The sequence below is a fragment of the Polynucleobacter sp. Latsch14-2 genome (assembly GCF_018881925.1).
Lineage (GTDB): Bacteria > Pseudomonadota > Gammaproteobacteria > Burkholderiales > Burkholderiaceae > Polynucleobacter.
Map to the genome: position 1 here is coordinate 1 of NZ_JACVPL010000008.1, position 55,430 is coordinate 55,430.

General features: G+C 45.2%; 61 protein-coding genes and 1 pseudogene (1 of these 62 running past the window's edge). 37 read left to right on the plus strand and 25 right to left on the minus strand.

All coding sequences use genetic code 11. The features are described 5' to 3' along the window. The coding region (locus ICN46_RS07830; protein WP_216206972.1) for an IS3 family transposase at positions 1–352 on the minus strand (352 nt) is incomplete at its 3' end. Positions 353–429: 77 nt separating this feature from the next. After that, positions 430–696, minus strand: a complete 267-nt coding sequence (locus ICN46_RS07835) for a transposase (protein WP_071467090.1) — start codon at positions 694–696, stop codon at positions 430–432. A 258-nt stretch (positions 697–954) separates the two neighbouring features. Between ICN46_RS07835 and ICN46_RS07840 the strand changes: the two genes are divergently transcribed. The 6 genes from ICN46_RS07840 to ICN46_RS07865 all read left to right on the plus strand — a co-directional run bounded on the left by ICN46_RS07840 (position 955) and on the right by ICN46_RS07865 (position 8,908). Then, positions 955–2,721, plus strand: coding sequence for an ATP-binding protein (locus tag ICN46_RS07840; protein WP_216206975.1), 1,767 nt, complete (start codon positions 955–957; stop codon positions 2,719–2,721). Between the two features lie 44 nt (positions 2,722–2,765). Beyond that, the gene (gene galE, locus ICN46_RS07845) at positions 2,766–3,776 is read left to right on the plus strand and encodes a UDP-glucose 4-epimerase GalE (RefSeq protein WP_215346716.1); all 1,011 of its coding nucleotides are present in this window, start codon (positions 2,766–2,768) and stop codon (positions 3,774–3,776) included. A 21-nt stretch (positions 3,777–3,797) separates the two neighbouring features. Then, a complete protein-coding gene (locus ICN46_RS07850) occupies positions 3,798–5,288 on the plus strand; it encodes a DUF1800 family protein (RefSeq protein WP_216206978.1) in 1,491 nt (496 codons plus the stop codon). Beyond that, a complete protein-coding gene (locus ICN46_RS07855) occupies positions 5,285–6,490 on the plus strand; it encodes a DUF1501 domain-containing protein (protein WP_216206981.1) in 1,206 nt (401 codons plus the stop codon). The genes ICN46_RS07850 and ICN46_RS07855 overlap by 4 nt, the downstream gene beginning before the upstream one ends. A gap of 243 nt (positions 6,491–6,733) precedes the next feature. Continuing rightward, positions 6,734–7,327, plus strand: coding sequence for a methyltransferase domain-containing protein (locus ICN46_RS07860; protein WP_216206984.1), 594 nt, complete (start codon positions 6,734–6,736; stop codon positions 7,325–7,327). Positions 7,328–7,369: 42 nt separating this feature from the next. Further along, complete coding sequence (locus ICN46_RS07865; RefSeq protein ID WP_216206986.1) at positions 7,370–8,908, plus strand: GlcNAc-transferase family protein; 1,539 nt, start codon at positions 7,370–7,372, stop codon at positions 8,906–8,908. A 59-nt stretch (positions 8,909–8,967) separates the two neighbouring features. Here the strand turns inward: ICN46_RS07865 and ICN46_RS07870 are convergent, their stop codons facing one another. Continuing rightward, positions 8,968–11,172 carry a tetratricopeptide repeat protein gene (locus tag ICN46_RS07870; protein ID WP_216206988.1) on the minus strand — a complete coding sequence of 735 codons (2,205 nt, stop codon included), beginning with the start codon at positions 11,170–11,172 and terminating at the stop codon, positions 8,968–8,970. A 193-nt stretch (positions 11,173–11,365) separates the two neighbouring features. Between ICN46_RS07870 and ICN46_RS07875 the strand changes: the two genes are divergently transcribed. The 6 genes from ICN46_RS07875 (at position 11,366) to ICN46_RS07900 (ending at position 16,039) form a co-directional block, all read left to right on the plus strand. Continuing rightward, positions 11,366–12,496 carry a superantigen-like protein SSL4 gene (locus ICN46_RS07875; protein WP_216206991.1) on the plus strand — a complete coding sequence of 377 codons (1,131 nt, stop codon included), beginning with the start codon at positions 11,366–11,368 and terminating at the stop codon, positions 12,494–12,496. An 11-nt stretch (positions 12,497–12,507) separates the two neighbouring features. Continuing rightward, positions 12,508–13,956: a tetratricopeptide repeat protein gene (locus ICN46_RS07880; RefSeq protein WP_216206994.1), complete on the plus strand. Its 1,449-nt coding sequence runs from the start codon at positions 12,508–12,510 to the stop codon at positions 13,954–13,956. A gap of 327 nt (positions 13,957–14,283) precedes the next feature. Beyond that, positions 14,284–14,532, plus strand: coding sequence for a type II toxin-antitoxin system Phd/YefM family antitoxin (locus tag ICN46_RS07885; protein WP_216206997.1), 249 nt, complete (start codon positions 14,284–14,286; stop codon positions 14,530–14,532). After that, positions 14,522–14,809 carry a type II toxin-antitoxin system RelE family toxin gene (locus ICN46_RS07890; RefSeq protein ID WP_216206999.1) on the plus strand — a complete coding sequence of 96 codons (288 nt, stop codon included), beginning with the start codon at positions 14,522–14,524 and terminating at the stop codon, positions 14,807–14,809. The genes ICN46_RS07885 and ICN46_RS07890 overlap by 11 nt, the downstream gene beginning before the upstream one ends. A 36-nt stretch (positions 14,810–14,845) precedes the next feature. Continuing rightward, complete coding sequence (locus tag ICN46_RS07895; protein WP_216207001.1) at positions 14,846–15,496, plus strand: hypothetical protein; 651 nt, start codon at positions 14,846–14,848, stop codon at positions 15,494–15,496. 33 nt (positions 15,497–15,529) lie between these two features. Beyond that, entirely contained in the window at positions 15,530–16,039 is a 510-nt protein-coding gene (locus ICN46_RS07900) for a hypothetical protein (protein ID WP_216207004.1), read from the plus strand. Here the strand turns inward: ICN46_RS07900 and ICN46_RS07905 are convergent. After that, entirely contained in the window at positions 16,031–16,531 is a 501-nt protein-coding gene (locus ICN46_RS07905) for a J domain-containing protein (RefSeq protein ID WP_216207007.1), read from the minus strand. The genes ICN46_RS07900 and ICN46_RS07905 overlap by 9 nt on opposite strands. A 331-nt stretch (positions 16,532–16,862) precedes the next feature. Here ICN46_RS07905 and ICN46_RS07910 point away from each other — a divergent pair, with 331 nt between their 5' ends. The 5 genes from ICN46_RS07910 (at position 16,863) to ICN46_RS07930 (ending at position 19,768) form a co-directional block, all read left to right on the plus strand. Next, a complete protein-coding gene (locus tag ICN46_RS07910; protein WP_370625506.1) occupies positions 16,863–17,204 on the plus strand; it encodes a helix-turn-helix domain-containing protein in 342 nt (113 codons plus the stop codon). Further along, positions 17,201–18,430, plus strand: coding sequence for a type II toxin-antitoxin system HipA family toxin (locus ICN46_RS07915; protein ID WP_216207011.1), 1,230 nt, complete (start codon positions 17,201–17,203; stop codon positions 18,428–18,430). The genes ICN46_RS07910 and ICN46_RS07915 overlap by 4 nt, the downstream gene beginning before the upstream one ends. Positions 18,431–18,470: 40 nt before the next feature. Next, entirely contained in the window at positions 18,471–19,016 is a 546-nt protein-coding gene (locus ICN46_RS07920; RefSeq protein ID WP_216207013.1) for a hypothetical protein, read from the plus strand. Between the two features lie 119 nt (positions 19,017–19,135). After that, a complete protein-coding gene (locus tag ICN46_RS07925; RefSeq protein ID WP_216207016.1) occupies positions 19,136–19,384 on the plus strand; it encodes a hypothetical protein in 249 nt (82 codons plus the stop codon). A 3-nt stretch (positions 19,385–19,387) separates the two neighbouring features. Next, positions 19,388–19,768 (plus strand): type II toxin-antitoxin system death-on-curing family toxin, encoded by a 381-nt coding sequence (locus tag ICN46_RS07930; RefSeq protein WP_216207019.1) that lies wholly within the window; start codon positions 19,388–19,390, stop codon positions 19,766–19,768. 36 nt (positions 19,769–19,804) lie between these two features. Here the strand turns inward: ICN46_RS07930 and ICN46_RS07935 are convergent, their stop codons facing one another. Continuing rightward, a complete protein-coding gene (locus tag ICN46_RS07935; protein WP_216207022.1) occupies positions 19,805–20,869 on the minus strand; it encodes a COG3904 family protein in 1,065 nt (354 codons plus the stop codon). Positions 20,870–21,075: 206 nt separating this feature from the next. Then, positions 21,076–21,144 (minus strand): annotated as a pseudogene (locus ICN46_RS12100) (integrase core domain-containing protein); the annotation flags it as partial. A gap of 328 nt (positions 21,145–21,472) precedes the next feature. Here ICN46_RS12100 and ICN46_RS07945 point away from each other — a divergent pair. The 3 genes from ICN46_RS07945 (at position 21,473) to thiM (ending at position 23,515) form a co-directional block, all read left to right on the plus strand. After that, entirely contained in the window at positions 21,473–22,054 is a 582-nt protein-coding gene (locus tag ICN46_RS07945) for a hypothetical protein (RefSeq protein ID WP_216207025.1), read from the plus strand. Positions 22,055–22,113: 59 nt separating this feature from the next. After that, positions 22,114–22,464, plus strand: a complete 351-nt coding sequence (locus ICN46_RS07950) for a hypothetical protein (RefSeq protein WP_216207027.1) — start codon at positions 22,114–22,116, stop codon at positions 22,462–22,464. Positions 22,465–22,678: 214 nt separating this feature from the next. Beyond that, complete coding sequence (thiM, locus tag ICN46_RS07955; RefSeq protein WP_370625508.1) at positions 22,679–23,515, plus strand: hydroxyethylthiazole kinase; 837 nt, start codon at positions 22,679–22,681, stop codon at positions 23,513–23,515. Here the strand turns inward: thiM and ICN46_RS07960 are convergent. Then, on the minus strand, positions 23,501–24,166 hold the full coding sequence (locus ICN46_RS07960; RefSeq protein WP_216207035.1) for an alpha/beta hydrolase: 666 nt from the start codon (positions 24,164–24,166) through the stop codon (positions 23,501–23,503). The genes thiM and ICN46_RS07960 overlap by 15 nt on opposite strands. 95 nt (positions 24,167–24,261) lie before the next feature. On the opposite strand from ICN46_RS07960, the gene ICN46_RS07965 reads away from it, so the two are divergent. Then, positions 24,262–24,528, plus strand: a complete 267-nt coding sequence (locus ICN46_RS07965; protein WP_216207038.1) for a hypothetical protein — start codon at positions 24,262–24,264, stop codon at positions 24,526–24,528. A gap of 11 nt (positions 24,529–24,539) precedes the next feature. Here ICN46_RS07965 and ICN46_RS07970 read toward each other — a convergent pair whose 3' ends face one another. Then, the gene (locus ICN46_RS07970; RefSeq protein WP_216207041.1) at positions 24,540–25,418 is read right to left on the minus strand and encodes a hypothetical protein; all 879 of its coding nucleotides are present in this window, start codon (positions 25,416–25,418) and stop codon (positions 24,540–24,542) included. Positions 25,419–25,636: 218 nt separating this feature from the next. On the opposite strand from ICN46_RS07970, the gene ICN46_RS07975 reads away from it, so the two are divergent. Beyond that, the gene (locus ICN46_RS07975) at positions 25,637–25,852 is read left to right on the plus strand and encodes an HP1242/YdcH family protein (RefSeq protein WP_216207043.1); all 216 of its coding nucleotides are present in this window, start codon (positions 25,637–25,639) and stop codon (positions 25,850–25,852) included. Positions 25,853–25,878: 26 nt separating this feature from the next. Here the strand turns inward: ICN46_RS07975 and ICN46_RS07980 are convergent, their stop codons facing one another. Continuing rightward, a complete protein-coding gene (locus tag ICN46_RS07980) occupies positions 25,879–26,226 on the minus strand; it encodes a zinc ribbon domain-containing protein YjdM (protein ID WP_216207046.1) in 348 nt (115 codons plus the stop codon). Between the two features lie 73 nt (positions 26,227–26,299). Between ICN46_RS07980 and ICN46_RS07985 the strand changes: the two genes are divergently transcribed. Continuing rightward, positions 26,300–28,084, plus strand: a complete 1,785-nt coding sequence (locus ICN46_RS07985) for an AsmA family protein (protein ID WP_216207048.1) — start codon at positions 26,300–26,302, stop codon at positions 28,082–28,084. A 3-nt stretch (positions 28,085–28,087) separates the two neighbouring features. Here ICN46_RS07985 and ICN46_RS07990 read toward each other — a convergent pair whose 3' ends face one another. From ICN46_RS07990 to ICN46_RS08000, 3 genes are all read right to left on the minus strand, one after another. Continuing rightward, positions 28,088–28,438, minus strand: a complete 351-nt coding sequence (locus ICN46_RS07990; RefSeq protein ID WP_216207274.1) for a phage holin family protein — start codon at positions 28,436–28,438, stop codon at positions 28,088–28,090. A 62-nt stretch (positions 28,439–28,500) separates the two neighbouring features. Beyond that, positions 28,501–28,704 carry a SlyX family protein gene (locus tag ICN46_RS07995; RefSeq protein WP_216207050.1) on the minus strand — a complete coding sequence of 68 codons (204 nt, stop codon included), beginning with the start codon at positions 28,702–28,704 and terminating at the stop codon, positions 28,501–28,503. A 16-nt stretch (positions 28,705–28,720) separates the two neighbouring features. Next, positions 28,721–28,942, minus strand: a complete 222-nt coding sequence (locus ICN46_RS08000) for a hypothetical protein (RefSeq protein WP_216207053.1) — start codon at positions 28,940–28,942, stop codon at positions 28,721–28,723. Positions 28,943–28,975: 33 nt separating this feature from the next. On the opposite strand from ICN46_RS08000, the gene ICN46_RS08005 reads away from it, so the two are divergent. Next, complete coding sequence (locus tag ICN46_RS08005) at positions 28,976–29,992, plus strand: LLM class flavin-dependent oxidoreductase (RefSeq protein WP_216207056.1); 1,017 nt, start codon at positions 28,976–28,978, stop codon at positions 29,990–29,992. On the opposite strand, the gene ICN46_RS08010 is transcribed toward ICN46_RS08005, so the two are convergent. Then, complete coding sequence (locus tag ICN46_RS08010; RefSeq protein ID WP_216207060.1) at positions 29,984–30,403, minus strand: putative toxin-antitoxin system toxin component, PIN family; 420 nt, start codon at positions 30,401–30,403, stop codon at positions 29,984–29,986. The genes ICN46_RS08005 and ICN46_RS08010 overlap by 9 nt on opposite strands. A 15-nt stretch (positions 30,404–30,418) precedes the next feature. Continuing rightward, positions 30,419–30,964 (minus strand): YaeQ family protein, encoded by a 546-nt coding sequence (locus tag ICN46_RS08015; RefSeq protein WP_216207063.1) that lies wholly within the window; start codon positions 30,962–30,964, stop codon positions 30,419–30,421. Between the two features lie 90 nt (positions 30,965–31,054). On the opposite strand from ICN46_RS08015, the gene ICN46_RS08020 reads away from it, so the two are divergent. From ICN46_RS08020 to ICN46_RS08030, 3 genes are all read left to right on the plus strand, one after another. Then, the gene (locus tag ICN46_RS08020; RefSeq protein ID WP_216207066.1) at positions 31,055–32,668 is read left to right on the plus strand and encodes an NAD(P)/FAD-dependent oxidoreductase; all 1,614 of its coding nucleotides are present in this window, start codon (positions 31,055–31,057) and stop codon (positions 32,666–32,668) included. A 26-nt stretch (positions 32,669–32,694) separates the two neighbouring features. Next, complete coding sequence (hemN, locus tag ICN46_RS08025; RefSeq protein ID WP_216207069.1) at positions 32,695–34,110, plus strand: oxygen-independent coproporphyrinogen III oxidase; 1,416 nt, start codon at positions 32,695–32,697, stop codon at positions 34,108–34,110. Between the two features lie 169 nt (positions 34,111–34,279). Next, positions 34,280–34,903, plus strand: a complete 624-nt coding sequence (locus tag ICN46_RS08030) for an OmpW/AlkL family protein (protein WP_216207072.1) — start codon at positions 34,280–34,282, stop codon at positions 34,901–34,903. A 61-nt stretch (positions 34,904–34,964) separates the two neighbouring features. Here ICN46_RS08030 and ICN46_RS08035 read toward each other — a convergent pair whose 3' ends face one another. After that, positions 34,965–35,573: a P-loop nucleotide/nucleoside kinase family protein gene (locus tag ICN46_RS08035; RefSeq protein ID WP_216207075.1), complete on the minus strand. Its 609-nt coding sequence runs from the start codon at positions 35,571–35,573 to the stop codon at positions 34,965–34,967. Positions 35,574–35,640: 67 nt separating this feature from the next. Here ICN46_RS08035 and ICN46_RS08040 point away from each other — a divergent pair, with 67 nt between their 5' ends. Next, positions 35,641–37,566, plus strand: a complete 1,926-nt coding sequence (locus ICN46_RS08040; RefSeq protein ID WP_216207078.1) for an ATP-binding cassette domain-containing protein — start codon at positions 35,641–35,643, stop codon at positions 37,564–37,566. Between the two features lie 23 nt (positions 37,567–37,589). Here ICN46_RS08040 and ICN46_RS08045 read toward each other — a convergent pair whose 3' ends face one another. The 3 genes from ICN46_RS08045 to ICN46_RS08055 all read right to left on the minus strand — a co-directional run bounded on the left by ICN46_RS08045 (position 37,590) and on the right by ICN46_RS08055 (position 40,588). After that, positions 37,590–37,922 (minus strand): chaperone modulator CbpM, encoded by a 333-nt coding sequence (locus tag ICN46_RS08045; RefSeq protein ID WP_216207081.1) that lies wholly within the window; start codon positions 37,920–37,922, stop codon positions 37,590–37,592. 5 nt (positions 37,923–37,927) lie between these two features. Then, the gene (locus tag ICN46_RS08050; RefSeq protein WP_216207084.1) at positions 37,928–38,896 is read right to left on the minus strand and encodes a DnaJ C-terminal domain-containing protein; all 969 of its coding nucleotides are present in this window, start codon (positions 38,894–38,896) and stop codon (positions 37,928–37,930) included. A gap of 144 nt (positions 38,897–39,040) precedes the next feature. Continuing rightward, entirely contained in the window at positions 39,041–40,588 is a 1,548-nt protein-coding gene (locus tag ICN46_RS08055) for a D-arabinonate dehydratase (protein ID WP_216207087.1), read from the minus strand. A gap of 140 nt (positions 40,589–40,728) precedes the next feature. On the opposite strand from ICN46_RS08055, the gene ICN46_RS08060 reads away from it, so the two are divergent. The 3 genes from ICN46_RS08060 to ICN46_RS08070 are packed head-to-tail and all read left to right on the plus strand — an operon-like array spanning position 40,729 to position 42,444. Beyond that, positions 40,729–41,652 carry an SMP-30/gluconolactonase/LRE family protein gene (locus ICN46_RS08060; RefSeq protein WP_216207091.1) on the plus strand — a complete coding sequence of 308 codons (924 nt, stop codon included), beginning with the start codon at positions 40,729–40,731 and terminating at the stop codon, positions 41,650–41,652. 40 nt (positions 41,653–41,692) lie between these two features. Continuing rightward, positions 41,693–42,184: a GntR family transcriptional regulator gene (locus ICN46_RS08065; protein ID WP_216207094.1), complete on the plus strand. Its 492-nt coding sequence runs from the start codon at positions 41,693–41,695 to the stop codon at positions 42,182–42,184. Next, positions 42,145–42,444 carry a UTRA domain-containing protein gene (locus tag ICN46_RS08070; RefSeq protein ID WP_216207098.1) on the plus strand — a complete coding sequence of 100 codons (300 nt, stop codon included), beginning with the start codon at positions 42,145–42,147 and terminating at the stop codon, positions 42,442–42,444. Before ICN46_RS08065 ends, ICN46_RS08070 begins: the two co-directional genes overlap by 40 nt. Before the next feature lie 4 nt (positions 42,445–42,448). Here ICN46_RS08070 and ICN46_RS08075 read toward each other — a convergent pair whose 3' ends face one another. Then, a complete protein-coding gene (locus ICN46_RS08075; RefSeq protein ID WP_216207101.1) occupies positions 42,449–43,153 on the minus strand; it encodes a pirin family protein in 705 nt (234 codons plus the stop codon). Positions 43,154–43,230: 77 nt separating this feature from the next. Between ICN46_RS08075 and ICN46_RS08080 the strand changes: the two genes are divergently transcribed. Next, complete coding sequence (locus tag ICN46_RS08080; RefSeq protein ID WP_216207104.1) at positions 43,231–44,640, plus strand: TAXI family TRAP transporter solute-binding subunit; 1,410 nt, start codon at positions 43,231–43,233, stop codon at positions 44,638–44,640. Here the strand turns inward: ICN46_RS08080 and ICN46_RS08085 are convergent. The 3 genes from ICN46_RS08085 to ICN46_RS08095 form a co-directional block, all read right to left on the minus strand. Beyond that, the gene (locus tag ICN46_RS08085; RefSeq protein WP_216207107.1) at positions 44,637–45,095 is read right to left on the minus strand and encodes a phosphate-starvation-inducible protein PsiE; all 459 of its coding nucleotides are present in this window, start codon (positions 45,093–45,095) and stop codon (positions 44,637–44,639) included. The genes ICN46_RS08080 and ICN46_RS08085 overlap by 4 nt on opposite strands. A 152-nt stretch (positions 45,096–45,247) precedes the next feature. Next, positions 45,248–46,522 carry an NAD(P)/FAD-dependent oxidoreductase gene (locus ICN46_RS08090; RefSeq protein WP_216207110.1) on the minus strand — a complete coding sequence of 425 codons (1,275 nt, stop codon included), beginning with the start codon at positions 46,520–46,522 and terminating at the stop codon, positions 45,248–45,250. 9 nt (positions 46,523–46,531) lie between these two features. Beyond that, positions 46,532–46,792 (minus strand): c-type cytochrome, encoded by a 261-nt coding sequence (locus tag ICN46_RS08095; RefSeq protein ID WP_216207113.1) that lies wholly within the window; start codon positions 46,790–46,792, stop codon positions 46,532–46,534. Between the two features lie 283 nt (positions 46,793–47,075). Here ICN46_RS08095 and ICN46_RS08100 point away from each other — a divergent pair, with 283 nt between their 5' ends. From ICN46_RS08100 to ICN46_RS08120, 5 genes are all read left to right on the plus strand, one after another. Then, complete coding sequence (locus ICN46_RS08100; protein ID WP_216207116.1) at positions 47,076–48,797, plus strand: ArnT family glycosyltransferase; 1,722 nt, start codon at positions 47,076–47,078, stop codon at positions 48,795–48,797. Beyond that, positions 48,794–50,038 carry a sialidase family protein gene (locus ICN46_RS08105; protein WP_216207120.1) on the plus strand — a complete coding sequence of 415 codons (1,245 nt, stop codon included), beginning with the start codon at positions 48,794–48,796 and terminating at the stop codon, positions 50,036–50,038. Before ICN46_RS08100 ends, ICN46_RS08105 begins: the two co-directional genes overlap by 4 nt. Continuing rightward, positions 50,038–50,658 (plus strand): hypothetical protein, encoded by a 621-nt coding sequence (locus ICN46_RS08110; protein ID WP_216207123.1) that lies wholly within the window; start codon positions 50,038–50,040, stop codon positions 50,656–50,658. Before ICN46_RS08105 ends, ICN46_RS08110 begins: the two co-directional genes overlap by 1 nt. A gap of 64 nt (positions 50,659–50,722) precedes the next feature. Then, complete coding sequence (locus ICN46_RS08115; protein WP_216207126.1) at positions 50,723–51,994, plus strand: DUF3300 domain-containing protein; 1,272 nt, start codon at positions 50,723–50,725, stop codon at positions 51,992–51,994. Positions 51,995–52,016: 22 nt separating this feature from the next. Next, complete coding sequence (locus ICN46_RS08120) at positions 52,017–52,388, plus strand: Rap1a/Tai family immunity protein (protein WP_216207128.1); 372 nt, start codon at positions 52,017–52,019, stop codon at positions 52,386–52,388. 63 nt (positions 52,389–52,451) lie between these two features. Here the strand turns inward: ICN46_RS08120 and ICN46_RS08125 are convergent, their stop codons facing one another. The 3 genes from ICN46_RS08125 to ICN46_RS08135 form a co-directional block, all read right to left on the minus strand. Further along, positions 52,452–53,444: a tripartite tricarboxylate transporter substrate-binding protein gene (locus ICN46_RS08125; protein ID WP_216207132.1), complete on the minus strand. Its 993-nt coding sequence runs from the start codon at positions 53,442–53,444 to the stop codon at positions 52,452–52,454. 93 nt (positions 53,445–53,537) lie between these two features. After that, a complete protein-coding gene (locus ICN46_RS08130; RefSeq protein WP_216207136.1) occupies positions 53,538–54,383 on the minus strand; it encodes an HpcH/HpaI aldolase/citrate lyase family protein in 846 nt (281 codons plus the stop codon). Between the two features lie 11 nt (positions 54,384–54,394). Then, positions 54,395–55,430 carry the 3' portion of an MmgE/PrpD family protein gene (locus ICN46_RS08135; RefSeq protein WP_216207139.1) on the minus strand. Its footprint extends 359 nt past the window's final position, so 1,036 of the gene's 1,395 nt are visible here — the last part of the coding sequence; the start codon falls outside the window, past its right edge; it ends in the stop codon at positions 54,395–54,397.

Sequence of the window (55,430 nt, forward strand, 5' to 3'; positions counted from 1 at the left end):
ATTCGTCAATGACGTTCAGGGTCCTAAAAGGCCGGCCGTAATGCAAGGTGTCGTACATAAAATCTAAGGCCCACATCGAGTTAGCCTCGGTAGGGGCAACAAGTGGAACTCTGGGCATCTTGGGGATACGCTTTTTGGTTCTTCTGGGTAAGTTCAAACCCATCTCCTTATACACACGCCATACCCGCTTGTGATTCCACTCGTAGCCCTGATTGCGCATCCAATCAAAACATAATCTAAAACCCCAGCGCCCATTCTTGGCAACGACTTGATTAAGCACCTCAATGACCGGTTCATCTGCTTGAGCTTTACTCCTTGGGCGCTCGTAATACGATGACCTGGCCAGTCCCAAATGAACGCAAGCTCTAGTAATGGGTACTGCTTCTTCGCCAACCAGGTAATCGACTGCATCTCTTTTACCGGTTGGCGCTAGAGCTTTTTTTCAATGAGGTTCTTTAGAGCTCGGTTATCGTGGGTCAGTTCAGCAACCATCGTTTTATATTCGGAGAGCTGCTGCTCTAGCTCCTTTACTCGTTTGAGCTCAGAAGCTTCAAGGCCGCCGTATTTGGATCGCCATTTGTAAAAGGTAGCGCCGCTAATGCCATGCGTGCGCAATATGTCTGCCATCGCAATACCGCCCTCAGCTTCCTTCAAAATCCCGACGATTTGGGTCTCTGTAAATCGTGACTTCTTCATATTGATTCTCCTGTTGTAAATACTGCCATAAACAACAGAAAACTCAACTTCTTAAATGTACGAATCTAAGGGGATACTACAGATCTTTATCGATTTCATGGTGACGGGCCCCAAAGATTTCATTTCATTTTTGACTGAAAAGCGGATTTTCATATGAGGTCGAGTTTCATTTTTTTCATTTAAATCAAGCACTTATTATTTTTTAGAATCCAGCCGCTATTCGTAATAAGATGGAATAAATATATAAGAGGGTGATGTATGGCTGACCAAGTGGGCTTTAAACCGACCGCAGTAAATCCAATGGGTTTATCTGCTCTGATTCGTAATTTGGGTCGTGATTGCACCCCCGATCAGTACATCCGTGAGTTTGTCAAAAACTCTATTGAAGCCTGTCAGCGCACCGGTCTTCCTAATCGCAAAATTGTTCTGGACATGAACCACGGTATTGCTAACAAGAGCAATATTTATAAGTTGTCGTTTATCGATAATGGTGATGGCATGAGTTTGGAGCAGATGACTAATTTACTCAATAACTTATCCGCATCTGGCGCAACGTCAAATGAACATGCCAATTATGGGGTTGGCGCCAAGATTGCTTCACTAACTCGCAACCACTTTGGCGTGCATTATGAATCTTGGAAGGGCGGTGAAGGTCACTCCATCCTGATTCGATACAACCCCAAGTTTGATGTCTTTGGCATTCAAGGCTTTCCGGATGGTAAGGACGGCATCATGTACTCGCGCAAATTAGATTTGGCGAGTAAACCGGCGATGATGGATGGACATGGTACCTGCGTAACACTCTTTGGAATGACGCTTGAGCAAGACACGATGGCGCCACCTAATGGCATGAAAGGCGATCCTGACTCTTGGCTACTAGATTATTTGAATCGCCGCTTTTTCACATTGCCCGAGCAAATTGAGCTCTTAGTTCGCGTAGGCTATAGCAAGGATAAAACCAATCCCAAATTACATTATTTAACTAAAGCAACCGGCTTTGCCGCTTTGGCTAAGGAGCAATCCCAGGCACAAGGAGAGTTGCAAATGGAGGGTGCTAAAGCCCATTGGTGGATTCTCAAGCCTGGCGCCACTTTAGTCGGTCAAACAGCGCTCATTAATCAGGGTGAGGTCTTTGATGTGAGTGATGCGCGCTCGAATCGCTTGGCGCACTTTGGCATCTTGGTGGGCCGCAACCGCGTGATGATTTTGATTGAGCCGGAAGATGCGGTGCAAAACACCGCACGTACTAATCTGGTGAAAAAGAGTGGGGCTGCGCTGAACTGGGGTGCTTGGCAAGACGAATTTAGAAGTAAGATTCCGGCGCAAATTAATGAGTTTATTAACAGTTTGCTGAGAGAAAACACACAGGTATCCCATAAAAAAGCAATCACTCAAAGATTGGGTGTTCTAAAAGCACTTTTCTTACTCGGTGGCTATAAACAGCTCAAGATTGATTTTCAAAGGCCAGAGCCTCTTCCTGTTGCCCGCAGTGAAGAGGAGGATATTGATGTTGCTATGCAGATGACGCAGGCAAGCTCTGCAGATGTGAAAGAGGCTCTTGAGATAAAGGAGCCCGAACCCACTACTAGTGAAAAAGCACCTGAGCCAGAAGAGTTAGACGATGAGGATAACTACTTCCCACAAGTAGAGTGGACCAGCGAGGATCGCTCGCCCCAGTTAGCAGGCAAGGCTGCCGAATATATTGAGCTCACTAATGTAGTGCTTGCTAATCGTGACTTTAAGGGCTTTGCCGATATCGTTCAGTACTTTACCGAAAAATATGCAGGTACTACCGGTGTTGATGCGATGATTGTCAGTGGCGCAAATGAAGCAATTGAGCAGGCCTTAATGGAATGCGTGGCCGGTGCTTTATCTTTGCGAGGTCAGCCAAACTGGACCGTACAGCAAGTCAATATTGCACTATCACCAGAGGCACTTACTACTGCTGTGATGCAGCGTTACTGGATGATCTCCTATGTCGATCAGATTATTCGCAAGCACTTATTAGAGGCACGTAGCAAATAATGCGATTGGATGGCAATTCTTTTCTCTTACAGGAAATTAGTTAAATGACAATCTTGGTCACTGGCGGCGCGGGCTATATCGGCTCACATACTGTAGTGCAGCTGCTTGATGCTGGCCATGAAGTTCTGGTTCTCGATAATCTTTGTAACAGCAAAGCAACTGTGATTGATCGCATTGAAAAAATTGCTGGAAAGCGCCCACATTTTATTCAAGGTGATGTGCGTGATCGTGCGTTATTGCAGGAACTCTTTGCTAAATTTGCGATTACTGCAGTAATTCATTTCGCAGGCTTAAAGTCCGTAGCGGAATGCTCTGTCAAGCCTTTGCTTTATTATGACAATAATGTGAGCGGTAGTATTGTCTTGGCTGAAGAAATGGCTCGCGCCAATATCTATACCTTGGTATTTTCTTCCTCGGCGACCGTATATGGAGAACCTGTCTTTTTGCCCTATACCGAGGCGCATCCACTCAAGCCCATTAATGTCTACGGTCAGAGTAAATTGATGGTTGAGCAAATCTTGCAAGACCTTGCAGCCAGTAATTCTGCGTGGCGTATCGCACTATTGCGTTACTTTAATCCTGTAGGAGCCCATGCCTCTGGCCACATCGGAGAAGATCCTTCTGGAATTCCGAATAATTTAATGCCATTTTTGGCACAGGTGGCTGTTGGTAAGCGTGAGTATCTATCGATCTTTGGTGATGACTACGAAACGGTTGATGGCACAGGTGTGCGTGATTACATACACGTAGATGATTTAGCATCCGGGCACTTAGCAGCGCTCACTTATTTAGATCAGCATGCTGGTGTAGTCACTGTCAATTTAGGAACGGGTAAGGGCACTTCAGTGTTAGAGCTAGTAAGCGCATTTGAGCGTGCCAGTGGCAAGGCTATTGCTCGTCAGATTGTGGGGCGTCGCCCCGGTGATCTGCCTGAGTATTACGCCCAAGCTGATTATGCAAAAAGGGTCTTGGGTTGGCAGGCAAAACATGACGTTGACCGGATGTGTACCGATAGCTGGCGTTGGCAAAGTCAAAACCCCAACGGCTTTAATTAATTCAATTTTTCGCCTCCTGGGATGATCAATAGCCAGCTTAATATCCCCGAACTTAAATTGCGCCTGCGCTATGACGCCGGCAAGTATGGCGATGGCAGGGAATATCCTGCCGTTGACGAGTATCGAGCACTATCTTTACTGGGCGCTGATTTACCTACTTTATTTCCTTATACCGGCAATGGGGATCTGATACCCCCTCCTGAGCGCTCACGGCCTTTAACCGAGCTGCGGATGGCAAATTTATTGCAAATGGTCGCTACTAATCATCCTTGGAAAGAAGAGTGGGTCTCCTTTTGGCGCGATCATTTTTCAGTCTACGGAGAAGATGGTACTGTTCGAGCCTTCTTGCCGCATTGGGAGAGAGCCGTCATTCGTGAGCATTGCTGGGGTAATTTTGCCGAGATGCTCAAAGCATCGTCACAGCATCCGTGCATGCTTTATTACCTGAATAACCAATCTTCTCGTGCAGGCAGTCCCAATGAAAACTACGCGCGTGAACTGTTTGAATTGCACACCTTGGGCCGCTCTGCCTACCTCAATAATTTATACGCGCAGTGGAAAAAAGTCCCTGGAGCTCTTGATGGCAAACCTTCTGGCTATATTGATGAGGATGTGTATGAGGCGGCTCGAGCTTTTACAGGCTGGACAGTAGAGAATGGTGCGGGTATTGGTGGAGGTCAGAACTTACTCAAGACTGGGCGTTTTACGTATGTCGATTCATGGCATGACAACTACCAAAAGCGTGTCTTAGCTAATGAGTTCAATTCATTTGCAGGCCCTATGAAGGATGGCGAAAAGGTCCTGGGTCTGTGCGCTAGTCACCGCGCCACAGCGCAGCATTTAGCGAGCAAGATGGTGAGTCGCTTAGTTGGTAGTGCTGCACCTCCATCTTTAAAAGTAAGTACGGCCAATGTATTTTGGGAGAATCGGAATTCACCTTCACAGCTTTCTTTAGTCTATGCACACTTAGTACAAGAGTCGCAAAAAATACCGCTAATGCAAAAGCAGCAAGTGCGTTCACCAATGCTCTTGGTTTCAAGCTTTGCCAGAGCGGTAAATCTGTCACCTACTTTAGAAGAAGGCCGCATCATGGGCCCGATCAATGAGGCCGCCCCTGCGCTCTATGCATGGCGAAGCCCTGAGGGTCCGCCACAGGCCATGGCATTACATTTATCGTCAGTGTATTTACGCGGACGCATGCAACTGACTCAAGGATTGGCTGAAAACTGGTGGGGCACGGGAGAGTGGAATCCCTTTGATGGCTTGCCTACCAAGCGCACCTTTGCGCAGGTCTTAGAGCGCTGGCAAATGCCCCTATTTGGTTCTACTCGTCCTGAATTAACGGCTACATTACTGACTTCGCAAAATACCAATCCAAATGATGTGGTGACCGATGCCAAGAGAGCGTGCCGCTTGGTAGGGCTAATGGCCTGCGCGCCATCCTTTCATACGCAGGTCAGTTTGCCAACACCGCAGCAGTGGGCGATGGCTAAAGCTGGAGTTGCCTTATGAGGCGGCGCGAGTTCTTAAAAGGGGGCGTAGCTCTTTCATTTGCAGGAATTAGTGATTTCGCGCTAGCTGGTGATAGCCCATTAACTGCGCCTGCTAGTTTGCCAAACGCTCGCACACCATTTGTCTTGGTGTTTTTACGAGGCGGCGCCGATACTCTCAGTTTGCTATCTCCTTTGGATGATTCCGACTTTATTGCGGCGCGTCCACCGGAATATCGCTTTACCCTCAGTGGCTTTAACGAAAAGCCTCTTATGGTTGATGGTACTTCGCTCTATTGGCACCCAAAGGCGGAGCCTTTAGCAAAGCTATATGTTTCTGGCCGTTTAGCGCCGTGGGTGGCGGTAGGATTTAGCGATGAAACACGCTCACACTTTGAGGCGCAAGAGATCATGGATCGTGGTGTGGGCTCATTACAAAAGTTGCCTGATAATAATGGTTGGATGGTGCGCCAATTAGCGCGCATGCATCAACCACTTGGTAAATCCGTATTGCCGCTTTTTGCAGGTAACAATAATTTGCCTGGAGTCATGCAAGGCTCAAACAGGGTGATGGCTGCGCGTGATCTCACAAATGGCATTAACTATCCGGGTGGTCCTGCGGCATTGCGTGCTTTACAAAGTTTATGTTCGCTGGAGCAGAGTCACCCAGCTAGCGCCCTCATGAAAGAAACTGCCGATACTATCAACGCAGTGAATCAGTCTTTTCCTAAAGACCCTAGCAATCCGAATAAAGTGATGTCATATGTCAGCGGTGGCTCGACACCTTATCCCAATAGCGATCCTGGGGTAGGGCTCAAATCGGTTGCAAGGTTATTGCAATCTAATGTTGGCTTGCAATACGCCTGTGTTGATCATCTGGGCTGGGATACGCATGAGTACCAAAATGGCAAAATTGATAATTTAGTCAGAGATCTATCGAATGCCTTGGGCGCGTTTGACGAGGATATGCAAGCACAGCAGCAGCGTTACACCTTGGTGGTAATGACCGAGTTTGGTAGAAGACTGCGTACCAATCGCAGTGGTGGTACAGACCATGGCCATGCCAGCACTGCTTTAATCATGGGCTCTGGGGTGGTTGGAGGAGAGACATATGGTCGTTGGCCGGGTTTAAGTGCGGCGCAGCTTGATCGTGGTGTTGATTTAGCGGTGACCACGGACTATCGAGAAGTATTAAAGCAGGCTATTAGGGCTAAGATTTACTAGTAAATTGATGAATATTGTGGAATTTTTGGTTTATTGCTTAATTGTTATTTGGCTGAGTTGGCAATCTAAAAATACTTGGCTCAGATGGCAGGCGGGTAACTTGGACGCTAAAAATCTGTATTTTGTTGGATTGGGATGGATTGGTATTATTGGTTTAGGCGTTAAGCATTTTTCTTAGTTTGACTTAATAGAGCAGGGAAGGGAAGGTAGATCGAGTTAGTACTCATCCTGACTTTCATATATATGCACGAAAATAGTAAATCCATATTCCATCGACTAAAGGATGCTCGTTACGCAACCCGGTATTTTGTTGGTGAAGGCATTGATATTGGGTCTGGATCAGACCCCTTATGTGAGTATGGGGAATTTTTTCCGCTCATGAAATATTGCCGATCGTGGGATATCGATGATGGCGATGCACAATTGATGGATTCAATTGATGATTCAAGTCTAGATTTTGTACACTCATCTCATTGCTTAGAGCATATGGTAGACGTACATATTGCTTTATCTAATTGGATGCGAATCTTAAAGCCAAATGGTTATTTAGTCTGTATTGTTCCTGATGAGGACTTGTATGAACAAGGGGTTTTTCCTTCGTCATTTAACTCAGACCATAAACATACCTTAACTATTTATAAAAAGAGAAGTTGGTCAAATGCGAGTATCAACATCTTTGACTTGATTAAGAATTTGGATTACAACGTAGCCATCAAAAAAATAGAGTTATTAGATAGCACCTTTCAATATCGCAAGTTGGATCCTGCAAGTAGGTACGATCAAACAATGAATCCAATAGGTGAGTGCGCAATTGAATTTATATTACAAAAGTTATAACATTTATACATTCCGTAAACTCATTAAAGCTAATATATCAATATGAAAAAAACTAAATTGACTGCTAAAAAATCGATTGTCAAAAAAAATGCTAATAAGAAAACTCTAGCCCCTAAGAAAACGGGGGTTGTTGCAAAGAAGGCTATTACCAAGAAGGTTGTGGCCAAGAAAGTAGTTGCCAAGAAAGTAGTTGCAAAAAAAGTAGCCCCCAAGAAGATTGCTGCAAAGAAAGTTACGAAGAAGGCAAGTGTTAAGAAAGCTATTCCAAAGCAAAAGTTAACCCCCTTGAAGCCAGCCCCATTAAAAGTTACTAATGATTTTTCAGGTGTAATGAGAAATGATGGTCCAAACACCATTTTTGTGCAGATAGCGTCTTATCGCGATCCAGAGTTAGTTCCAACCATTCTCGACTGCATTGCGAAGGCTAAACATCCAGAAAATTTACGATTTGGTATCTGTAGACAGTTTCATGAAATGGACGAGTTTGATAATGTCGATCAATTCAGGGGGGACTCCCGCTTTCGGATTTTAGATACCCCCTGGCATGAAGCGCTAGGCGTTTGCTGGGCTAGATCAAAAATCCAAGAACTGTATGCTGGGGAAAAGTACACCTTGCAATTAGATTCGCATCACCGGTTTGTGGAGGACTGGGATGAAAAAATTATTGAGATGATAGGATTGATTGACTCTCCCAAGCCAATTTTATCTACCTACTGCCCTGGGTATGACCCAGCCAACTTCCAGGAGTGGAGTCCAGCCCCGATTAAGATGATTCCGGAATACTTCACTCCTAGCGGAAATATTGTCTTTCGCCCCGTATATATAGATCAATGGGAAAAATTGACAAAACCAATTCCTGCCCGATTTATTGCTGGCGGGTTCTTTTTTACAATTGGGCAGCATTGCCTAGAGTGTAAATATGATCCCAATATTTATTTTTCAGGTGAGGAAGATACCTTATCGCTGCGATCTTATACCTTAGGATACGATTTGTATCACCCACATCGATCCTTGATTGCCCACAACTTTCATACAGCTGGACGCCCAAAACATTGGGAGGATCACGATAAAGAAAAGCATGCGAATATTTTAAAAAGCTGGGCAGAAAGAAATGAATCTAGCTTTAAGCGTGTAAGACAAGTATTGGGTGAGGAGGACTCTGGTGTGGACCTGGAGTGCTTTGGCCTGGGAAGTGTTCGCACTCACCTTGATTATGAAAAATATGCAGGTATTGATTACTCTGAGCGCAAACTGCATCCTTTTGCGATCAGTGGTTTTGAGCCGCCTACAACAGGCGATTCGGATTGGGGCAAGCATAAAGCTCCCTATAAAAGAACGGTGGATTGGTCTGATCTTAAGGAGCAGTTAATTGCTGAGAGTCCAGATCAAATTTATATTGGCTTTGACAATATAAATGGAACCTCGGAATATTCTGAGTTCACCCGTAATCCACTCATTCTCACTGGTGAGCAAACTAAACTAGACGTTTCATTTTTGTACGATTTATTGCCTACCAAGCTAGTATTTTTCTGCTTAGATAAAGATGATGTTTGGTATAAAAGACTCGAAAAGAGTCTTTAAATAAATGCGGATGATTAAAGGCCCATGTTGGGCCTTTAATAGCGGGCGGATGAATATTTTTAGATAGCTAGAAGGTCAGTCTTCACTTCCGCCAGCGTGTCAGACCAGCTGCCAAACGTCTTTTGGCGATAGAGTTTCATGGATTCATACCAAGGACTATCTTCCCTGCCAAGCAACCAGCGCCAGTCAGGAAGCTGTGGCAATAAAAGCCAAGTTGGTTTGCCTAGGGCCCCCGCTAAGTGAGCAACGCTCGTATCAACCGAAATAACGAGATCCATCAAAGAACATATAGCTGCGGTATCGTCAAAATCTTTTATCTCAGAGCCGAAATATTGAATTTCTGGGTGCGCTAGTAAGGTGGGCAGTTCCGTCTCTTTGATTTCATTTTGTAGGCACACAAAGCCATACTCAGGGCCTAGAACAGAGATAAAGTTCTCTAATGCAATACTTCTATTTTGGTCATTGTGATGCCCAGCATTACCACTCCATACTAGTCCAATGAGTGGTTTATTTTTCTTGCCGATTTTTTTCTTCCAGTGAGTTATCTTTTGCTTGTCAGCCCTCAGATAGCCCTGTGGGAAAGGAATATTCAATAGATCGGTGCTTAAGGCATGTGGGAGGCTTAGCAATGGGTAATGAAAATCGCAGTTTGGTACAGCATCTCCCCTTTTAATTATTTTGCTGATGCCCTCTATATTGCTAAATAGCTCAAGTAATGAGGCTGGCGCCTCAACAATGACTTTTGCACCTAATTGCGCAACTAGCGGAATATATCTCGAAAACTGGATGGCATCCCCAAACCCTTGTTCCCCATACAAAAAGATCATTTTATTTTTAAGAGATTCCTTTCCATCCCATCGAGGTATTGAAAAATCTCGATTCTCCAAGTTACAGTAACCACCCTCATCCCAGCGACACTCAAATTCTTTCCAGCCCCTTTTAAAGTCCCCACTTAAGAGTAGGCATAGACTTAGATTAAGTCTTGCGCCAAATAGCTTAGGATCCAAATTAACTGCCATATCAAAGCTCGAGACTGCATCCTTGAGGTGTAGCAAGCTCTGTTGAGCTAATCCTCGATTATTGAATGCGCCAGAATAATTCGGTTTAATTTCTATAGCTCGATCGAAGCTATGAATAGCACTTGCAAACTGTTTCAGGGCAACTTGAGCGATGCCCCTATTAAAGTAAGCTTCCGCAGATTTAGGATTGAAGGAAATGCACTGATCAAAACTATTGATGGCATCATCAAAGCGACTAAGGCCTAGAAGCGCATTGCCTCTGTTATAAAAGGCTGCCGGATGATCTGGTTTGATTGAAATCGCCTTATTAAAGCAGTCGATTGCCATCTGGTGCTTATTTTCTCCTAGCAAAAGATTGCCTTTTGCAAATTGATCTTCCGTTGGATCTTGAGGGGGGCTAGTTACTTTATTTGCTCTCTCCCTAAACCACTTGGTGATGACGTATTTTTGGCCTTCTTCAATAGGGAGTCCAGCATGCAATGTATCTGGGTTTACGGCCCCATCTTCATAGAGGCTATTCCAAGCAACTGCCATTCCTCGTTTTGGAATAATCGTTTTATTGATTGCATAAAAATGAGTTCCCCCGCCTTCGGGTACATCATTTAAATAAATCATAAAAGTCCAAGTACGATTGCCATATTCCAGGCCATTCATTTCAAATTCTTTGGTATTTGGCTTGAAATAATCAGTATGTTTTTTAAACTCTTGACCGACTTCATATTTTTGGAGTTGAGTCACTTCTGAAAATTCTTCCCCAATTCCCAAGGCATTAAAAATTTTATTATCGATGGCCTCTATAAAAGGGTTTTCCAATAAACCTAGATCGCATGTCTGACTGGTGCGGTAGGATTTTTCAATATCATCTAATGTGAGTGTTGATGGTCTGAGCTGTTTTTCTCCTGTCGTTATGATTTCTGTGCATTCAGAATCAGACAGAAAATCCTCGATTAAATATAGCTGAAGTTTATTGGTTTGCACTTTTAATGCATTGAGTCCATTATCAGATTGAACTAACTTAGGGTTAGCAATTTGGCGATAATCAACTAAGTCAATTACTTTTAATGCATCTTTTGGTTCAAGCAAAAGCTGGTTTTCAAAGATCGCTATTTGCTGATCAATAGAGTCTTCAGAAAATTGATTTTCAATTAAAGTTGACCGCAGAACAGAAGGATCACATTTTCGCTCCAGATTGCCTTGGAGCCAGCTTACCCAATCGGAAAAATCGTTTAATTTTTTTTTAACCATATTCTAGCTAGGATTCCAATTTCAATCAGATTGAGTTTAATCGTAATTCACCCTAAAAATTAGTTATTACACCTAGTTTTTCATTATCAGTATCGATAAATAGCTTAAGCTAATATATCGTAGTAGGGTAGCCAATAATATTGCTATTATTAGAACAATACATATATATAAACGTACTTAGGTGTGACATCTAATGGTCTTAAAAAGTAAAGCAGCCTCCAAATCGCCGTCCACCAAAAAGGTATCAACCCCCCAGTCGACCCCGCGATCAAGTGCTAAATCCGCAACCATTGCTAAGGTTGCCAAATCTATGGTGAAGGCACCACCCGTTAAAAAACCACCATTTACTTCTAAAGTTGAATTAAAGCGTGCACCAGTGCCAGAAGCTGCTACAAAAGAAATCCCTAAGACTGAGGCTAAGCTTGAGCAAAACCTGGCTAAAAAACCTGCTGGTTCTTTGCAATCTCCCTTGCGCTTATTTCAGATCTATTACGAGCCTTGGCAGCGTGAGTTACTCGATCCCAATTTTGCAGCACTAGACAATAGCAAAAGCGATTCAGAGTTATTGGAGTTTGCGGTATTTGAAAAGCTCGCTAAAAGTGAGTATGTGAAGGGTGCTCAACTCTGGGGCGCTCTGTCTTGGCGCTTTAGCGAGAAGACGGGCATGAGTGGGGCTGATTGGGTTAAAGCCATTGAAGCCAATCCCGGATACGATATTTACTACTGCGATCCATTCCCGCATAACGAGGCACTTTTTCATAACCTATGGATGCAGGGTGATACTACCCATCCTCAATTTATGGCCTTATGCCAGGCAGTCTTTCAGGTGGCGGGCTTGCCTGTTGAAGAGCTCACCAATATTTATCCATCGAATCAGTTTTCAGCTGCCAATTATTTTGTAGGCTCCCCTAAATTTTGGGCAGCCTATTTGCCTTGGGTTGCCAATATTTTGAGCTTGGCTAATAAAAAGTTGCCGCCTAAGGTGCGTGATCTAATGCACTCCAAGCAGGCTGATGAGCGCGATTTACACAATGGGGCTACTTATGTCCCATTTATTGTGGAGCGTTTGTTCCCAGTCTTTTTAAAGACTGCCGGTAAAAATCTCAAGCCATTTAAGATCGCTTTGCCTGAGCGCGAGCGCGAGTTAAATGTGCATTTAAAGTTATTGCGTGAGATGAAGGATGTTGCGCATAAAACCAATTCAGCATGGCTGGCTGCTTGTTGGGTCAACTACCGTAACTTGTATATGACGCAAGCAAACTCAAAAGAGTGGTGCGAGAAACACTTACGCAATATCAATCCTGCTGATATTAAATTCTTTTAAGTAATGCATTCATGAGTCAAGAGACTACATATACGGCTCAAGAAGTATTGGCGCAAGCCCAAGCAGCCCGAGATGCTGCTCAGTGGGAAAAAGCCATTGCCCTATATCAACGAATTGAGCAGTTAGCCCCAGAGTCTGCCGAGTTAAAACATAATCTTGGGCTTTGCTATTTTGGCTGGGGCAAGCCAGAGCAGGCTTTGCACCGCTGCGCCCATGCCCTGAGCTTAAAGCCTGATTTATGGCAAAGTGAGATTCTAGTGGCTAAGTCTCACTATGCCTTAGGGCAAATGGAAGCAGCGCAGCGCACCTACCAAACTGCATTGAGTTCGCCCGATGGCTCTGCACAAGCCCGCTTGGGCATTGCAGATCTGGCCATGAATCAGTTTGGCGATCCGCTGGGCGCAATGCAAATTGTCGAGCCGCTGTTAAGTCAGCCCCGGTTTGCGATGGATGCGCAATTAACTACTTTAATGGCAAGCCTTTACGATCGAGATGACTGGAGTCAAAAAGGGAGCGCCCAGCATTTATCGCAGCGCGTGAAAGATTTTTCTGCCGAGCATTTGCGCCTTCCGAATTTGCAACTCGATCCCTTGCCAGATCATCGACAAAAATACCGTAGCAAACGCTTTCGTCCTAGGGTAGGATTAATTTCGCCGCTCTTTTGCGTCTCTCCAGTGTACTTTTTAACGATTGCCGGCTGGCGTCATGTTGCTAAAGGCTGCGATATTGTGATCTTCAATCGTGGTCATAAATCCGATTGGGCAACGCAGGCCTTTAAAGAACTCAGTAGTGAATGGATCAATGCCCAGCATTTGAATGGGGCTCAATTGGCTAAGCAAATTCATGCTGCTGATATTGATGTGCTGTATGACTTAGGCGGCTGGATGGATGCCATTGGTTTGCAGGCCTTATCGACTAAACCAGCGCGCAAACAATTTAAATGGGTAGGTGGGCAGAGCGTAACTACCGGCTTAGATACTTTTGATGGTTGGATTGGGGATGCTACCCAGTCGCCATTGCGTTATCAAGGGCTTTATAGCGAACCTCTAATTAATATCCGTGGTCGCTATTGCACTTACACGCCGCCTGACTATCTGCCAAGCCCAGCAGCAACCAAGTCGAAGACGCCTTGCGTATTTGCTAATCCTGCCAAAGTCTCGCGCGCCTTTCTAAAAGAGATTAAACAGATTCAGGGCACTAAGGTGTTTATTCATAATCAGTATCGCTACCCACAAGTACAAGAACGTATTCGTGCAGTCTTGGGTAAAGATGCAGAGTTTGTCATTCCCGCATCTCATCAAGAAGCGCTGCAGGCGGTCAATAGTCACGCCACCATGATCGATACCTTCCCATATAGTAGCGGCCTTACCGCACGTGAAGCTATAGCAATGGGCACTAAAGTTAGGGTGTTACATGTGGGTGAACTGTTTTGTGAGCGCCATACCGCAAAATTGGTTTAGATTGGACCGGTATTCGGGGTGGGAAATAAAGCAGGTCATTTTCTCGGATTTGCTGGAACTCTGAGTGGGATAGCCTCTTTAGGGCGGCGCGGTACTCTCTGTATCGGCAAATAAACCGGCAAAAATAGGTAAAATCAGATTTCTTGATGTTACCTTAAGCTATTGTTTATATTGAGAAATAAATCACCAACTCAACGCTAATTTAACCGGCAAAAATGCCTAGTATTTCGTCATGCAAGGGATATTAAAGGTGTCTTGAAAAGTGCTTTTAAAAGTGCTAATATAGGTTACAACTTTATCCTATATCCACCAAAATGGAAAGACTTTATGGCACATCTCATTTTGACCAGCACCTCTGCTAGCGTTACCGAATTAAAGAAAGATCCCATGAACACCGTGGCCGCTGGGGAGGGTTTTCCGATTGCGATTCTCAACCGAAATGAGCCGGTTTTTTACTGCGTTCCACGCAAAGCTTATGAATTACTTATGGACAGAATAGAGGATTTAGAACTCAATGCGATAGCTGATGCTAGAAAAGGACAAAAGAAGATTCGAGTATCCATCGATGAGCTATAAGCTTGAATTTTATGAGGATGCCTATAAAGAGTGGAACAAGTTGGACGCTACTGTTAGAGAGCAATTCAGGATTAAATTAATTGAGCGCTTGGAAAATCCTTGTGTCCCAAGTGCCAAATTAAGAAGAAGTGACAATCGTTACAAAATTAAACTCAGACAAGTGGGTTACCGCCTGGTGTATGAGGTTATCAATAAGACGGTCACGGTGACAGTCATTGCAATTGGAAAGCGGGATCGTGATGAGGTCTATAAAGCTGCAGCTAAAAGAACGTTGTAATGAGATATCGATGAATGAAGTGTATTTACTCATTTAATGGGACAGACTATGCAAATCCAATATCTCACCAGCAAAGAACTCGCAGTCTATGAGAATGGCCCCCTACTTGCTGGTGGAGTATTAGTCGCGATGCCCTTTACCAACGCCGACCATGCCCAGCGTGCTGCCAAGCTAATGGCAAGTCGTGCTAGTGCTCCTGGCATGATCTTATGTATTCATGATCAGGCAGAGGAGGGTTTTATTGCCTTGATCAATCGCGCTTTTGTGAAAACCCAAAGCGCTTACTTTGCCTATGTTGCTCAAGATGCCTTGGCGGGTAGAGATTGGCTCAAAGAAGCCTTAACAGCAATGGGTGATCGTAAAAACTTCTTAGGCTTTAATGATGGCAAGTGGGCGGGTGCTCTAGCGGGCTTTGGTTTGGCCCGCAGAAGCTGGGCTACCCAAAACTACGGGGGTGATTTTTTCTACCCGGCTTATAAAAGACACTACGCCGATGCTGAGCTTACCCTCTTAGCAATGCAGGCAGACGCTTACGCATACGAGCCCAATAGTCTTCTAGTCGAGGTTGACTGGGATAAGGACGCATCTGCCGTAGATGCTGATGATCGAAGTCTATTTTTAGAGCGTAAGAAAAAGGGCTTTGATGGCAGGGTTAGTAACCCAACCTTACTTAATCACATTAAATAAGTCATTAACTAAGCTTTAGCAGCACATCTCGCCTTGCAATATTCCACCATCGAGCAGCAAATCTTATTTGCCATCGCCTATCAAGTCCCTGCAATTCTGCTGGGGATGATTCTCAATCGAGCGATTACCTCAGCCCATATTCGGGCATTCTTATTCTTGCCGGGAACGATCGTTCACGAGGGCTTACATTGGGTGGCTGCTTTTTTACTCAACGGTCAGCCCGCCTCATTCTCGATTTGGCCCAGGCGTCTTGAAAATGGGAATTGGCTTTTAGGAACGGTGGGAATTAAAAATCTGACTTGGTATAACGGAATCTTTATTGGCTTAGCTCCTTTAGTCAGCTTTGCCTTTTTGCTTCTTCTTGCGCCCCAGTATTCAAACTGGAATTTTTCCCAAATGGATCTTTGGTATTGGGGCTGTACTTCACCGATTCTGCTCTTTTGCTTACCCAGCTGGCAAGATCTCAAGGTAGTTGCAAAAAGTTTGCTGCCCGTGATTTTCTTGGTAATTGCTGCGGGGGCAATCTATTGGCTGTTACTGTAGATCCGTTTTTCTTGATTGCTCGAGACGGGACTCAGCTTGAATATCTTTGATTTCTTCAACGATCGATTGAACCAAATTTGCTACTAGTTTTTCTGAGATCAACTCCAGCAGTAAGGAGCGATAGGTTTTAGCCAAATACATTTGCTTGGTTTCGAGCTTGCTTAAATTGCTTCCCAGTTCCGGGTGTAAGCGCAGCAAGATTTCCCAGGCATTAGCCTCTAGATTGGCAATAGAGTGGGGCTGCGTAGAGGGAAAATAGGGCTGTGTATTCTCAAGGCTCAAAAGGCTAGCATCGTAGGCTATTCGACTGACAGGGTCAGACAGAACTTGATAAGCTTCCTGAATAGCGCGCATACGATTTGCCGCTTCTTCTTTAGGTTCACTCGATTTGTCAGGATGGTAACGCTGGGCAAGGGCGCGATAAGCCGCGCGGATCACAATGTCTTCCGCTTGTGGGCTGACGCCAAGGATGTCGTAATAACTAGCTTGCATGCGTTTGGTTTTATGGCTTCGATCGATGCTTTTTTATCATTATCTTTGTAAACGCCCATCAGCGCTCCGAGCGGACATTTGAAGGTCAATTTCTGCATGAAGCCTATAATATTAATGGCTTATATTTAGTCTTTTAATAGGTTTTATAGGTATTAATAGATTAAATATAGTCTATTAATTTCTCTCAGGCAGTCTTTATTTGCTATAATGAGCTAATTGGGAAAAGCGAAAACATCAAGACTTCAGGCGCGTGAGGCGGTATTTTGGCTCTCCAGCGCTTTTCAAGATTCGTCTTTAGAGTTTCATCGTCAAACGTGCAATAGGGGGTCATGTGCTTGATTTTGGTTTGGCAACTGAAGCTGAGGTGCGAGGCCAGTTGTGCCAGCGCTTGCGCACTATCCGCCTTTCTCAGGGTTTATCGCAAGCCACCCTCGCAGAAATGGCGGGGCTTAGTGTTAGTACCGTCAAGCTCATCGAAAGTAAACAGCAGTGCACTCTAGAAAATTTTGTCCGGCTGTTGATCGCCTTGGGCTTAGTGGTCGAGATGCAAGATTTATTTGTGCTTAAACCCAAATCGATTGCCATGCTCGAACGTGCGCAGCAATTTTCAGCGCAAAGAGCCCCACGACAAAAGCGCATCACCACAAAAAATCCGCTTGTGAGGTTGCCATGAAAAAGCTCGCAGTAAGCTGCTCTGCTTGGGGGCAAACATGGTCTTTGGGAAACTTAGCAGATGATGGCAGGCAACTGCTTTTTGAGTATGCGCCAGAAGCAATCGATAAAGGAATTGAGCTTTCTCCCTATAAGTTGAAATTACGTGCTGATGCTTATGGGGATTTTCCGGGCCATCAGTTACGTCTACCAGGGCTCATTGCAGATGCCTTGCCTGATGGCTGGGGATTGCATTTAATGGATCGCCTCTTTGCCAAGAGCGGTAAACCCGCTTATGAAATCTCGCCATTAGATCGCCTTGCCTTTATTGGTGAGCGCGCTATGGGGGCTTTATCGTTTTATCCGCCATCTGCTGAAGGTCTAGATATTTCTCTAGATGACTTAAGCTTATTCACCTTGGCTACCGAAGCCCAAAAAGAAATCAGCGGTCAAGAAAGTGAAGTACTCAGAGAGCTCTTGATCTTAGGCGGATCACCCCATGGTGCCAGACCCAAGGTACTGGTGAACTACGATCAGCAGAGTAGGCAAATTTCTACTCTTTTGGGTAGTGCTGGCGAGCCGTGGCTAATGAAGTTTCAGGCAAATCATGAGCATCCCGAAGTGTGTGCTATCGAAAGCCTCTATGCAGGGCTCGCGCGTGCCTGCGGCTTAGAAATGCCCTTAACGCAATACTTCGAGTTGAGTGCGCAGCTTGCTGCATTTGGTACTCAGCGTTTTGATCGGCATGCAGGTATGCGCATTCCTACGCTAACGCTGGCAGGTTTATTAGATACCGATTTTCGTATTCCCTCCGTCAATTATGAGACCTTTTTACGTGCAACACGCCTTATTACGCGAAGCGAGCAAGAGGTTGAGCGGGCATTTGAGCGTTGCGTATTTAATGTGATATTTCATAATCGAGATGACCACGCTAAGAACTTCTCTTATCGCATGAATGAAAGTTTTCAGTGGAAGCTTTCCCCTTGCTATGACCTCACCTTTAATGAGGGTCCGGCTGGGGAGCATCAAATGGATATCCAAGGCGAAGGTAAGGCCCCAGGCAAAAGCCATCTCTTACAATTAGCGGCAGCTAATAGCCTAAAGCACTCCAGAGTGTTGGACATATTTGATCGCATTTGCGCGGTTGCAGAATCTTTTGGCGCTTACAGCAAAGGTATGCCTATTCGCAGCAAGACCTTAAACGGTATCGAGCAAAAAATAGCGCAAAATCTACTGCGGATGCGCTAGCATTGAGGCAAGTAAACATTAGCCAATAAAGCGAGCCCGCATGAGCATCAAACAATTTAACGGCAGCTACATGCCAAATGAAGATCGACTGATGTTTCGCTTTAATACGGCGGAAGATGATGAATATCGCTTCTGGTTTACGCGCCGTGTAACCTTATTCATTTTGGCGGCAACCGATCACTTGGTTGAGAAGAAGCTAGAACAAAAACATGACAAGCCTGCCGCTAAAGCCATCGCGCAGTTTCAGCAAGACGCGGTAAAGGAGCAAACTAAATTTACTCACGACTATGCCCCTGCGAGTAAATATCCGATAGGCGCTGATCCTGTATTGGTGATGGATGTGAAGTGCACCATGATGCAAGTAGAAAATATCGATGTACTCTCCTTGGATTTGGTGATGCCTGGAGGTGCGAACCTAAACCTCAAACTCACAGTACCCATATTGCAAACCATGCGTTTGTTATTGGAAAGACTCGCCGCCCAAGGCAATTGGGGTCAACTGCAGCTGAATGTACCGGCACAAGTTGCGTCTACGGAAGCAGAGGTCGCGGCGCCTCCAGCTGAAGAAAAGAAAAACCTGCATTAAGCCTGATTTAACTGGCTTTTTCCTTAAATAACCCTGTTGATATGTATTTAAATATGTATTAAAATACATGCTAATATATAAATTAAGCGATAATTCTTAAAGAACAATAGGAGTTTTTGATGGAAACTTTATTAACCCGTGTCACCGCATCGTTAACCGAATTTAGAGAGCCGGGGAAGGTATTGGCAAAAGCCGGCAATGAGTCTGTGGCTATTTTGAATCGTAATGAGGTAGTGGCTTACTTGGTTCCAGTTGGCGCAATTGCTGAGATCTCTACCAGTCCGCTGGGCAAAGAAGGTTTACACAAATACCTCAAAACTGGATTACCTCAAATTCAGCACGTGATTAATTACTTGAAAGATAAGTAATTAGTGCACTATTTAACGCTAGATGAGTCTGATCTTATTGAGATTCATAAGAATGTGATCGAGCCAAATGAAATTCAGGGCTTGGCAATGAACAAGTCCTTATCTGCAGTATTGGCGCGTTTGCAAAACCGCTTAGATTTTGGGTTAATCACAGATGTGTTTCATTATGCAGCTTGCATGGGTATTTTTATTGCAAAGGCACGCTGCTTTAATGATGCCAATAAAAGAACTGCTGCCGCTGCACTACATTTAATTTTGATTGCCCACGAATGTAAGCCCAAGATTGAGAATACCGATTTAGGCGACTGGATAGTCAAATCGGTTGTTAATGAGCTATCTGAAGAGGATTTGGCTGGCTTATTACGCACGGTTTGCGAAAGCTAGTCCGCTTACCCTTTATCTTTTTGAATTCTCTTTTGTTTAACGCTTTAAGAGTGCTTGCAAACTATTTTTAAGATTACCCACGCCAAAGTAGGCGGTGAGGGGATTGGTGCTTGCTGTAGTGGTGTTGCTTTGGGGTGGCTTGCTAAAACTACCCGATAGCGTAATTACTGTGTCATCCGGCGCTTGCAGTAAGGCATTGAGTAAATTGTCTGGAATGAGGTAAGTCGCTTGATAGCCACCTGTTTTTTCTTGCCAATTACCCGCAGGAATTAGGGGATAGACTTCTTTGCCGATTTCGAAATGCTGGGGATTGCTAGCGCTAAATGCCGATGCATCATTACTTTTGTAATAGATCAGGCAAGCCACTTTATTGTTTTGACCAGGTACCGGCAAAATTCCTAAGGTAATGGGGATTTGGCTACCTACAGTAAAGAGGCTGCTATTGATGGCGAGTAATTTACTGTCGGGCGTGACTTCTACTTTCCAGCGCGCGTAGCTCGTTTGACCGGCAGTGTCTACTTTAAGAATCTGTGCTTGAGTCAGGGTGAGGACCGTGACCTTATCGCTGGTGGTCATTTGGGCGTAATCTAGTAAACGCCGGTCCACTCCCATGGCATCTAAATACTTCGCTAAGGTAGCGCTAATCTTTTGGGTGTCTTCGGTATTAATCACCTGATCAGCGCCTCGAAATTGATGCAAGCCATAACGGCTGCCCGGAGTCAGCTTGCGGGATACGCCCCCCGCAAAAGCATAGGCACAAGCGGATAAGCAATCGGGTGGACTGTAGTCGGTATTGCCAATTGTTGTGTTAAATCCGAGTTCGCGAATCGCAAGCCCCAATTGCATGCCACCCACAAGATTGCCTCCAGGGCTAGAGACTGCAACCCAGGTACCTTTTGGAAAGTTTTGCGCAAAAGATTTAAATTGTTTCGGACTATCTTTATCGATTTGCCCGGTGGCCAAAATCATCAGCTGGCATCTTGGCGTGAGCCCATCCATGCAACGCTCTTGCTTCTCAAAGCTCATGCCCCAGGCTTGCGCCGCTAGGCATACCAAGCTGGCCATGAAGGCCGTTATAAGGCGTTTGTAGGTCCCGGTCATGAGTTCCCTAAGCCTTAGAAACCCAGCGCAATCCTACGAGCGCCAAAAGAAAGCACAGCAAGGGCAGGGTTAAGGCCATTAGCAGTGCCGGCCAGGAGACTAAGGGTCCCATGCTGGACAAGAGAGAGTTAAAAAGCAGGAAGCACATACCCAGCATGATGCCACCAAATATCTTGATACCAACGCTACCTGCATGCACCTTAAGGCAACCATCCATATCTGACGGTACGATTAAATCGCTCAACATACGCATTTTATTGTGGTTTACCTGGTTGATTAATGGTTATAATTTTTATGTTTGTGAAAATCTAAAAAATCCTTTCCGCATTCTTAATTACTTCCTCATAAACAGGGGGGTTGGCGTTAGTTAATTTAGGCGCCCTGCGGAAATGATTTAATGTTAAGTCTTTGATTTGCATGGGATGTACAGAAGACTCGAAATCAGGCGTACTGTCAAAGGTACCGAGGGTTCGAATCCCTCCCTCTCCGCCAATTTCATATCAATCTAATATTTATTCCGTGGGTCTTTTGGGCGGGGCTAGCTCAGCAGATATTTCTAATTGCTGTAATAATTCATGCAAGTTTATTTTATTGGTGATTTATTTGAAGAATCTCAAATCGAATTTAATTGAGGTTCTTATCTCATTTTTGCTCTACGGATTTTTTGCGTGGGTAATATCTTGCTTTCCTCAATTAAAAAGTGGGCCACTGACTTTTTACCTGTTTATTCCGGCGGGGGTAAAACTCTTTTCTATTTTGATTTTTAGTTGGCGGGGTGCTATTGGGATTGGATTGGGTACTTTTGTACGTTTGCTCTTGGTCGATCCAAGTATTCCATGGGGCACTTGGTTGATTGTCTCTCTGGTGACAACTTCTATATTATTTTTGGCAATTGAATTGGCATTGAAGGTCTTAAAGATAGATAAAAATCTGTCTAATATTAATTATTATCAAATAGTCATTCTTGCGGTTATCGCCAGCGTGGCCAATGGTGTTGGCTTCATGCAGAGCGTAAACTTTATGACCGGTCATCACATGGATGGTGGCGCCTTTCACCATAACTTCCTAATCATCATGGCTAACTTTGCTGGAAGTGCTTTATTTGTATGTGCCTTGGTAGTAATTCTCAAACAAAAGCGAGTTATATTGGGTTTTATATCCAGGTTAAGATCTAATATAAAATGAGCAACTAACTTGATGTACATAAAAATAGAGCTTAAGACGGCTTGAACGGTATAACTAAAATGACCAAAAAACACAATTCTGCGTACATTCGCTTCCTTAATTTGATAAATGCCATAGATGAGCAGGGTGCAGATAAAAGACTTGATGCCATTGAAGAGCAGTTACTTGAACAGGTAATGCGGTCATCTTCTCAAGGGCGTGAAATTTTAGTCGGAGATTTAATCTCCTTGGGACAGATTGGTTCGCAGGCTACATTGCATGGCCGAGTCAAAAATCTTATTACTGCTGGCTATATCAACTCCATTTCAGATGCTAGTGATGGCAGAAGAAAAAAACTTCTTCCAACAAAGTTGGCGCAACAGCATTATGAAAATCTATCAATGCTACTGATTAAGGCCGCGACCGCATAAGAGGTGTTTGTTAGATTGACAGGCCCGCCTTTGAGCGGGTTTTTTAATGCCCTAAGCTTGTCTAAGAACGCTGTGCCTTGATTGCGTTCGATCAGAAAGCATTTTCTGTTGCGGTTATGGAGCTTTAGTTTTCATGATGAATTCGACTTAATTGTTGATATAAAGCAAACCTTCAATTGCTTATTGGCCTTACATTACATCAATTTATGGAGTGATGATGAGCCATGCATTGACGGCAGAAAACTTGTGGGAGGATGTTCTGGCTGTGCGTGCCCAATCTCCACTGGTTCATAGTATTACCAATTTTGTTGCCATGAATTTCAATGCAAATATGCTGCTGGCGTTGGGGGCGTCTCCTGTGATGGCGCATGCCCTTGAGGAGGTGGAAGACATGGTTGAAATTGCCCAAGCCTTGGTGTTGAATATTGGCACCTTAGAAACAGGCTGGATTCGAGCAATGACTCTGGCAAAGAGGCGGGCTCGACTGAAGGGTATTCCTGTTATTCTCGATCCCGTTGGTGCTGGTGCAACCTCCTATCGAAATTCTTGTATTGCTGAATTACTTGCAGTTGATCCACCAAATATCATTCGTGGTAATGCATCAGAAGTCATGAGTGTTGCAGGCCTATCTATAGCGACAAAAGGGGTCGATAGCTCTGCTAGCTCGGATGATGCTATTGGGGCTGCCATGGCGCTAGCTCAAAAGACCAGTGGTGTTGTATGCATCTCAGGGGTTATTGACCATGTGATGGATGGAGCGGGGCGACATATTACCTTATCAAATGGCAGCGCCTTAATGACAAAAGTTACTGGTGTAGGTTGCTCGGCGACCGCAATAATTGGTGCATTTTCTGCGGTTCAGCCGGATGTATTCAGGGCAACAGTCGGTGCAATGGCGTATTTGGGGGTTGCTGGGGAAATTGCAGAGCAGAACACTATGGCAACCAATGGTGGTTCCGGTAGTTATCAAGTCAATCTTTTGGATGTTGTTAATTTATTGGATGGGGCAATGTTTATTAAAACCCTCAAGATGGAGTTAATGAAGTACTAAAGTGAGAAAGTTGGATATATCCCTGAGCTCGTCTGGATGTAGGGAGTGTTCCATCGGATAGGTATGCCAGTCCACCTGGTAGCCAAGCTTCTCTAAAATATCAACAGATGCTTCGGCGCGTTCCGGAATAACTACCGCATCCCAAATACCATGAGCCATAAAAATAGGCGTGTTGCAATTAGCTTCGCTCTTTTCGAGTGGTAAGGATTTAGCAAGCGGGAGATAGCCTGATAGCGCCATGATTCCGGCAAGCTTATGCGGGAAACGCAAACCCACTTGTAACGACATGGCGCAGCCCTGTGAGAATCCAGCTAGGACAATATTGTCATAGGCTATACCACGGTCTGCTTCGCGCTCAATCAGGGCCGTGATAGCGGCAGCAGATTTCTGTATTCCAGATATATCCTCTCGATCTGTCAGACCCCTACCGGTGATGTCATACCAGGCTGGCATGACATAGCCACCATTTACAGTAACCGCCATGCTCGGTGCGCTTGGGAAAACAAACCGAATGGCTGGAGAGTCTTCGAGCTTGAGCTGAGGAATAATTGGCACAAAGTCATTGCCATCAGCCCCAAGGCCATGAAGCCAAATCACAGAGGCGCTGGGATTAGGGGCGGTTTCTATTTCAATACAGGGAAGGGTTGTCATGTAAATTTAATCTTTGGTTGCCAAGAGCTAATATTAAAGCTCCGTTAATATGGATGCAGCAGATTCACTCAAAAAACTCACGAAATAGGTTTTTAATGCACAGAATGTATATAGCGGTAGTAATGATGGGGAGCTTAGGTCTATTGGCCTGTGGAACTCCAGTCAGTCAGTTTGGTGTTTATAAGCAGTCAGACGGAACAGTTGGGGTGCACTCTCCAAAGTCAGCCACTCAAGAGGAGGCTCAAGTTGCCGCTGTAGAGGAATGTAAAAAATTAGGAAAGCGAACGGCGACTATTTTAGAGGGTCGTCAAACAGCCAATGATCGCTTTCCTATGACCTATTTATATCGATGTGGCGGTTAAGAAAAAACTTCTCAACTTAGTAACCACTTCTTAATAGATTTATCCACACACATAGCATCTAAGGCAATACCAAAGAATTCAGACCCATTGGTAATCATACTTTCGATTGCCTCTACCTTGCCGGATTTAACTCCCCGCAAGTAAGTTGCAACACGATAGCGCAGGAAGTGCTCGTCTTCACCTTCCTCATTGGTTGTGGAGCAAATTTCTAGGCTGCCATAGCGAGTCTCTGGATTGATGTTCAGAATTGCTAAACCCAAAGCAGCGATCAGCTTATCTGGCACTGGGATTGGTACATAGGAGTAGAGCGATACCAGCTTTTCTTCTTCATCTACTTCAATGATGTGATCAATCTCTAAAGTATCTTGCTCCGTTAGTTCAGTTTCACCTGAGTCGCCGCCACCAAAGGTGGACTCAAACTGCAGCATCGCCGTATTGCTATCTCTTGAGATCTCAATCATATCTGGGTAGCCGAGCAGACCTTTCCACCAATACATTAGAGAGAAAGTGCATGGCTTTACCTCTACCAAGCCTTCTTCAGTCGATTTGGCAAAGTAAAGACCATAAAACTCATCGTCCGACTCTAGTCCATATTGATCAACCTTAGGGGATTTGCTGGTAACCTTTTTAACTGGCTTCTTAGTCACTTTTTTACTTGCTACTTTTTTGGCAACAGGTTTCTTAACCGCCGGCTTTTTAGTAGCCGTTTTCTTGGTCGGAGCCTTTTTGGCCAGCACTTTTTTGGTTGCTGGTTTTTTCGCTAGCTTTTTCACTGCCTTTTTAGCCGCAGCTTTTTTAGCAACAGGCTTCTTAATAGCTTTCTTAGCAGGGGCTTTTTTTACCACCTTGGTAGCTACTTTCTTTTTTGCTGGTGACTTCTTTGTAGCCATGGTCTATTACCCTTCTTTTGATAGTTAGCGTGCATAGTGCACTGTCTGATATTACTGCAATTTCTATGAAGAATTGCTGCTTTTATATGAGGGTTTACCGGGCAATTTCAAGAGCATTGAGGCTTTTATAAAAAATATGTTTTTAGTGCTAGAAACTGGGTATTAGCTTGCTACACTGAAGGCGGTAGTTATGAATAACCTCTAAATTAAGAGAAACCATGTTCCCTGAATACCGCGAATTAATTAGCCACCTTAAAACTTCAGATCGTCACTTCTCCCATTTATTTGATAAACATAATAATTTAGACGCAAAGATTCTACGTATGGAATCCCACAAAGAACCTGGCACTCCTGAAGAAATTGAAATCCTGAAAAAAGAGAAATTGCTTTTGAAGGATCAGATTTATGCTGCTTTAAAGAAAGCTAGCGCTTAATTCACTCGGCCTTAATGAGCGCTTTGCTAAGCTTTTTTAAGAAAGCACGCTTTTAACAGCATATTGCCCGCTTCTGTTTTGCAGTCTACTTCATGATCACCTGAAACTAGGCGGATGCCTTTGATCTTGGTGCCAACTTTGAGGGTGGTTGAAGAGCCTTTGACCTTGAGGTCTTTAATAAGAGTTACGCTATCCCCGTCAGCCAATAGATTGCCGTTGACGTCTTTGACGATTAATCCAGCCTCTATTTCATCTGTCGCTGCCATGATTGGCCACTCATGCCCGCATTGTGCGCATACAAAATTTGCGCCATCAGGGTAGCTCATATCCTCTTGGCAGGCCGGGCATTTAGGTGAGTTATCTGAAGTGGTCATGGTCTGAAAAGATATTAGTAGGTCAAATCTAATTCTAGTCTAGTGACCAAGTCTGCACTAGAATGGTCTGGTAATGAATAAAAAGCTGAAGATCGCATTAGCCGCTTTTGTGGTGATTACCAGTCTGCTCGGTCTTGGTGCCTGGTATGCCATCTCATCGGTTAATCCAGCGCAACTTACTCAGCTATTAAGCTCTTCCGTTAAGGAGGCTACGGGCCGTGACCTAAAGATTGCAGGCCCAGTACGTCTATCTATCTTTCCATCTATTGGCGTTTACGCCGAAGATGTTTCTCTAAGTAATGCGGCTTGGGCAAGCGAACCTGATATGGTTTTTCTCAAACGTATTGAGATGGGCATCCACCTTCTTCCGCTATTGCAGAAGCGCATAGAGATTGGGCGCATTGAGTTAAGTGGTTTGGATGCACATTTGCAATCCAATACTGGAGGGCAGAGCAACTGGGTGCTTGCTGCTCCACTCGCTCAGGGGGCAGCAAATACCTCATCAAGCGGCGATAGTGATAGTTTTATCTCGATTGAAAATGTTATCGTTACCGATGCTCATATTTCTTATCAAGAGGGCGCTGGATCTCAAAAGATATTTGATGTAAAGCGACTATCTTTTACGGGGAATGGTGATAAGACTGCAATTCACTTAGAGATGAAACATGCGAATGCTCTTTTGGGAGTCAAGGGAACCATTACTTCAGTCAGGAAAATTCTGAACGACTGGGGTGTTGCCCCGCTAAAAGTGGGCGTAGACCTTACTGTCGATTTGAATGGGAAGTCACTCTTAGTCCAAGGTCAGATTCAGAAGTTACCCCAGCAATTACCTAGCTTCGACATTAATCTGAGATCCAAATCCTTTGATTTAGCTTCGCTTATAGCTGGCTCTACTGTGGCGGCATCTAGCGGCAAGTCTCCTAGCATCACCCAGAAGTCAAATCATCAGTCCAAATACTTCTTTAATGAAGATCGGCTACCTTTTGATTTGCTACCCGAGGCAAACGGCAAGCTTAATGTTGATATCGCTCAACTAGGTCTGCCATATCAATTGCCTATTCAGAATTTGAAAGCCACTTTAAGATTTGTTGGTGATCGAATTGATTTACAGGACCTCAACTTTGACTTGGGCAGCGGGCACGCGCGAGGTGATGTCTACTTGAGTCAGTTGCATGGCTCGGCTCCAGCTCTAACCATGAAGGGATTTGCAAGTGGATTTACCTTGGAGCAAATCATGGTGGATGCTAAATCTAAGGTCAGCGGTGGCGATACCAAGATTGCATTTGAGTTGAAGAGTTCCGGCACTAGCTTGCACCAACTTGCCAGCAAGGCTAATGGTAAGTTTCAAATTTCTGTCGGGAAGGCAACGCTAGCTTCTACCTTCTTGAACAAAGGTGGTGATTTTGTCATTATGGTATTAGATGCAGTCAACCCATTGCGTAAAAAAGCCAACACCACCAACTTGGAGTGCGCGGTAGCATATTTGCCAATCAATAATGGTTTGATCAGCGTTACTGATTCTGTGGGCATTGAGACCGATCGCTTGGATGTTTTACTCAATGGCTCAATTAATTTGAATAATGAGCTGATTAATCTCAATATTTACCCGCGTGAAAAATCTGGCATTACTCTGGGGGTAGATTTGGCTAATTTAATTAAATTGCAAGGCACATTGGAGAACCCAAGCGCTGGAATTGATCGGGCTGCGGTCGTTAAAAGTGCTGTATCCATTGGCTTGGGGTTTTTGACGGGCGGCGTCTCTATCTTGGCTGAAAATGCTAAATCCATGACAACCAAGTCGCAGCCTTGTAAAACGGCGCTGCATCCTTGGTCTGATATTCATGCTGGTGCCAATTAGTCCTTAAAACAGTATTCCGCTTACAAAGAGGCTGAATAATGAAATAAAAATACTGGCAAAAAATGCAGTCCAGAAGCCGGAGATGGAGAAGCCGCTGACTAGCTGAGAAACCAGCATTAATACCAGTGCATTAATAACTAATAAGAACAAGCCCATAGTTAAAACCGTGAGCGGCAGTGTAAATAAAATCAGTAGTGGCTTCACAATTGCATTAGCAAAACCAAGCAAGAGAGCGGCCACCAAGAGTGAGCCGCCATCTGCAAAGCGTAAACCGCTAAAAATATAGCTGGCTACCCAGAGGGATAAAGAGGTTAAGGCCCACTGAACTAGAAATGGCGTAAGGTTACCCATAATGAACTCCTTTGAGATGGTAATAAAATGAGGGCTAACAATCCAATCTTAATGGTAACAGCGGCTTAATAGTGTGGCGGGATGTCATCTTTAAGATTGCCTGACCCACCACCTCCGCTACTGCCGGCCTGTTCTTTAATAGATTTGAGCTCGCGATATAAAAATTCAATCTGTTGTTGTTGCTTGTAAACAATCTGGTTGAGTTTTTCGATGAGATCCTCAGTAAAACTGAGTTTGATTTCTAGGTTGGTAATTCGGTCTTCGGTCATTGAATGCTCCAGTATCTTATTCGGAGATGAGTTCAAAACGCCCATCTTCCATTTCTGCTTGTGGTCTGATCCAAAAATCATGACTTTGCATGGATTCATAAACGTAGGCTGGTTCAAGGTTAGCCTCTATATTTGCCAGAAGAACTATTTTATAAAAGCCACCAGTCTTTTTATGTTTCAGCTTGCTGCCGGGTTTAAATAAGCCATCATCAGCCGCTGCCATTCGGGGTTTTTCCATGTCAAAACTCTGCTTTCTCGGTATGATCTTGGGATGCCAAACAATGTCCCATACTCCATTCTAGATATATCTCCGATTCCACAAGGATTTACTGCGACCGATGCTTTGCGCAACTCATTGGATGTTGCCCAGCATGGAGAGAAGTGGGGCTATACGCGCTATTGGTTGGCCGAGCATCACAACATGACTGGTAATGCTAGCTCAGCGACCGCAGTGGTCATTGGCTACATCGCAGCAGGCACTTCGACTATTCGGGTTGGTTCTGGTGGCGTGATGCTTCCTAATCATGCCCCATTAGTCATTGCAGAGCAATTTGGCACCCTCGCATCACTCTTTCCGGGTAGGATCGATCTTGGGCTTGGTCGTGCGCCCGGCACGGATCAAATGACGGCAAGAGCGTTGCGCCGAGACTTATTGGGTGGTGATGATCGTTTTCCTCAGGATGTGCGTGAGTTACAACATTACTTTGGGCCGATCCAAGAAGGTCAGGCGGTTAGGGCAATTCCAGGCGCAGATACCGAGGTACCTATTTGGATTTTAGGTTCCAGCTTGTATGGCGCCCAGTTAGCGGCTCATTTCGGCTTACCTTATGCTTTCGCCTCTCATTTTGCCCCTGAGCAATTGATAGATGCCATGCAGACTTATCGCGGTTTGTTTAAGCCTTCGGATAAGCTCGCTAGCCCTTATGCTGCATTTGTGATGAATGTAGTTGCTGCGGATACAGATGAAGAGGCGCGGCATCTCTTCACAAGCTTGCAGCAGAATGTAATTCGGATGCGACGCAATACTCGCGGCCAATTTCCGCCGCCCATCGACAATCTGGATGACTTTTGTGAGCCATATGAAAAAGCAACTGCTGCTCATGCTTTGCAATGTTCCGCCGTGGGCTCTTTAGAGACAGTTAAAAAAGAAATGCAGCGCTGGATGGATCTGACCGGGGCAAATGAAGTCATTGTTACTGGTCAAATATTTGATCATCAAGCGCGATTGAAATCCTTTGATATTGCCGCTCAGGCGGCTCAGAGCTTGCGTTTAAGCCTGTCAGTCTAGAGCGTAGTCATTGTAGTTAGCAGTGATGAGAATGCCCTGCTCGGCAGCTCGACTAGCCAGCTTTAAAACTTCATTGTCCTTGCTGATTAGGATGGAGGGTCTTACTGTAAAGGCAATATCTAAAAAGATTTGATCATCAGAATCGCGGCACTTCCATGGCGCACCCTCTATACGGCCTGCATCTATTAATTGGCTTAATGCTTGCCATTGCCGAGTCATCTCTGTCTGCTGTTGATCTTCCAGAGAAAAGAGGGGGCGCGAGACGACATCGCTGAACTCCTCCATGGTGGCTAAGCTTGCGTAGGCTGCAAACTCTCGATTTTGCAAGGCGTTACTTAAGTTAGCCGCCCTAGGATCTTTGAAGACAAAAATATCGAGCAAGATATTGGTATCCAAGATAACGTGCTTCATTGCCAATACCTATTGTTAGCTATTACTGCGCCAGACCTCAGGAGTAATGGTAACTTGACCTTTGTCACTCGAGACATAAGCTTCGCCATCTTGAACGTTGATGTGAATAACCATGCTGCGCTCAACCAGTTTATTTAATTCATAAGCCTGTTCGGCAGGAATGGAGATCACCTGCAAGTTGCGAGCACGCGTAAGTTTATTGGCAATGCCATCCCACCAAATTTTGCTCGTATGCCCACCATAGCAATACACAATGACTTGATCTGATCGCCCGCATGCTTTGAGAATACGACGCTCATCTGGTTGACCAATCTCAATCCATAGTTTGATGGCATCTGTTAAATCTTTAATCCAGAGGTCGGGTTCATCAGTATCGCTTAGCCCCTTGGTAAATGTTAGCTCCTCCTGCGCGTGTAGGGCAAAGGCAATCAGTCTGACCATCATCCGCTCTTCTGTTTCTGAGGGGTGTTTGGCAATAGTGAGGGAGTGACTGCCGTAGTAATGGCGGTCAGAGTCTGCGACATGAAGGTCGGCTTTGTGGATAGTTGCGCGGAGAGCCATGGCGCATTATCGCCTTTAAAACCGAGTCCAAACCCCTAGGGTATGATTTTGTTTAAAATACCACTTAATTTCTGTGTATCGTAGAGTCCCATGATCCGTATTACTGAACTGCGCTTACCTATTGAGCACCCGCCTGAGGCGGTGGAGGCTGCAATTTTGAAGCGTCTACATTTAGACCCAAAAGATTTACATCACTTTACTGTTTTTAAGCGTAGCTACGATGCCAGGAAAAATGTTGCGCTAGCATTTATTTACACCATTGATCTCTCTGTTAAAGATGAGGAAGGTGTATTGAAGCAATTTTCAAATGACATTCATATTAGACTCTCACCTGACACAAGTTATCACTTCGTTGCCAAGGCGCCAGAGAGCATTCAGTCTGGAAAGCTCCTCCGACCAGTAGTGATTGGTTTTGGGCCCTGCGGAATATTCGCTGCTCTTGTTCTAGCGCAAATGGGATTTAAACCCATCGTGCTCGAGAGGGGCAAAAAAGTTCGTGAGCGCACTCAAGACACTTGGGGATTGTGGCGTAAAAATGTCCTCAATCCAGAATCCAATGTGCAGTTTGGTGAAGGTGGAGCGGGTACATTTTCAGACGGTAAGCTTTGGAGTCAAATTAAGGATCCAAAGTTCTACGGTCGCAAGGTATTGAATGAATTTGTAAAAGCTGGGGCGCCAGAAGAAATTTTATATGTTGCCAAACCTCATATCGGCACATTCCGCTTAGTAGGGATGGTTGAAAAAATTCGGGAAGAAATTATTTCCTTGGGTGGCGAGATTCGCTTCTCCCAAAAGGTGGTTGGCTTTGATATTGAGAATGATCAAATTCAGGGCGTCAAAATTGAAGGTCACGATGACCTGCCGGCTAATCATGTAGTTCTCGCCCTTGGGCATAGTGCTCGCGATACCTTTCAAGTATTACATGCCGCCGGAGTGTATATGGAAGCTAAGCCGTTCTCGGTTGGTTTTCGTATAGAGCATCCCCAATCACTTATTGATAAAGCCCGTTTAGGTCCGCATGCTGGTAACCCTATGATTGGCGCTGCTGACTATAAGTTAGTGCATCACGCTAAAAATGGCCGCTCGGTTTATAGCTTTTGCATGTGCCCAGGCGGTACAGTCGTTGCGGCTACCTCGGAGCCAAATCGTGTAGTTACAAATGGGATGAGTCAGTACTCTCGGAATGAGCGTAACGCAAATGCTGGGATCGTTGTTGGCATTACCCCTGATGATTATCCTGGCGGGGCGATGGCTGGTATTGAATTTCAACGAGCGATTGAATCCAAAGCGTATATTCTTGGTGGCTCGACATATGAAGCTCCCGGCCAGTTGGTTGGAGACTTTTTGGCAGGCAAGACTTCAACTGAGTTCGGCAGTGTTACGCCCTCGTACAAGCCTGGTGTTCATTTAACGGATTTAGCAGACAGCTTGCCACCCTATGCTATTGAGGCAATCAGAGAGGCAATCCCCGCCTTTGAAAAGCAAATCAAAGGGTTTTCCATGAAAGATGCGGTTTTAACGGGTGTGGAGACCAGAACTTCTTCGCCATTGCGCATTACACGAGGTCCAAATTTTCAAAGTTTGAACGTCAAGGGTCTGTATCCTGCAGGTGAGGGCGCTGGGTATGCTGGTGGAATCTTGTCGGCAGGCGTCGATGGGATTAAAGTGGCAGAAGCAGTCGCGCTTGATTGTCTTTCTCAATAATTCTCATTTAATATTGATTCGTCTTTATGGGTATAGCAGTGGTTAATTCCTCAAATAATGAAGTAGAAGTGTTATTCCACCCAGAGCTTTTGCAAAAGTTCGATATTAATGGTCCGCGCTATACCTCATATCCAAGCGCTGATCGCTTTCATAACGAATTCGCCGAGGCAGACTATTTAGGTGCACTACAACGTGTTGCTAAAGTTGATGAGCCTTTATCGCTTTATTTTCATTTGCCCTTTTGCCCCAACATTTGTTACTACTGTGGTTGCAATAAAATTATTACTAAAGATCACGGTCGTAGCGCTAAATACATTAAGTACGTAGCCAAAGAAATGGCTATGGTTACGGCGGTAATGGGAGCCCAGAAAAAAATTCCCATTACCCAATTGCATTGGGGTGGTGGCACACCGACTTTCTTGTCGCATGAAGAGATGACTGAGCTGATGTTCCATACGCGTGAACATTTTGACTTACTTCCAGGCGGGGAATACTCGATTGAGATTGATCCACGCCGCGTTACCGAGGCGGACATTAAATTATTATCTGAGCTCGGATTTAATCGAATTAGCCTGGGAGTTCAGGACTTTAATTTAGCGGTGCAAGAGGCAGTGCATCGTGTTCAAACTGTTGAGGAAACTCGTGCGGTTATGGACTGGTCCAGAAAGTATGGTTTTAAATCTAGAAGTGTGGATTTAATCTATGGGTTACCAAAGCAAACGCCTGAGACATTTAAAGAAACAGTGGATTTAGTGTTGCAAATGAATCCCGATAGGTTATCTGTCTACAATTACGCTCATCTGCCACACATCTTTAAGCCACAGCGCAGAATTTCTGAGGCGGAATTACCGCCCGCTGCCGATAAGCTCACTATTCTCTCAAATACGATTGAGCGCCTTGGTCAGGCTGGTTATGTCTTTATTGGTATGGATCATTTTGCTCAGCCCGATGACGAGTTGGCCATTGCTCAAAAAGAGGGTAAGTTGCATCGCAACTTCCAAGGCTACTCAACTCAAGCCGAGTGTGACTTATTAGCTTTTGGTATTTCTTCGATTGGTAAGGTTGATGATTGCTATTCTCAAAACGTGAGAACCTTAGATGAGTATTACGCTGCAATTGATGATGGTCATCTGCCTACTCTAAGGGGTATGCGTTTAGATAAAGACGATCTATTGCGTCGCGAACTCATTGGGGAGTTAATGTGCCAATTTGCACTCGATACTGAGCAATTCGCAAAAGATCATGGGATTGAATTTTCTAAGTACTTCAAAGTAGAACTTGAGGAGCTCAAGGGCTTGGAAGATGCTGGGCTTCTTGAGTGGCAGGGCTCTCGAATGGTGGTGCCTATTAAAGGTCGCCTACTTGCTAGGCGCGTAGCCATGACCTTTGATCGTCATTTACGAGAATCTCAAGCACGCGGAACTTATTCGAAAGTCCTATAAAAATATCAAAAGTTGCCTAGTTTGATGTAGATCAAAAACTCCACAAAAGATTGTTGCTTTTAAGCAAGCGTTGATAAATTAATGACAGTGGGTTTGATACAAGTCAAATCCATTTCCTCCTCCCAATTTGAAAATGAATCCATCAAATTGAAAAAAAGAGGGAAATATCATGCGTCTCAAATCACTAGTGGTGGCTATGGCAGCTGTAGCTTCATTGGCACCGGCTGCTTCTCAGGCCCAGTCATCCAGCGAAAATCCATGGATGGTGCGTGTACGTGCAACAGACTTAATTTGGCAGAATGGCCAGACCAATGCTGTCAGTACGCTCAATGTTAAGGCGGAAAATAAAGTTATTCCAGAATTCGACGTTTCCTATTTCTTTACGAAAAATATTGCAACTGAATTGGTTTTGACTTACCCACAAGCGATTCAAATTAATGCTGGCAGTAGCAAGCTTGGAACCATTAAAGCACTTCCACCATCACTCTTACTGCAGTACCACTTCACTGAATTGGGTGCATTTAAGCCTTATGTTGGCGCTGGTATCAATTACACTATTTTTAGTAGTCGTAGCAATTTGGGTAATGGAACCTATTCTGTGGCTAGCTCTAGCACTGGCTTTGCTGGTCAAGTGGGCGCTGACTATATGTTCGATAAGAACTGGGGTCTGAATATTGATGTTAAATACATCACGATGGCCACTGATGTTACGGTGGTTTCTTCAGGTGCTAATGCGGGTAAGTTAACCCTCAACCCATGGACACCGTCTATAGGTGTGACATACAAGTTCTAGGAATTCAGTTCTTGGTTCTTGGGGTAGGGCTCCTGAAGGAGCCCTATTTTTTTCATCTTTTTTATTGAGTCAGTTGATCAACTAGTTCCTCAAAGCGCTCTTCGTTGAACTGAAGATTATCGAATCGAAAAATAGCCGGATGAGTTGGGGGCTCAATTCTGCGTTTGGCATACTGATCCCAGTTTGCAAGCTTCCAATCATCTCGTGGATCGCCGCGTTTCTCCATGCGGAACTTTGCCTCCCCCATTGCCAGATCTATCCAAGCAACTCGGATGTGAGTTTCTGGTGGAATTCCCAATGCTGCGGGGTCGAAAATCTTGCCACTTTGAATCTCTTTCGAGAATGGGCCAACAAGAATGACATTTACCCCAAGCAAGAGATTTTCTCGGGCAATATCTATCAGGCCGGAATATTCCCAATTTCGTAGGTTCTCAAGGTAGTAGGGGCTATCACGATCGTTGGGGTTATGAGTGGTGAGTTCCATGACATGGGAGCTATAAGCGCCATAAGCCGTATCTTTATCTAGAAAGAAAAAATCTTTCCCTGTTTTTTGAATAATCAGGGGTAGAGCCTTTTTGGCTAGTGTGGATTTTCCAGTTCCAGCATGGCCTGAAAACAGAATCAGATAGGGCGTTGCTGGGGACAAGGAGGTAAACGTTGTGGAACTCATTTATAGGTAGTCTCGCAGAAATTAAGGGAAATATCCCGTCTTTTGCTGAAGCGATGATAATGTCGCCATGGCTTTAATCGTACTTACTGATGCAAAACTGGCTTTTGGCCATGTTGACCTCCTCGCAAACACCGCTTTTTCTTTGGAATCTGGCGAACGTGTAGGCTTAATTGGCCGCAATGGCACTGGTAAATCTTCCTTGTTGAAGATTCTGGCTGGCATAGAAAAGCTAGATGATGGCTTATTGCAATACCAGCAAGGTCTACGGATTGCTTATGTACCTCAGGAGCCGATTTTTGAAGCTAATGAAACTGTCTTTGATGCAGTTTCTCAGGGCGTTGCGCAGGCCAAGGCATTGCGTGAGGAATACGAGGCCCTAAGTATTGGCGAGTGGGATGATGCATCCCATCATCGCTTAGATGAGGTTCAGTCCCAATTGGAGGCTGTCAGTGGATGGAATTGGGAGCAGCGTGTTCACGAAACCTTAGATCGACTGCATCTTGAAGCTGATCTCAAGATTAATACATTGTCTGGCGGAACTAAAAAACGCGTTGCTCTAGCTCGCGCCTTAGTCGAGGTGCCCGATGTACTCATTTTGGACGAGCCTACCAACCACTTGGACTTGGACTCGATTGCGTGGCTAGAAGAACTCCTGAAAGAATATCAAGGTTCGGTCATATTAGTTACTCATGATCGTGCATTTTTGGATAATGTGTGCACACAAATTGTCGAGCTCGACCGCGGTATTTTGCGCTCCTATCCGGGTAATTTCTCTGCCTATGAGGTTCTCAAAGATCAGGAAATGAATTCTGAGTCGCTGGCTAATGCTAGGGCTGACAAATTACTTGCTCAAGAAGAGGTATGGATTCGCAAAGGGGTTGAGGCGCGCCGCACAAGAAGCGTTGCCCGCATTGCTCGCTTAGAAAACCTGCGCGTGAGTCGCTCACAAAGACGTGATGCTATCGGTCAGGTTAAGTTGGCTGTATCAGCAGGGGATCGTAGCGGCAAGATTGTTGCAGACCTGCAAAATGTTTCCAAGGCTTACGACCGACCAATCGTAGCGGATTTCACAGCAACGATTTTACGTGGTGACAAGGTTGGTTTCTTGGGCCCTAATGGTGCGGGTAAAACGACTTTACTCAAGTTAATTCTGGGGACAATTGCACCGGATTCTGGTACGGCGACTATGGGTACTCGCATTGAGGTTGCTTACTTTGACCAAATGCGCGAGGGCTTAGATCTTAATGCTTCTCTGGAAGATTACATTAGCCCTGGTAGTGAATGGATTGAGATTAATGGCAATCGCAAACATGTAAAAAGTTATTTAAGTGACTTCTTGTTTTCTCCGGAGCGTACAAATTCTCCTGTAAGCACTTTATCTGGCGGTGAGCGTAACCGCTTATTGCTGGCGCGCTTATTTGCAAGACCGGCTAATGTATTGGTGCTTGATGAACCAACCAATGATTTGGATATTGATACTTTAGATTTGCTCGAGCAGTTATTGCAAGACTATAAGGGCACTGTATTTCTGGTGAGTCACGATCGATATTTTTTGGATAATGTGGTTACCAGCATCATTGCCAATGAAGGTGATGGCTTTTGGCGTGAGTATGAGGGCGGTTACGAGGATTGGAAGATTCAAAAAGCGCGTTCGGATAAGATTCGCGCAGCCAATAGCTCAGCAAAGCCCGAGCAAGTTGTTAAACCTGCCGAGAAGCCCGCGTCGAAGGCTGAAATAAAGTCAGCGCCAGTCAGTAGCGGCGTGCAAAAACTCAATGGTAAGGAGCGTCAAGAGCTCGAAACTTTACCTTTGCAGATTGAGAGTCTTGAAACGGAGCAGGCAGATATCGGGATTGAAATGAGTAACCCTGATTTATATAAAAATGAGCCTGAGTTGGCAGCTAGCATGCAAGCTCGTCTATCTGAGGTTACGGCCGAATTAGAGCAGAAGATGCAGCGTTGGGAATCTTTATTGCAAAGGGCGGAGGCTTAGTTTTTTGTCTCGATCGCTGCTTTTTACCCTTCAAGATCACTGCGATTCCCAATTCGAACTAATTGTGCCCTGAGATCAGAGATCTGATCCAGTAATTGCAATGCTAGCGCCAAACCTGGGGTGTTAATTTCTAGGTCCGCGCTTAAACGCATAGCAGTTTTAGTTCTCTTAAGTGAATCCCCGCTAAACCGCCAATCCTCTGGTGAGGATCCAGAAGGGCTTAGCACGCCTTCGGTCACCCATGCCATGATGAGCTCTTCGCTAGTGCTTGTTGCTTGAGATAGCTCGACCAGATTCATATGGATTTCATTTTCAACAATCATGCCTTCAATCCAGGTGATATTAGTTTGAGTCATATTAATCATCCCTTCAGGTGAGTTCTGGGGTTGAATTCAAAAGCTTTCTCAAATGCTTGATAAGCCTCTTTTTGAGCATCGGTGTCAGCAGGGGGTGTAACGATCATGGCGAGAACATAGAGGTCTCCAGGTTCTTTGCTTGGAATGCCTTTACCTTTTAGGCGCATCTTGCGGCCTGCGACGGTATTTGTTGGAACGGTTAGCTCCAGTGTTGTGCCTGCAGGTGTTGGAACCTTTACCGTGGTGCCTAATGCTGCCTCCCATGGCGCCAGTGGTAAGTCGAGATAAACATCTTTGCCATCCACTCGGTAGATCGGATTCGGGTGAAATTCAATTTCAAGATAAAGATCTCCAGCGCCACCTTCACCTATTCCGGGGCCACCTTGCCCGCTAAGCCGCAGATTTTGTCCTGCCTTAATTCCTTTGGGGATGCTGACATCTAGTTTGCGCTCTTGTGTGCTCACATGGCCACTGGCATCTAGCATTGGCATATGTAAAACAATGGTCCGCTTAGCACCGTTATAAGCGTCGGCAAGATCAATCAAAATCTTAGCGTGATGATCTTGGCCTTTGAAGTGCATGCCTGCATCTGGGTTCGAATGGGTGCCGCGACCGCCTTGGCGATGTTTACCTCTCCCAAAAAGAGATTCAAAGAATTCGCTTTGATCTCCCTCGTAAGCGCCACCACCAAAGCCACCATCTGAGTATTCAAAACCTTCATTCCAGTTTGGTGGTGGTGTGAAATCTTGACCGTTTTTCCAGTTACTGCCCATTTGGTCGTAGGCGGCGCGCTTCTCAGTATCTTTGAGAACGGCATAAGCTTCACCAACTTCCTTGAAGCGCTCTTCAGCATCTTTTTCTTTGTTGACGTCGGGGTGATATTTTCGAGCCAATTTGCGATAGGCGCTTTTGATATCCGCTTCAGTCGCGCCACGGGCAACACCAAGCGTTTCGTAGTAATCCTTGAATTTCATAAGCCTGTTTTAAGTCCCTATTGGAGTCCTGAGTGAGCTAATAAGGTTTATTCTACAGTTACCGAAGAGCTCATCTCATCTTATTTTGACCAAGAAAAAGCGGGCTCATGGCCCGCCCCTTCTGGTTGCTGCAGATGGCTAGTATTAGCTCATGACACCAATTTGCCAAGGCACAAACTCATAATCACCAAGGCCGAGTAGTTCACTCTTGGAGGGTTCTCCAGACGCAGTACGTAGGAAAAGTTCAAAAATCTGCTGACCCATTTCTTGAACAGATACTGTGCCATCTAAGATTTCGCCGCAGTTGATATCCATATCCTCAGTGAGGCGTTGATACATAGGCGTGTTGGTAGCCAATTTGATACATGGAGCTGGTTTGGAGCCAAACATAGAGCCCCGACCGGTCGTGAATGCTACTAAATTTGCACCGCCTGCTATTTGCCCGGTTGCCGAGACTGGATCAAACCCAGGTGTGTCCATAAATACAAAACCTTTGGCGGTGACCGGCTCTGCGTAGCGATAGACCTCCATGAGTGGTCCTGTGCCACCCTTCATCGAAGAGCCTAGTGACTTTTCAAAAATATTAGCAAGACCACCAATTTGATTGCCTGGACTAACTTGACCATTAATCTGTACATCTCGCCCAACAGAGTATTCATCTTTCCACCAGCGAATGCGTTTAATCAATTTCTCCCCAATCTCTTTTGAGGCAGCTCTCCGGGTGAGGGTATGTTCAACACCATAGATTTCAGGGGTCTCTGACAAAATACCTGTGCCGCCATGGCGCGACAGAATATCAATCGCAGCTCCAAGGGCTGGGTTGGCAGTAATCGAAGAGAAGCCATCGGATCCACCGCATTGCAGACCAACAGTGAGATGGCTTGCTGAAACGGTTTCACGCTTCGCTTTATTGGCCTCTGGTAACAATGCCCTTACCGCCTCAATGCCAGCTTCAATCGTTTTGCGAGTGCCGCCAGATTCTTGCATGATGAAGGTATGTAGATTGTGACCCTCTTTGAGGTCTTCCTGCTCCATCAAGCCTTTTAGCTGATTGCGCTCACAACCAAGACCAACAATCAATGCGGCTGCTAGGTTAGGGTGACGGGCATAGCCTGCCATAGTGCGTCGGAGTAACTGCATTGGCTCCCCACTCATCTCCATACCGCAGCCAATATCATGACTAAAGGCGACCACGCCATCTACATTTGGAAAATCTTTCAAGCGTTCTGGTGTGAACCAATCAGCAATTTTGTTAACGACGGTTGCAGAGCAATTAACGGTTGATAAAATTCCAATGAAGTTACGTGTGCCAACTTTGCCATTTGATCTGACATAGCCTTGGAAAGTAGCGCGCTCAGCCTCTGGAAGCATTTGGGTTGGCTTGTATTCACTAGCATAGGCATAGTCTCGATCAAATTCCCGAAACTCAGTGTTATGGCTATGAACCATGGTGCCCGGCTCAATATCGGTATTGGCAAACCCAACAGTAACGTTGTATTTGAGAATGGGCTCGCCCTTGGCAATCTTTTTAGTGGCGATCTTGTAGCCGGCTGGCACTTGGCTGCGGCTAGTAAAGTTCTCGCTCGGAACTTCGGTTCCAATGCTGACATCAACACGAGCAACAACAATGTTGTCGTTTGGATGCAGTCGAATAATCGGACCGGCTAATTTTTTTCCAGAAGTTTCAATCATGTAGGCTCTAATCTATTTTTATTTGTTCGGACAAGTATTTTCAGTATAAACAAAATTATTCGATATCATATGAGATTAATAGGATAAATAAATAGCATTAACTAAAACTTGTCCGAACAAATAATTTGAAGGAGATTTTGATGTACAACCCATTTCAGCCTGTAGAGAAGATCAAAGCCGAGGTATTCATGTCAATGCCGGCAAAATTTCGTAAGAAGAGCCGTACAGGCTGGTCTGACCCTAACCGCCAAGGCGCCGAAGTGGAGTGTTTTTTAGAGGGGCCTTCCTTTGACCGGGAGGGTAATTTATGGTTTGTCGATATCCCTTTTGGTCGAATTTTTCGCATTACCCCCAAAGGCGATTGGGAGTTGGTAACCCAGTATGACGGTTGGCCTAATGGTTTGAAGTTCCATAAAGATGGGCGCGCATTTATCACTGATTACAAAGCAGGACTACTTTCTTTGGATCCAAAAACTGGAAAAATTGAGACTGTCCTTGGCTCTATGTATAGCGAGAACTTTAAAGGCCTGAATGATTTACATTTTGCATCGAATGGCGATTTATATTTTACTGATCAGGGTCAAACCGGTATCGCCGATCCATCGGGTCGTGTATTCCGTTTGAGTGCAGATGGCAAGTTAGATCGTTTGGTTCTCAATGTACCCAGCCCCAATGGCATCACTTTAAATACTCAAGAAAAGCATGTTTTTGTTGCGGCAACGCGCTCACAACAAATTTGGCGCTTACCTTTGATGGCTGATGGATCAGTTTCTAAAACCGGTGTAGCAATTCAGCTATCTGGAGGAGCAGCGGGTCCTGATGGTATTGAAATGGACTCTGAAAATGGTCTCTTAGTATGTCATTTGGGCGTGGGCATTTGGCGCTTTGATAGCAATATGCTGCCTACCCATTTGGTCTACTCGGAGAATCCGCATCACCACCATTTGGCGAACCTGTGTTTTGGAGGTGATGGCAAGGATCTTTATATCACTGAGTCTATGTCGGGCGACATCTTGAAGGCTCGTATGCCGGTCACCGGCAAGAAGATGTTTGGTTTGAGTTGAGTCTTACCAGATCTCTTGGGATGAATAAAAGAAAACAAAGATGAGCGGCATGCATGAAAGTTTGCTAAATCAAGCGCCTGGCATTCCTTTGCATCAGGCCCTTGCCACAACTTTGGAAGAGCAAATTCGACAGGGGGCTTGGGCCGTAGGGTCTGCAATCCCGCCAGAAATTGCCCTATGTAAGTTGTATAGCATTAGTCGGCACACTCTTAGGCACGCTCTCAGTACTTTAGAGGATGGCGGGCTTATCGTGCGACGTCAAGGCGCCCCCACGCGTGTCATCTCACGGCAACGCCCTAGAAAATTTACGCAATCCTTTAATTCTCCTGCGGATATTTTGCGTTATCCCAAAGATACATACCGCGTCAATGTAGTGGAAGAATACTTGGAGTGTGATGCCGCCTTGAGCAGTTTGTTGAAAGTCTCTGTCGGATCTTCCTGGTATCACATTGGCGCAGTTCGTAAGCAACAAGATTCAAATCTCATCATTGCATGGTCCGCATTTATATTTTGCCTAAGTTTGCTGAGTTAACTTCTGAGCCCGATCACACCCACTCGATGGTGTATCAACAAATTGAAAGACGCTTTGATGTTCGCATTGATCGTGCCGAGGTAGATGTGTTCGCTTGTGGCGCTTCAAATGCTATAGCCAAGGCTTTAAATATCCCAGAAGGTACACCTTGCCTTGCCATCATTCGTCACTACTTTGACGCCAACGGAAATCCATTTGAGATTTCCGTTACTTATCACCCTGAGAGGCGGTTTATCTACAGCATGGAATTTAGAGGCTGAGTGATTAGGAAGTCGCTAACTCAAATACAAGCACTTCAGCATTTTTACCATCTTTAATTTGGATTTCTGTTTCATCTTGAATCAATAGTGCATCGCCACCGTTAAGAATTTCGCCATTAACATTGAGGGAGCCTTGGATTAGGTGAACGTAGGCCTTCAGCTTTGGGTTAATGGCTAAGGTGGCAGACTGTTCACCCTGAAATAATCCTGCATACAGTTTTGCATCTGCATGAATGCTTACGGAATGATTTTCTCCTGTAGGTGATGCAATCAAACACAGTTTTCCTTGTTTATCTGCTTGATGAATGCTTTGCTGTTCGTAGCTAGGTGCAATTTCAAGGACATTGGGTTCAATCCAAATTTGGAGGAAGTGGGTTGTTTGATCTTGAGCGTGGTTGAACTCGCTGTGCGTAACTCCACTGCCCGCACTCATTCTCTGAACGTCTCCTGGAGGTATACCCTTTACATTCCCCATGCTATCTTGGTGCGCCAGCTCGCCCGATAAAACATAGCTAATGATCTCCATATTGCGGTGGCCATGCTTTCCAAAGCCCATCCCTGGTGCCACGCGGTCCTCATTAATCACGCGTAAATTGCCCCAGCCCATGAATTGAGGGTCATCGTACCCCGCAAAAGAGAAGGAGTGAAAGCTTTTGAGCCAACCATGGTCGGCATAGCCACGATCTTGAGATTTTCTAAGGAAATGCATGGTTTAGATGTTCGCTTTTGTCAAAGTAAGTAAGCCTATTATCATTGGGTTTAAATCATTTTGCTAATAGGCAAGCTATGGGAAGTTTTAAGAAAGACGCAAAAGATACTGGGCTGGGCTTAATCGAGGCGCTGCAAGATCGTTGGTACGACTTCACGCAATTTCTCCGGGAGGCATGGATCCTACTCTTGTTGTTATTCGTGGGCTTAGGAATTACTTGGTGGTTTATTGATCCTCCACCTCCTAGACATGTCATTCTGGCTACAGGCTCGGCGGGTGGTGAGTATCAAGCCCTAGGTGAAAAGTATGCAAAATTCTTCGCCAAGAGGCATATCACGCTCGAGTTGCTGTCTACCAATGGCGCCCAAGAAAATATTAATCATTTGGTTGATCGTAAAGATCCAGTGCAGGCAGCATTTGTTCAAGCTGGCGTAATTAGTCCAAAAGGTATTGCAGGTATTCAGTCACTCGGCAGTATTAGCTATGAGCCAATCTGGTTTTTTTATCGGGGTGCTGTTGCAAAGGAAAGTGATTTTGAGACGCTGCATGGGCACCTAAAATATTTCACTAATTCTAAAATTTCAGTTGGTATAGAGGGTAGTGGCACTCATGCACAGGCCATGCATATTTTGAAAGTATCCGGCTTGGATAAAGGTGCAAAGTTTGTTAATTTGCCGGGCGCCCAAGCAGTTAAAGCCTTGCAAAAGGGGGAGCTTGATGGCGTTTTTATAGCCGATGGTATCGAAGCTGAAAATATTCAGGCTCTACTAAAGGACCCAAGCTTGCATTTGGTTAGCATTAAGCGGGCCGGTGCTTATGCGCATGCACTTCCTTTCTTACATGTTGTCACAGTACCAGAAGGGGGGTTTGATTTGATTCGTAATTTCCCAAGTAAAGATATCAATCTTTTAGCAACTACCACTCAATTACTGATTGATGATCGCATGCATCCTGCAATCCAGTTTTTATTTTTGGAGGCCGCCAAAGAGATTAATGGGCGAGCATCATTTTTTGCTGAGCGAGGCGAGTTTCCGTCCTTTAAAAATTCAAACTTTCCTGAAAGTCCTGTAGCTATTCATTTTGAAGAAAAAGGTGCCCCATTATTAATGGAGTATTTGCCATTTTGGCTGGCTGAGTTGGTCAATAGACTTTTCGTAGTGCTGTTGCCATTCTGTGCTTTTGCTTATCCGGTGCTTCTCGCTTTACCTAGCTATCGGAAGCGTCGAGTACAAGTTCGGATACATCGGATGTACGGTGCCCTGAAAAAATTTGAGGGAGAATTGATTGCCTCTTATGACCCTGCAAAGCGCGATGAGTACTTGGCCAAGATCGATTTAATGGAGTATGACGCTCTAAAGTTGGAGGTGTCTAAGAGCATGACTGGCGACTATTATGCTTTGCGTACCAGTATTGATTACGTTCGAAACTGCCTGAATCGAGGTACTCACCCCTATCAGGCTATTGTTCCGGAAGGCCCTATAAGTTAATCGCTGATGCCGTTTTTGCTCGGGTATTTGTATGATGCATAACGCACTACGGCATTGGCTAGCGCCAAAACTAAGATCGTAATTCCCATGAAGAGAATGGACATATCCGCTTCATGTTTCGTATTGACCAAGTCAATAATGAGGCGCGTTACAGCAGTGATGGCAACATAAATTAAGAAGCGAACTGGCATGTGATTGGTTTTGAAATAAATCCCCACCATTGCGCCAATTTCCAAATAGATAAATAGTAAGAGTAAGTCTTCGATTGAAGCCGCACCCTTATTAGCCATTCCTATAAACGCTACCCCAGCTGACCAGACTGTGGCAGCCCCGATGCCAAAAAGAGCGATACGGTGAAAGAGGGATACAAATAAATTACCAATGGGGACAGACCATTTTTCAATGGATTCCTCTAGCTTAGATGCATCCTTAGGTAAGGTGGGTGGCACGTTCATTGAATTCCCTTTTTAAATGATTTGTCTCAGTCTCAGTCTCAGTCTCAGTCTCAGTCTCAGTCTCAGTCTCAGCATTAGTATTAGGTATCTTGCTGAGTTAGTAAACAAAAAAGAGGCTTAAAAGCCTCCTTTTTATTAACTCTTGACCTCTGTCAAGCTAGGCTGTCAGCCCAAATATTATGTGCCCACCCCCAAGCATAGACGCCTTCGAGGGTTGAGGGTGCGGGGGATAGCCCACCGGCACCAGGAACGGCTTTAAATGTCTTCTCAGCGGCATCATATTGATGCACGCTGGCCACGTGAATGGTTTGTTTTTCATTGACAAAGCTGTAGCAGGTATTAGTTAGCACTGGAGCTGGATTGATTTCCCAGTCACTCAGTCCGGCAACAATCGCGGCGGCTGCGACTTTCGCATGTTGATTCGCCATATGACCAGATTTGGGCATGGCTGGCGCAACCTGAATGGAGTCTCCAAGCACATGAATGTCTTTATGCGCAGTGGATTCAAAATTTAAAAAGTTAACATTGACCCAACGTCCGTTGGAGTTCGCCAGTCCGGTGTTGACTGCAATTGCCCCGGCGCTCATGGCAGGCAATACATTTAATACGTCCGCCCTGACATCATCTTCGACCTCGATCTTTAAGGTTTTTGTTTGGGCGTCAACGGCAACCACATTATTTCTGGGTCGGTATTCAATTAAGCCAGAGTATTGCTCGGCCCAAACTTTTTTGAATAGTGCACCCTTCGAGGTGACATCCTCATTTGCATCCAAAATCAATACTTTCGACTTTGGCTTGTACTGCTTAAGATAGTTTGCTACCTGACAGGCGCGTTCATAGGGTCCAGGAGGGCAGCGATAAGGGGCTTCTGGAATGCTAATGGCAAATACACCGCCATCACGCATAGCTGCTAATTGCTTATGAAGCATTACTGTTTCTGAACCAGCCTTCCAAGCTTGTAGTGTGACACCATCTTTATTTGCCTGGGCTAGGCCTTCAATGCTGCTCATGATGAGGCTGACGCCCGGAGAGATAACCGCCTTGTCATAAGATAATATTTTTCCGGAGGCGAGCTTGGCCTTTTTCTTATCAGGATCGATGCTCACCACGCTATCTTGGATAACTTTAATACCATGACGTTTGCTTAAGCTGCCATAGGAAGAGGTGATGTCTGCCATGGTGCGGGATCCGCCCACTACAAGATTGGAGAGCGGGCAAGACAAGAAGGCAGCATTAGGTTCAACTAAGGTGACGCGAGCAGTGTTGTTGGAAAAGATGCGCAAATATTTGGCCGCAGTAGCTCCACCATAACCGCCGCCGATGACCAGAATTTCTGCTTTTTGAAGATTGGCATATGCCTGGGTAGAAAAACCGGCTAGCAAGCCAAGCCCTGCGGCACCTTGACCTAAAAAATGTCGACGATTCATATTGAGCTCTTATTGGTTTTTGCCAAGTTGATCGGCTACGGTGATAAGTTGTTCATCCGTATATCCCTTCGCGAGCTGGGGCATGATGGTTCCGTTGCGGGTCCCATTTTTGTAGGCCTGAAGTTGTGTCAGTATTTGCGCGCTTGTGAGTTTGTTAATTAGTGGAATGCTGGCGTCGATCAGGCCATTGCCATTGGTACCATGGCAATTGGCGCAGCTTGCTACTAAGGCACTTTTGTATAGCGAATTTGCATCTGATATTTGGGCCATTGTGGGACCGTTCAAAAGACTAAAGCCTATAAGCCCCAAAATCAGGTAGGTCGGTCTAAGGTATTTCTTTCGCATGGGGATGGTCTTTATGCTCTCAAATGCAATATGGATGATTGCTAAGTGGAATTGAATATGAGTATCTTAAACAATAGTCTAGGGCACGCTATAGTTTTTTGTGGAACCATTTTTTGTAGATAAAGATTTTAAAGTGGTCAAAATTCATCAAAAACAGGCCTTATAAGCTTTTTATTGCTCAATGAACTAAGCCCTTTAAACTAGACCCATGCGAAGCACTTTTTCTTATCGTAGCGCCATCCTCATATTGCTGCTAGGGATATTTACCTATCTATATGGCTTGGATAGTCGATTTGCTCCTAAAAATGGTGACGAGTACCCGTATATGCATATTGTGCGGATGACAGCCGATTCTGGGGCATGGCTGCCACTACAGTCTGAGATGGATGGTATTAAGAATACAAAGCCCCCGCTCTTATTTTGGCAAGGGATCGCCAGCACTGAGTGGGCTAGTCACTGGAGTCTCGCAGCGCTGCGTTGGCCGAGTCTTGTTTATACGGCCTTGACGGCATTTTCCTTATTTCTAGCCGTGCGTCGTTTTAGTGGGAAGACCCAGACGGGGCTTTTAGCAAGCCTGGTTTGGCTCTCGTTTTTTGCAAGTTATCGTTACGGTCGGCCATTCTTGACCGATCCCCCTGAAGTATTTTGGTTGACGCTACCTTTTATAGCTTTGTTGTATTGGGGTAAGAGCGCCTTTGAGTCGAAACTATTCTTTCCTTTTTTGGTAGCAATCTGTTTTGGATTGGCATTGCTTTCTAAATCATTTGCCTACATCGTGCCAGCATCCTTCGCTTTGAGTTTGTGCTATTGGCGTTGGCGTGATTGGAGTATTTCGAAGTTTCTGATCCATGACCTCATTAAAATTATTTTGCTTGTGTTGCTATCACTAGGAATTTTTGCTCTGTGGTTTGCATTTGACCCATCTCCAGAGGCGGTTTGGAAAGAATTTGTACTTGGTGAAAACGCAGGCAAGTTCGAGGCTCGTAATGCTAACTACCTCTTAGATTTGATTTGGGGTGGCGATAGTATTTGGATGTTGCTACTAACCACCTTGGCTAATGCCGGTTTATTTATCTTTGTGTTGATAAGTGCCCTGTGGCAGTGCTGGCGTCATCGTCGCTTTCTTTCTATCCAAGAGACTCTCCTGCTCTTATTCATTGCTGCTTTCCTATTGGTCTTTAGCTTGCCAAGTCAGCGTTCCGGACGTTACTTGTTGCCAGTCATGCCAGCATTCGCAGTATTCATTGCTCTATATTGGGATCGATTGCCTTTATGGGGCTTCAGGTTCGCATTGCTTTTGCAAGCGCTAGTGCTCTCTCTCTTGATATGGGTGGGCGGCAATTTGCAAACATCTCCTTTTTTGATTGGGGCTACCGCGTGGATCTACCCAATTTGGCATTGGGTTTTGATAGCGCTTAGCTTGGCGCTCATCTTGATTGGCTTGTGTAAAAAAAATCTTAGCAAAACGATTGCCTTGGCAGGATGTTTTCTTTGTTATTGTTCTTTAACCAGCAGCCTAACCCCTCTTGAGGGGGTGCTGGGACGTTTTGATTTGGCAACCATTCAAGCGGCTCGGAATATGGAGTTGTGGATTCCATGTGATTACCGTGCAAAGGACGAGGAATATCGCTTACTGCTACCGGGCGCTAAATTACATGGTTACGCAGCCAGGGATGCTGGAAATATCGATGTCCTACAAAATACCTATCCATTTGTAGCGGTGCAGACTCCTTTGGGCGTTACCCCGCAGGTTTGTGAGTCTTGTAAGATTGTTGGTAGTCGTATGGAGATGCGCGCACGTCACTCTGATCAAGAAATTAAAGCAATGCTTATGGGAGAGATTGGCGAACATCTGTTTGTAAATGAATATTTGATTTCCACCCCGATAAAAATGACTGGGCCGCAAAGTGGCAAGGATGCCTGTCGATGAGTCGTGCGATCGCCTTTTGCTTTTTATTGCTGGCCGCAGTGTTAGGATTTTTGCACATTGATAGTCAACCCGTGTGGGCGCCTTTTGAAATTCCTTTGATCCAAGCCCTTGAAGAGGAGCAAAATCAAAGCAGCTCAATTAAGAAATCATCGCAAGCTACTAGTAAACTTGCTGTAGCCCATCCGCAACTAGCTTGGCTCCCAGACACGGGCGCTGCTTCAGTTCATGCAGCTTCCTTGATCGCCCTTAAGGATGGCTCAATTCGTGCATTTTGGTTTGCCGGGAGCAGGGAGGGTGCGCCAGATGTGGTCATTAATAGTGCGGTCTATAGTCCGACGTCTTCTACTTGGGGCGCTCCTGTAGTTGTGATGGATCGGGTTGCTGCTGAAAAAGGTCTGTCACGTTACATTGCAAAACTAGGTAATCCCGTTCCCAGTAGGTCTGCGGATGGTCGTCTGCAACTGTTCTTTGTCACAGTTTCTATTGGTGGTTGGGCTGGAAGTTCAATCTCAACCATCAGCTCTGATAATGAAGGGCTTACGTGGACTCGCCCACGCCGTTTAATTACCTCCCCTTTTATTAATCTGAGCACCTTAGTCAAGTCTCCAACAATTCAGTTTGCCGATGGCCGTCTGGGTTTGCCTGCCTATCATGAGTGGATTGGTCGTTTTGGGGAGTTCTTGAGAATTGAATCTGACCGAGTCATCGATAAACGTCGTATGAGCTCTGGACGAGGTGCAATTCAGCCTATTGTGTTTGTCGATGGCGCCCAACAAGCAAGCGCATATTTCCGTCAAACGCGCAGTGGATCTGAAGCTAAACAAATTCCCACGAGCGAAACGCACAATGCGGGCCAAACCTGGACTGCCATTGGCGATACAGAAATCCCCAATCCAAATTCAGCGATTGCTGCATTGGCCTTAGCAAATGGCACACGCCTGTTGGTGCTCAATAACCTAGAGGCGGGGCGGCATCGCTTAGTGTTGATGTTGGCTGACCCCGCCACTAGTGATAAAGCAAAACAATGGCGAGTGGTTCAAGTCCTAGAAGACGATGAAGCATTGCCCGGTGAACAGCGCCGTGAATTTTCCTACCCATACTTGATCACAGCCGACGGCAGTGATGCGCACTTGGTTTATACCTGGGATAGAAAAAAAATACGCCATATCCATTTTGGAGCAGATTGGCTTGCGCAGTTGCAGAGTCACCTAAAAGACGGGCAACTTGAGGGGGAGAAATAATGGATTATTTGATGCAAATTCTCGCTTTGATAGAAATATCTATCAGTTCCGCTGTTATTGTGATTTGCTTGCTGAAAAAAATATTTCAAGTAGAAATGCCATTTGCAATCCAGCTTTTTCTGCTACTGTTATTTGCTAATCTTTTCTTTTGGCCCTTGGGCTTCTTTATGGAATTACCTATTGCCGCTTATATTCGGGGCATAACAGGAGATCTGAGTATTGTTTCTATGTTGTTGCTTTGGGCTAGCTTGCTGCCTTCAAATAAGCCGACACCGATTTCATTTAAGCTTGCGCTTGCTCTTGTGGCTATCATCTTCTATCCGCTCGCTCTTGGCTTGGGCATGTTGGATCCGTATACATGGGGGTATGGCTCACTGATTTTTCTGAGTGCAGTCTTAGTATTTGCGGTGATCTGCGGGCTTGCTAGCTGGAACAAAGGTCTGTGGATTATTGCCATAGCGATTATTGCCTGGAGTTTTCATTGGCATGAGTCCGCTAATTTATGGGATTACTTATTGGATCCTTTCTTGGGAATGTGGGCCTTATGGTCCAGCGCGAACTATTTGCGCTTGAAGCGGCGTAAGCGCGCCCAATCAGGATATTTATTTAGGGCTGGCTGACGGGTTTAAAGGTGGCGCAGTAACTTGAGGTGATATATTTATATGGATGAAAACTGAGGTATATATGAAGCGACCAAGTCAGGAAAATATTCAAGTATTTAATAGGTGCGCTTCATCACTTCGTATGATTGCACTTGTTTGTGGATCACTGTTAGGTGGGTGCGTCATGAATCAGGGCCCATACCAGGAGAGTGGATATTACCCTCAGACTTATATGCAAAGTGGGGGCTATGGTGATCAAGGCTACATTCAAGACTCAAGCTATAACGCAGGTCCACAAACAATTTCTTCAGCGCAATTGCAATCATTAGTTTCGCCTATAGCGCTTTATCCAGACTCTTTGCTCTCGCTAATGTTGCTAGCCTCGACCTACCCACTGCAAGTAGCGGAGGCCTATAACTGGCGCAACACTAATGCCTCCTTAAAAGGTGACGCCTTGCAAAATGCAGTCAAGGCACAATCGTGGGACGATAGTGTGAAATCTCTAGTGGCGTTTCCAAAGGCTTTCAATATGATGGGTGGAAAATTGCAGTGGACCCAAAACCTAGGTAATGCCTATAAGTTGCAGGCTGCGGACACCATGAAAGCGGTCCAAGCTTTAAGAAAATTAGCACTCAAGGCCGGTACTCTTAAATCAAATAAAGAAATTACGGTGACTACTGATACGAACTCTAATATCTTAATTACCCCGGCTAATACCAAAGTGGTTTACATTCCGAGTTATAGCCCCACTGTCGTTTATGGGCCATGGCCATATCCTGAATATCCACCATATCCTGTTTATGACCCTGCTTGGGGCTTTATGGATTTTGGTTTTGGCTTTGCTATTGGCGAAGATTTTTGGTCCTACCCCAATTGGTCTAATGGCAGTATTAATTCCACAAACATAAACCCTTCTAATCGCATACCTTCTCGCGCTATTATTGGACCGGCTAGCATTGTCAACCAACAGCGTTTACTTAATGATTGGCAAAATAAATCCACACCTCAGCAGAGGGAGGCAGCCCGCATCGACGGCCAACGCGCCAATAATGCTTTTCAGAAGAATGCTACTCCGCAAGAGAGAGAACAGGCGGATCGCTTAAATCAAGAGGCGCGGAATGATGCTCAGGTGGATAGGAGTGATCCCAATATATATCGTGAAGCCGGACAAGAAAATGCTTTGCGTGAGCAAGCACGCTTTGATGGTGATCAAGACCGCTCACGAGGTTTTAATGGTGGGGGTGGTTTTAACGGCTTTGGCGGCGGCCATATGAGCGGATTTGGCGGAGGCGGTGGTGGTGGCAGTCATATGGGCGGCTTTGGCGGCGGCCATATGAGCGGTTTTAGACGTTAACTTCTATTAAGAGAAAAGACTCATGAAAATATTTCCGAGAATATGCGTACTCATTGCATCTATATTTTGTTTTTCCCCATATGCATTTGCGCAGAAAGACCTCCCAGTAGACGACGCTAGTACCGCTGCATATGTCGAGCTCTGCAAAAATCCCGCTGATGAACAAGGACGTAGTTTTTGCTTTGGCTTTGGCGAGGGTGTATATCAGGCGTATTTAGCGAGTCATGCTTCAAATGCTAAGAAAGCTATATGCTTTGAAGATAAAAACGATACTCGTAATGAGGTTTTACAAAAGTTCCTATCATGGAGCAATGCAAACCCTCAATTGAACAAAGACAAAGCAGCCAAAACCCTAATGCGCTTCTTTACTGATAATTACTCTTGTAAGAAATAAAAAAGCCACAAATAAAAAAAGCCAGCAAGAGCTGGCCTTTTTTATTATTGTTAATGTGAAAGCTTAGTCTGCATATGCACCAGCTTTACGAATCACTGGACCCCATTTGTTGATTTCGGCTTCAAGATGACTTTTGAGTCCAGCTGGAGTGGCTTTGCTTGCAGGAACCATTTCGATGTTGGATTCTGCTAGGCGTGCCTTCACTTCTGGGTCATTTAACGCAGCATTTAATGCTTTATTGATCTTAGAGAGCACTGCTGGTGGAGTTCCCTTAGATACATACATACCGTGCCACACTTTAACGTCAAAACCTTTTAGTCCTTGTTCATCCAAAGTTGGAATGTTTGGTAGCGCTGACAAGCGTTTAGGCGTGGTTACACCATAGGTCTTCACCAAGCCATCTTTGATATAAGGAACGGTTTGAGTAGTCTGGTCGCACAAGAGGTCTACTTGACCACCCAGCAGGTCGGTGAGGGCCGGACCAGTCCCTTTATATGGAACAGTTGTTAACTCCACGCCTTCACGAGACATGAACAATAATCCGCAAAGCTGTGAAACTGCGCCAGGACCAGCATTAGCTAGGGTTACCTTTTCTTTATTAGCCTTAATGTAGGCCTCAAGTTCTTTAAAGTTGTTTGGTGGAAAATTCTTACGACCCAAGAGCACCATCGGAACATCAACCACTTGACCAATGTATTCAAAATCTGTCATTGGATCGAATGGAAGTTTCTTGTACAGTGCTGGCGCAGTAGCCATGCCCATATGGTGAATAAGAACCATATAACCATCTGCCGGTGAACGCGCAACACGGGTTGCAGCAATTGTTCCACCAGCGCCGACAGTATTTTCAACAATCACGGTTTGCCCTAGATTTTTGCCCATTGGTATCGCAACCAAACGAGCTACTGCATCGGTTGGTCCACCAGCGGCAAATGGCACGACTAAGGTAATGGGCTTATTCGGGTAGGCGTCTGCAGCTAGTGCAGCTCCGTTAATAAGGAGGGAGGAGGCAAGTAATGCACCGATGCTTGCCAATATAGAAGTACGTAATTTCATGGTTTTTCTCCGTTTAAATTCTGTGAATCGAACTGCCAATCTCTCTGCGCTTAGCTACACGGTTGATTTTGCCAGCATTCTGGTCTGTAAAGATTAGTGTTTACCAGCAATTGCGAGAGTTCTTTGCGCTAAAAGAACCACTGGGCGATCAATCATGCGACCATCTAACTTAATGGCCCCGCCTTTAGAGGCTTTATCAGCCTCTATAACCTTTTGGGCCCACAAAACCTCTTCTTGGCTAGGCATGAATGCTGTCCTCACTGGCAATACCTGCTTAGGGTGGATGCAGAGTTTGGCGCCAAAGCCCATGCGCTTGGCGCGCTGGGCATCAGCAGTAATCCGGTCAATATCATCAGTTGAGGGGGTTACGCCGTCAATAGGTGGGGCAATTTGGGCTAACCTTGAAGCTAGTACGATTTGATAACGCGCAGTTTGTAGTTCGGTTTCCTGGGGGTCACAAATCATTCCAAGGTCTGCCTGCAAATCAATATTTCCTAATGCAATGCGCAACACTTGGTTTGAATTAGCCAACTCCTTAAGCTTATCTAAGCCAATCGCAGTTTCAATCATTGGCACGATAGCCGTGTTTGGAAGAACCTGTGCGGCGCCATTGATTTGATCTAAAGACTCACTCTTAGGGATTAGTAGGCAGGCGATATTTAATTCTTTTGCCAGCATTAGGTCAGCCGCATAAAATTTCGTGCCTGGCGCATTTGATCTAAGAACTAATCGTTTTTTTTGCTCGTCAGTAAATTGAGGCCAAGCGGTGCGAATAGCATCACGAGCGCTTTGTTTTTCTTCCTCTGGAACGGCATCCTCTAAATCTAGAATGACAGCATCTGCGCCACTATCTAAGGCTTTTGCAAAGCGCTCAGGCCTAGTTCCCGGGACAAATAGGAAGTTACTGCTAAAGCCAAGGGGTGTGTCGATTGGGTTCATGAATGGCGATGTTAGAGTAAATGCGAAGATTCATTGCGCGGTAGTAATAGAGTCATCTTGGACTGTTTGCGGATATTCCACAAGTGATCGATGGCCTTGCTCATTTCTGCTGGGGTGGCGCCACCACTAAATGCAGCAAGCCGTAAGGCTTTAGCGGTAATTTCAGAGCGGTTCAGGGTATTGCCAGGATCACCCTTGGGCTCATCAACACGGCCATCTAAAATTTCCCCGTTGTGCAGATGTACTTTGACCTTGCCAATCCAGCGCTGCGGGTAGGCGCTATCAACCTCGGGATCTAAAGTCATCGTTACACGATCGCGAAATAAGCAAATGGCATCATCATGAAAGTGCTGATCAAATTCTGTTAACCCAGCAAATTGATAATGAGCTACTAATGCCAAGACTGTGCCCATGGAAAACTTAGATTGATGAACAGTAGCAGGGTCCGTAACTGGCCCCAAGACGTCAATCGCGCCTTGGTGCACCAAAGTTTCCACTTTTGATATGTCACTGGGCTTGAGTTTATGTGTCAACAGGACTTGTAGAAGCGCATCTGCCGCTGGATGTGTATGACGACAAGAGGCGTGATATTTAAAGCTAGTCTCGGCAATGGCCCAGCGAGTGCCAAGACCATCTACTAATTTACTTGGATCTGAGTCGCTCGACATACCCGCAGCCATGCCTTGCTTGCCTTCTAGGATGTGCTGAGCACCAGTAAATCCAGCTTGCGCAAGATATGCGGACATCAATCCAACAGAAGCAGCATGTGCTGTGTGAAGTTGTTTGGAATCTGCGGCATCGCGCAGAAATTCCCAGAGGCCAGCTGATTGTGTCCCTGCCGAACCAAATGCATTCAACATTTGTTCGGGATTCAATTTCAGTAGGTGACCAACAGTCGCAGCAGCAGCCAGAGTACCCGCAGTTCCTGTTGTATGAAATACTTTGTAATGGGAGCGCCCTAAAAACTCCCCAACCCGAATGCCGACTTCGTAGCCGGCTACCGCAGCGGTGAGCATGTCTTCACCAGAGGCCCCAATTGCTTGGGCG

Coding starts and splice junctions, on each gene's coding strand:
- ICN46_RS07885 (WP_216206997.1), top strand. CDS start 14,284: ATGGCACATCTCATTTTGACCAGCACCTCTGCTAGCGTTACCGAATTA.
- ICN46_RS07875 (WP_216206991.1), top strand. CDS start 11,366: ATGGTCTTAAAAAGTAAAGCAGCCTCCAAATCGCCGTCCACCAAAAAG.
- ICN46_RS08045 (WP_216207081.1), bottom strand. CDS start 37,922: ATGACTCAAACTAATATCACCTGGATTGAAGGCATGATTGTTGAAAAT.
- ICN46_RS08120 (WP_216207128.1), top strand. CDS start 52,017: ATGAAAATATTTCCGAGAATATGCGTACTCATTGCATCTATATTTTGT.
- ICN46_RS07950 (WP_216207027.1), top strand. CDS start 22,114: ATGACCAAAAAACACAATTCTGCGTACATTCGCTTCCTTAATTTGATA.
- ICN46_RS08020 (WP_216207066.1), top strand. CDS start 31,055: ATGATCCGTATTACTGAACTGCGCTTACCTATTGAGCACCCGCCTGAG.
- ICN46_RS07980 (WP_216207046.1), bottom strand. CDS start 26,226: ATGACCACTTCAGATAACTCACCTAAATGCCCGGCCTGCCAAGAGGAT.
- ICN46_RS07905 (WP_216207007.1), bottom strand. CDS start 16,531: ATGCAAGCTAGTTATTACGACATCCTTGGCGTCAGCCCACAAGCGGAA.
- ICN46_RS07965 (WP_216207038.1), top strand. CDS start 24,262: ATGCACAGAATGTATATAGCGGTAGTAATGATGGGGAGCTTAGGTCTA.
- ICN46_RS07865 (WP_216206986.1), top strand. CDS start 7,370: ATGAAAAAAACTAAATTGACTGCTAAAAAATCGATTGTCAAAAAAAAT.
- ICN46_RS07870 (WP_216206988.1), bottom strand. CDS start 11,172: ATGGTTAAAAAAAAATTAAACGATTTTTCCGATTGGGTAAGCTGGCTC.
- ICN46_RS07975 (WP_216207043.1), top strand. CDS start 25,637: ATGTTCCCTGAATACCGCGAATTAATTAGCCACCTTAAAACTTCAGAT.
- thiM (WP_370625508.1), top strand. CDS start 22,679: ATGATGAGCCATGCATTGACGGCAGAAAACTTGTGGGAGGATGTTCTG.
- ICN46_RS07835 (WP_071467090.1), bottom strand. CDS start 696: ATGAAGAAGTCACGATTTACAGAGACCCAAATCGTCGGGATTTTGAAG.
- ICN46_RS07970 (WP_216207041.1), bottom strand. CDS start 25,418: ATGGCTACAAAGAAGTCACCAGCAAAAAAGAAAGTAGCTACCAAGGTG.
- ICN46_RS08065 (WP_216207094.1), top strand. CDS start 41,693: ATGAGCGGCATGCATGAAAGTTTGCTAAATCAAGCGCCTGGCATTCCT.
- ICN46_RS07920 (WP_216207013.1), top strand. CDS start 18,471: ATGAGCATCAAACAATTTAACGGCAGCTACATGCCAAATGAAGATCGA.
- ICN46_RS08100 (WP_216207116.1), top strand. CDS start 47,076: ATGCGAAGCACTTTTTCTTATCGTAGCGCCATCCTCATATTGCTGCTA.
- ICN46_RS08070 (WP_216207098.1), top strand. CDS start 42,145: ATGGTCCGCATTTATATTTTGCCTAAGTTTGCTGAGTTAACTTCTGAG.
- ICN46_RS07935 (WP_216207022.1), bottom strand. CDS start 20,869: ATGACCGGGACCTACAAACGCCTTATAACGGCCTTCATGGCCAGCTTG.
- ICN46_RS07995 (WP_216207050.1), bottom strand. CDS start 28,704: ATGACCGAAGACCGAATTACCAACCTAGAAATCAAACTCAGTTTTACT.
- ICN46_RS08030 (WP_216207072.1), top strand. CDS start 34,280: ATGCGTCTCAAATCACTAGTGGTGGCTATGGCAGCTGTAGCTTCATTG.
- ICN46_RS08105 (WP_216207120.1), top strand. CDS start 48,794: ATGAGTCGTGCGATCGCCTTTTGCTTTTTATTGCTGGCCGCAGTGTTA.
- ICN46_RS08060 (WP_216207091.1), top strand. CDS start 40,729: ATGTACAACCCATTTCAGCCTGTAGAGAAGATCAAAGCCGAGGTATTC.
- galE (WP_215346716.1), top strand. CDS start 2,766: ATGACAATCTTGGTCACTGGCGGCGCGGGCTATATCGGCTCACATACT.
- ICN46_RS08110 (WP_216207123.1), top strand. CDS start 50,038: ATGGATTATTTGATGCAAATTCTCGCTTTGATAGAAATATCTATCAGT.
- ICN46_RS08000 (WP_216207053.1), bottom strand. CDS start 28,942: ATGGAAAAACCCCGAATGGCAGCGGCTGATGATGGCTTATTTAAACCC.
- ICN46_RS08085 (WP_216207107.1), bottom strand. CDS start 45,095: ATGAACGTGCCACCCACCTTACCTAAGGATGCATCTAAGCTAGAGGAA.
- ICN46_RS07850 (WP_216206978.1), top strand. CDS start 3,798: ATGATCAATAGCCAGCTTAATATCCCCGAACTTAAATTGCGCCTGCGC.
- ICN46_RS07925 (WP_216207016.1), top strand. CDS start 19,136: ATGGAAACTTTATTAACCCGTGTCACCGCATCGTTAACCGAATTTAGA.
- ICN46_RS08125 (WP_216207132.1), bottom strand. CDS start 53,444: ATGAAATTACGTACTTCTATATTGGCAAGCATCGGTGCATTACTTGCC.
- ICN46_RS08115 (WP_216207126.1), top strand. CDS start 50,723: ATGAAGCGACCAAGTCAGGAAAATATTCAAGTATTTAATAGGTGCGCT.
- ICN46_RS07890 (WP_216206999.1), top strand. CDS start 14,522: ATGAGCTATAAGCTTGAATTTTATGAGGATGCCTATAAAGAGTGGAAC.
- ICN46_RS07860 (WP_216206984.1), top strand. CDS start 6,734: ATGCACGAAAATAGTAAATCCATATTCCATCGACTAAAGGATGCTCGT.
- ICN46_RS07915 (WP_216207011.1), top strand. CDS start 17,201: ATGAAAAAGCTCGCAGTAAGCTGCTCTGCTTGGGGGCAAACATGGTCT.
- ICN46_RS08005 (WP_216207056.1), top strand. CDS start 28,976: ATGCCAAACAATGTCCCATACTCCATTCTAGATATATCTCCGATTCCA.
- ICN46_RS08035 (WP_216207075.1), bottom strand. CDS start 35,573: ATGAGTTCCACAACGTTTACCTCCTTGTCCCCAGCAACGCCCTATCTG.
- ICN46_RS08010 (WP_216207060.1), bottom strand. CDS start 30,403: ATGAAGCACGTTATCTTGGATACCAATATCTTGCTCGATATTTTTGTC.
- ICN46_RS07880 (WP_216206994.1), top strand. CDS start 12,508: ATGAGTCAAGAGACTACATATACGGCTCAAGAAGTATTGGCGCAAGCC.
- ICN46_RS08040 (WP_216207078.1), top strand. CDS start 35,641: ATGGCTTTAATCGTACTTACTGATGCAAAACTGGCTTTTGGCCATGTT.
- ICN46_RS08080 (WP_216207104.1), top strand. CDS start 43,231: ATGGGAAGTTTTAAGAAAGACGCAAAAGATACTGGGCTGGGCTTAATC.
- ICN46_RS08095 (WP_216207113.1), bottom strand. CDS start 46,792: ATGGCCCAAATATCAGATGCAAATTCGCTATACAAAAGTGCCTTAGTA.
- ICN46_RS08090 (WP_216207110.1), bottom strand. CDS start 46,522: ATGAATCGTCGACATTTTTTAGGTCAAGGTGCCGCAGGGCTTGGCTTG.
- ICN46_RS08050 (WP_216207084.1), bottom strand. CDS start 38,896: ATGAAATTCAAGGATTACTACGAAACGCTTGGTGTTGCCCGTGGCGCG.
- hemN (WP_216207069.1), top strand. CDS start 32,695: ATGGGTATAGCAGTGGTTAATTCCTCAAATAATGAAGTAGAAGTGTTA.
- ICN46_RS08055 (WP_216207087.1), bottom strand. CDS start 40,588: ATGATTGAAACTTCTGGAAAAAAATTAGCCGGTCCGATTATTCGACTG.
- ICN46_RS08015 (WP_216207063.1), bottom strand. CDS start 30,964: ATGGCTCTCCGCGCAACTATCCACAAAGCCGACCTTCATGTCGCAGAC.
- ICN46_RS07985 (WP_216207048.1), top strand. CDS start 26,300: ATGAATAAAAAGCTGAAGATCGCATTAGCCGCTTTTGTGGTGATTACC.
- ICN46_RS07840 (WP_216206975.1), top strand. CDS start 955: ATGGCTGACCAAGTGGGCTTTAAACCGACCGCAGTAAATCCAATGGGT.
- ICN46_RS07960 (WP_216207035.1), bottom strand. CDS start 24,166: ATGACAACCCTTCCCTGTATTGAAATAGAAACCGCCCCTAATCCCAGC.
- ICN46_RS07895 (WP_216207001.1), top strand. CDS start 14,846: ATGGGACAGACTATGCAAATCCAATATCTCACCAGCAAAGAACTCGCA.
- ICN46_RS07855 (WP_216206981.1), top strand. CDS start 5,285: ATGAGGCGGCGCGAGTTCTTAAAAGGGGGCGTAGCTCTTTCATTTGCA.
- ICN46_RS08130 (WP_216207136.1), bottom strand. CDS start 54,383: ATGAACCCAATCGACACACCCCTTGGCTTTAGCAGTAACTTCCTATTT.
- ICN46_RS08075 (WP_216207101.1), bottom strand. CDS start 43,153: ATGCATTTCCTTAGAAAATCTCAAGATCGTGGCTATGCCGACCATGGT.